We start from the raw sequence: 57,671 nt of genomic DNA on the forward strand, positions 1-57,671 counted from the left end.
CTAGCCACACAGCCAGACGTATGGAAATCCTCAAAAGCCAGAATACCAGCTTCAGGAGCAGCATACCGATAATAAGTACCGGCAGCAGATATATAATCAACAGCAGTTCAAACATAATGTGTAATATTTATGAGTATAAGAGCTTATTAATTATATAAATATACTAAAAATCAATGATATACAGAAATTTACGCAACAGTATTTTCTTGTTGTTCGAGTAAATTTTTACTGATTATCAGTGCTATATCACCATGATAACAAAGCATCTCCAGACTCTGAAAACGAGGTTGTTCGGTCTGAATGTTTCTGCAATACAGTTCAGATAAAATAAGATTTCACGATAGCCATTTCATCAGCTGAATCAGCTACAAGATTATATTTTCCCTTTTATTGGGATTCCAATAACTTAGATAAGCAGGTTACTTTTACCATGCTATCATGGTATCGGGACTACATATTATATTGGATATAGGTTTTATGAGAACAATAACCATCTATCCCATATAACTACATCTTGTGTGTCTTTGAGACTTTGGTTTATCCAACCATATATATCGAAACATTATTTTCTTATTACTACGATTTTTATGGTTCTAAAATCGAATAATACTTATAGCATCTGTTTCTGAATACACGAAAATTGGTTTGATAAGTTCTAGGACTCTATACAACAATATTCCGCTATATGGATATTCCAAGACAACCGGATGCTACAGCAGACGGTTAACAGGAATACGCCTCCAAAGAATTGTGTTGTTGATTTCGGTTTGCAACGGCTTTCTCCGGTAAATTTGGGTGTAATAATCATTCCCGGAAGGCATCGTTCTGCCGTGCAGAGTTTTCCAAGCAAGTTGTACTTTTGTGGCCACAAAACTCCGTTTCGTACTCACAAAAGTAACTTGCCGAATGCTGGCGCATCGGAGCGACTGGCCGCTGTTTCGCATGGCGAAAGATGGTCCGGGGAACCTAACCACCAATGTATCCAAGTATGAAGAATCAGAGAACCAAGTACATCAAGGTCAGAATGACACCGGAGGAAGTACAACAGTTTAAGGAGAAATCTGCCTCCTATTCATCTGTGAGTCATTATATACGCTCAGCACTGGCAGAGTATTCAAATATCGGAACCAAAAGGCAACTCGAACTGATGAATGATCTCGGTCTATTTTACCGGAAATATCAGAATGAACTTTCCTGGGCTGGAGGAAACCTTAATCAGTCAGTTAAACGTGCTAATGAACTTGCGGTAGCCGGGTTACTAGTACCCAGCTATATTCAGGAAGTTCTGTTACCGGTTATTCTTGAAACTCAGGAAACATTGAACCGAATAAAGAAAGACCTTGATTCTCTGACACAGAAAACTGTCAGAATCTGAGTTATTAGTTACACGGTATTCAATCATTTCAGATATTATTATTGTGTAACCGTAGATTAATGAGCTTGAAGTATTTCGGTTACCCAATCACATAAACCATGATAATTAGAATTCAATATGATAGCAACCATATTACCGGGAAGCACTAACTTTCATGCTGTCGGTTACAATGAACATAAAGTCTCGAAAGGTGTTGCACGGCTTATCGAGATTCAGAATTTCGGTTCACTCGGAATTTTTCACAAGCCTACACAAAGTGAGCTGGTCGGTTATCTCCAGAAGTACAGTTCACAGAACAGCAGAATCAGGAAACCGCAGTTTCATGTAGCCATATCATGTAAAGGTCACGAAATGTCGGAAGATGAGCTGCTGGATTTTGCACACCAGTATCTCAAGGATATGGGATACGGAGAATCCGGTCAGCCGTTGCTTGTTTATTCCCATTATGACACGGAGAATACCCATCTTCATATTATTACTTCAAGGGTGGCACCTGATGGAAGAAAGATTCAGCACAGCCATGAGCGCAGACGTTCTCAAGAAGTCATTGACCGTATTCTTGGTAACGACAGGAAGAAGAAAACGGAAGATGACATTAATTTGGCCAAGCAGTACACATTCTCTTCATTTGCCCAATTCAAGTCTATAATGGTTTCCATGGGATATGAAGTCTATCAGAAAGACGAGAATGTATTCGTCAAGCATGGTGGTAAGGTTCAGAAGGAAATTCCTTTTTCTGAAATAGAAAGTCTTTTCAAGAGCGGTTATCGGGAAAGGGCTCGTTGCCATCAGCTTAGAAGCATATTAAAGAAATACCGTGACGTAAGTTCCAACAAGGAGGAGCTACAGAAGGAACTGAAAACGAAGTTCGGTATTGACATTGTGTTCTTCGGCAAGAAGGATGTACCATATGGGTATATGCTCGTTGATCATGCAAACAAGACCGTCATTCATGGTGCAAGAGTGCTGGCTGTAGAGGAGCTTCTGGACTTTGCTACACCTGAAGAGCGGTTCAACCGGATTGAGGACTATATTGACCGGTTACTGACACTCAATCCGAAGATTACCCAGGGTAAAATATACAGTAAAATCAGGAAGCAGCGTGCCTATATCAAGAAAGGTATCATCTATTTTGATGGCCAAAGCCGTCCGTTAAAACCTTTTATGGCAGAAGCTATCGACCGTAATAACCGTATAGCTATGGTAGAAATGTTCAGTCCGACTACTGAGGCTGAACGGGATTTGCTTTGTAAGATTTTTAAGGTTTCCCGGACAGATCTGGTAGATATATCTCTGGAAAGAACACACTACTACACTGATGCTGTGAATCGGTTGCGTGAGATATTCAATGATGAAACAGTTTCCTCAGTCAGAAACCGACTGCATGAAGAAGGCTTCACTATCCGTCAGGAAGAGGATGCAACTTATGCCATTAATTTCAAGCAGCATATCATTATAAATCTTACTAAAGAAAACTTCAATCTTGAAAGATTGAAACAATCTGTGAAACAAATTGAACAACATAACCCCCAGCAACCAACAAAGTCTATTTCACGTTTTGCTGGCAAATCCAAACTGCATGATGCAGGTGGTGGTAGTCATAGCGAAAAACGTGAGTGGGAAGTTGGACATAGAGATAACTATGATGAGGTTGATGATGAACATTCAATAAAAAGATAGTTATCTTGCCCATTATATCGGTAGTGTAAAATAAACTGTGTCACGCATTGTTTCTTATGAGAAAACTCATCGGTCGGGAAACGGCCAGCGCCAGAGGGCTTGGCCACCCGTCCCAGTAAGCGTAAAATTACAATAATTCCTATTAAAAAGGAAGTTCATCTAAATCTTGCTCATTTATAAGAATATCAACCAACTCTAATGCTTTCATTGCCTTAGGGTGTTTGTGTTTTGCTGCTTTTGAATAAAATTCTTGGGCCTTGAAAAGATTTATTTGTGTTCCAATACCCTTTTCATAGCACCTAGCAAGATTATACTCTGCATTATTATCAGAAAAGACAGTACCCTTTTCATAAAGTGAAAATGCTTTTTGGGTATCTTTTATTACGCCCAATCCGTATTCATACAAAAAAGCAAGGGGAGCAAAAAATTTTCCTTTAAGTTTCATAGCTGTAATAAGATTGTTTTCTAATTGATTCAGTAGAGTAAATGCCCTTTTGAAGTCACTTTGAATTTTCTTACCCGTCATTAGTTCTATACCTAACTGATATATTGCATTGATATGATTATGTTTAGCAGCTTTCTCCAACCAAAAAATATATTGTTCATCGTATTGTTTCTTATCAGAATCATTATCATTAAATATAAGTGCCATATGCCACTCTGCGTTTAGTAATCCTCTATTTGCAGCTTCTAATATTAGATTATAACCTCGTTCTTTGCTGTCATCAGTAGGTTGTTTAATTTGAAAAAGAAAAGCTCCAAGATTGTATATTGATTCTAAAGGAGCATCATGACATATCCTTAATGAACATTGATTAATATTATTGCAATCTCTAAAAACATCTATTCCACAAAAATATAATTCTTTTTCTCCAAATACTTTTTCTAGATACTTACATCCTTTAAAAGCTCTATCTGCTATTTCTATAACAGTTGATGGTATTACATAATTTTTTCTTTCGATATTGATTGGATATCTTATAAGACGAGACACTGTTGCATTAAATAATACTCCATCAATGGATTTGTAATTTTTATTATATGAGTCAACATCTAACTTACTTAATAAATTACAATTATCGAAAGCACTTTCAGAAATATACGTTACTGATTTAGGCTCTTCTACCATGGATAATGATGAACAGCCACTAAATGCGTTATCTTCAATATCTAGTAATTCAGATGAGAATATTATATTTTTCAGCCCACTACAGTTTGTAAATGAATCCTTAGGTATAGATTTTATGTTAGATAAATCTGCTTCATTTAACATTTTGCAGCCCGAAAAACAACCTTCTCCTATTTTTTTGACCTTATTAGAAATCTTTATTGAAGCTGACTTGCAATTAAAAAAAGATGCACTTCCTATATTATTTACATTACTTAAATCTACAGTCTTAATAAATTCATCATATTTGCGACGTGAGGACCAAAATGCATTACCAGCAATTTTACGAGTACGCATATCTATTTTCACCTTTGGTTGCCAATAAATAAACCCAATTGCAGTATAATAATCAGAAGTATATAAAATACCATTATCTAATGCATAGTAAGGAGAATGGCATTCCATTTGTTTAATATTAAAACACCCTCCCCACGGATTGTTATCATATATATATCGTACGGAAGACGGTATATTACATGAAATCATATTATCGTTATTGGCAAACGCACGATCACCAATTGAAATGACAGATGAAGGCAGTCTTATACTATTTAAATTTATAGACTGGAATGCTTGGTCACAAATTATAAGAGTACCCTCTTTAATTTCATAATCTATTCCTTCCAATTGAGAATCAGCTTTTAAAACTCGTCTTCCATCAAGACTATATTTTACCCCATAATCATCCTCCCAACAATGATTTAATTCTTCTTCAGATACAATAGTATTATAAATATCAAAATCATTTGGTATAAGGATATTAGAAATGCATTCATCAAAGTATAACGATGATAATTTATTATTTGCTAAAGTATGCAAATATAAAGCAAATAATTCCTTAAAATTATTATCTGAAATAAATTTCTTATCTTGTAGTAAAGAGATTTGGTTTAATTTATAAACCTCATTTTCACTAATCACACAATAATCTAAGCATTCTTCCACTTTACCAATATCAATTATAAATGTCTGAATTGATAAAGCTATCAATGTAATTGCATAATTATCGATTCGTTCATCAAATTTCAGGGCAACCGCACCAAAATTCCATTCAAAATATGTTTTGCAACAGGTTTGTTAAAATAGTTCTGAAAAAAATGTGTTATTTGGGAAATAAAGCGGATATTGCGGATAGCAAAACCTTAACTATGAAAAACAACCTTAGCGATTGGATTTTTTACGTGTCGATTTTACAACCAAAGGTAAACTTCCAATTTTAGGGTAGCCCCTTTTAGACGGGCGCCAGTCGGCACCCGTCTAAAAAAGAATCCACAAATTTAACGATTATTATTTGCATATTGTCATGGGAAGAAGGTTTTCGTAATCCGTTCTTCCCTTCTTTAATTCTCTTAGCAGCTTGCAGAAGTAATTCCTGAAGGAGACTCCTGCCTGTTTGCAGGTTTCTATAAAGGTATTATAGATTGCGGAGTTCTGTATTCCTTTCACGCTTCCGAAGAACAGGCTGTTCTTTCGTTGGACAGTGATTGGTCTTATCGCTCTTTCTGCTGTCATATTGTCTATGGAGTATTCTCCGTCATTTCTGTAGGAGAAGATCTGATTCCAGAAGTTCTTCAGATAGTTAAGGGCCTTGCTCATAAGTTCGCTTCGGCTCTCATCCGGATTTGCCAGCAAATCATAAAGCTCCGTCCTTAACTTCTCGATGATTTCCGTCGTTTCCTTACCGTTCCTTCTGCTGTAAATCTCGTCCGCAGTAAGTTTTTCCCGACGGTAAGTCTCTTCCATGCCGTATAGCTTTGCTATCAGCTCAAGGAAGATTCTTGCCTGCAGACTTCCCTGGTCGTAGGCGTACTTGAACTTGGCTCTTGCATGAGCCAGACAGCAGAGATGCTCTATATCCATAAGTTCATTGTCTAGATACATATATACGTTGTAACCGTCACTCTGCAGTGATTTGATTTTTGCATCACCAAGGAACTCCTTCAACACATTTCTGTTCCTGCCTCCATGTTTCTGTACACCTTCATCATCCGTTGTATCCTCGTAGAAGAAGATGACTATACGCGCTTTTCTGTTTACCAGACACCACATATAGGTCTTTCGTTTCTTATTGTATGCGTGATAGCGGAGCCATGTCTCGTCCACATTCACGTTGGCACCGTCCTGAAGGGCAATCTTCTTGAGGGCAGGTATCAGCTTATTGAGCTGCATGGCACCTTTGTCGGCCCAGTTCAGCAGGTTCTGCACAGAGGTGTTCCAGTCCATATCCGACAGACGGTTCTTCGCCTCCCTGTATGCCGGTGTTGACATCTGGAAGCGGTTAAACATCAGATACGAGAGCATGTTTGCCGTAATGCTTGTACCCGGTACTATCTCGTCATAAAGGCTTGCCCGGACGTCATCCTTCATAGGAAGGAACATGCTTTCAATCCTGCCGTCGGCATGCTTCACCTTAAGTACCTCAAAGTGATGTTCCTCAATATGGCTCACAATGCTTCTTATTTTACGGTAGCTTGACGATATTACAACAGAATCCTCAGGAAGCATTGTATAATCAGACCTGTGTATAATCGGTGTACCTACACAAGTCTTATTGTATGTCATTCCTTTCCTGTATGGTCTTTCCTTGGAAAGGGAAGCCTTCGGAGTATCCTGCGTGTCGCATGATGCGGAAGAGTCCGGCTGTGGGACCTCGCTTGGTGGAGCAGTAGGAGTACCGTCAAAATCATCCTTGTCATCATGCTTCCCTTTTACGACCCTTTTACGGTCAATACCTTTGAGACTTTTGGAAGAGGCATAGGTCTGGGTATTCATAATGGAAAGACGTTCTAAAAGGGCATTATACTTTTTCTCAAGTTTTTTATACTCCTTATCGCGGAGCTTGTATTCAAGGACAACCTTGTCAGCCTTGCTGTTTGCCTTAAGCAGGGCATTTGTAAGGGAGTCTATTTTCTTATTGGACTCCTTCAGGTCTTTTCCTATTTCATCAAGCCGTGCTATCATTTCGTCAAGCTGCTTGCTCTTGCTCTGATTCTCCTCAAACAGGAACAGGGCGAACCTCTTTATCTGCTCATTATCCATACCTTCAAGGGGTGTATGCTCCTTTTCGGGTCTGTTCATCATCTCTTCAAGATGCTTCTGTCTGAGTATGTGTTCTATAAGTTCCTCTGTTTCCATGTTCTCTAAATTTTATGTAAAGATACTCATTTTCAGTGAGATACGCAAATATTTAGAGAGCTTTTATTGCTGATATTCAGAGTTTTATCATTAAATTCTTATGCTCGTTATTACCGGAGTTTCAAGTATCGTGACCAGGTCTTTCCAGTCTATCTTATACACTGTCACGTCATCCTTGCGCTCTATCCTCATGAACCTGTAGCCCTTTATGAAGGACTTCTCATGAAGATAATAGGCATTGCGCTCATAGTGTATCATGCGAACCTTGCGCTGGTCTTTAGACATGAACATGTAAACATCACCATTCAATGGATCACGGTGGTATCGACCTCGGATTATCTCGCATATACGCTGAGCCTTGCATCTCATATCGTGAAGCTCAGGAAGGTAGTAGAAGTTGTGAAGACCGTTGATGCTCAGCATAAGCCCTCCAGTTTCTCTACCAGTGTTTTCAGCCCCTGATAGTCTAAGCCTTTCTTCTGTATGCACAAGCCCTCACGAGTTCTTATCGTCACCATAATGCTTCCTTTATGGGGAGTTGTACGTTTGAGCTTGTCTTTAGCAACCTCCTGCCGTTCTTCATTGCCTGTCCGAATCAGCTCTTCCGGAATTCCTTCAACTTCTACAGGTACAACCTTTTTCTGTGTCTTCTTGAACCAGTCATAGAATGCCGTGTATGGAATATTGTTACCAATGCAGAACGAGTTGATGGAAACTCCATTGGGCTCACCCTCGGTTTTGTAGAGGAACCACAGTCTTTCAAAATCTTTTTCGCTAAACATAATCTTTCAAGTTTTAAGTTTAGCACGAAGGTATGGGAAAGAAACATGCTAGTCAATACGCCAATTTTGGAAGCTTACCAACCAAAGTCTTTCGACTATGATTCGTAAGATCTTATGAGAGGTCTCTTATAAAAAGAGGCCTCTTTTTTATGATTCAGATCATCCGGTCAGAACTGCAATAACTTTTTTAAATAGTTAATATCCAAAGCTGCCTTGTAAAGTCTTTTTTTAAGGCTTAACTTATCCTTTTGTTCAGAGATGATATGTAAAGCCACTTTTCTAATCACTGACAGGTTTTGTGATGAATATCCTTTCCTCGCTCTGCAATCATCCTCTTTAAAAGTAACGTCCAAATGCCAATGCAGTTGGTTCTCAATACTCCAGTGTCCTCTTATTATTTTTTGAAAGTAAGACGCACTTAATCCTTGCTCGTCACTGATATAATATCTGGTTTCAAGAGCCGTTTTCCCGTTCATCTCCCTACTTGATTCCATTTTTACAATCGTCCCTAGTCCTTTCCAAGATTGAATGGTTTCCGGAAGCAGATATTCCATGGCTGGAAGAATGCTGCATTTCCTGACTTCTATCCTTCCATGGTCTTTTTCCACAGTCGTATCCGAATCAAGGCCGCCGTGTACTTTAAAAGCACATTCAATATCCTCATATAGAGACTTCTGATTACCTTTTACCGACAATAGATAATGCCCCTTCTTTTCAAGTATCAAGTCTACAACCTCACGTTGCGTTCCCATAGCGTCTATGGATATAACTGCATCCTCAATATCTATGGCTGACAACACTTCGGGAATGGCTGTTATCTCATTGGACTTGTCTTCCACTTTTTTCTGATATATACAGAATTCGTTCTCGCTTACCCAGGCATTCAAAATGTACAGACCTTTATTCCCGCGAGAGGTCGGCGATGTCCCACTTTGCTTCTTCCCGTCTATAACAATCTGTTTTTCTGATAAATCCGACAGGATTGACTTCCCATAACTACAAAGACAATGTTCTAATTCGGTTGGGTCTATGCGTTGAAACACACGCTCAAACGTATCTTTTGAAGGTACACCGTGAGGAAGTGAAAGCATATCCTTAAGTTTTTCTCCACGTTCCAAGGTAAACAGACGCATATCCTCATAATCTGTTCCGCCTGTCAGGTAAGTACACAAACCTATCATTAATATGTCTGACAACAAATGTAGACAACGACCTGTTACACGAGGATCGGTAACTTCTGAAAAATACTTGGATGGATTCATTTCACTGCAAATTTATCATTTCTATTTCTGTTTCGGTTTGCCGCTGCAAATCTAAGGTGAGGCACAGATAAACACTTCACTGATGATTACAAATTTTGATGCGGTTGCCCTGATCAAATTTTGAATATGCATCAAATGGATACCTAAAATTTATGGTTCCCATATTTACATTTTGCATTCCTTCCATTGTTGGTACAAACATTCCATCGTAATCAATAAGAACACATGCACCATTTTGATTAACAATTATATTGTCAGGCTTTAGATCTCCGTGTGCAAAAGGCTGCTTTAGAAGCCAAGATGTCATTCTTAGAAAACTATTCAATAGACGGATTAATTCATAATATACATATTCTCCGTCCCCAGATGTACTCCAATAGCTACAAGCAGTATTATATGCATCATTTAAGCATGAAGATAGAGTTTGCCCTTCAACCCATTCCATTAATAGAACCGGAAATTCTGACACATCTGTTTGTTTTGTGTCAACAAACAACTCATTTTCTATATATTTAACAGAGACTATATACTCTGATTCTATGGATTTTAGATAATCAGAAATAAGTTTATATCTTTCTGTTCTTTCTTCCTGATCTTTGATAAAACATTTAACAGCATAGTTTTTATTACCGTCAGTCATCTTGAATACTACAGCAAGATTACCACTACTCATAATAGGGCTTCCATTTTCATTCAAAACAGGACGAAGGTAAGACAATTCATTAAAATTGTCTTCTGCATTCATTATAGACTCGACATATTCAGATATCAGTGGGTAGTTCATAATTAAACCATTGTATATGCAAATGAATAATCATCTAATGCAATCAACTTATTATTGTAAACTCTTTTTAGATGACGCTCAAATATATAATTATTTTTACAGTTAATTAATTTCTTCAATACATCATTGTAGAAATCTATCTTTATGTTTGATGCATTCTTTATATATGAAGCTTCCTTACTTCCTGATTTTTCAGCTTTTTGTAGTTCATCTACATATTCGCTACAATTTGAAAGTTCATACATCATGATGATATAATGAGACAATGCATCACTCGCACAAAAAATAATATCACCTTTCATTAATTCAAATTCTCCACTGCGAAAGCCTGCAACCTTCAATTCATCCTTATAATTGATAAGGTATGGAGGTAGATTGAAATCTACGATTGATGTAAATGAATGTTGTAATTTACATGTTGTAGGACTGTAACAGAAAGCCACACTGTCACCATAAGCAACCCAATATGCTTTGTCTGTTTTATACCAAACCGCAGTAAGTGTTGCAAAAGAGCCTTCGTCATAAAATTTATTAAGTACCATGCCGCCAGCTTCTTTTGCCAGTTTCTCACAATCATTATAAAATAATTCCCAAATTTTTTCTATCCACTCATCGAGTTCTTCAAAAGACTGAATAGGACTTTCCGGCAAGTTGGAAATCAAATATTCTGACCATTTGTCAGCGTATATTCCGCCACCACCTGCACCATCGGAAACAGCTATAAGTTTTGTATTGGCAATTGCATAATCTTCATTCACGCAACCTTGACCAAGCTTTGATATAGACAATGCTCTCATTTGTTTTGACTAATGTTTGTTGGTGTACCGATATCCATTAATTGAATAAGTGTTGACATATCAGCATTTACTGACATGGCTGTATATCTATTTGATGGGATAGTGTCATTACGTAGATCTGCAATCCTATCAGAATACCGTTCCGGTAATAAGCTTGACAATTCGTATAAAGTTGTTGCAAGTACATTTGACGAGACTTCTTTCTTATCTGCAGGACAAGTCACACTCATTCCTTTGTTTGCAGATATATGGATATTGAAAAGAATTACATTCCCATCATTAGTAAACATAGATTTCAACTCGTTTGCCTGTTGAAGAACATGTTCCTTAGACGCTCCATTAAATTCTCCATCTGTAATATTGATAATAGTTGGAGGATAGCAATCTTTGTCGTGGTGCTCAGTCATCCAATTTTGAAGTAATTGCTTGGCTTTATCGAAAGCATGGTGTACTCTTGTCCAACTTTTAGTTGCATCTGCTTCAATCCATTGTACTTCTTCGACTTCAACCACTTTAATTCCTTTACGAGTTCTTGTTTCTTTTTTGATAGTAGTCTTTTTATATGGATGTTCCTTTAATTCAGAAGGTTTCACAAAATCTCGGCCTTCCAATTCGCCTTTCCAACCACTATATGCATTTTCCCCATATCCTATGATTGCAATATCATAATAATCACGGGTTTCACTTCCCTTGATACAGCGTAAAACAAGTTCATTAATTTGATGATTCACTATCCTTGCTACAGCTTCTGACATGGCCATTGTTTCACCATAAAGTTGTGTCTCTTTCTGCATAGAAACTGATTGGTCTATCATAAATATAAATGCTGTAGGAGTATTTCGGGTAATTTGTGCCGTATATGGAGTTTTCGTTTGCATCTTATTAGAATTTGAAGGAATGATGTATCCGAAATTTCCTATATTCGTAATGTATTGTATAGGGATGAAGGTTTTTACCATTACCTCTGCATTATAGAAAGGTCTTTCTTCCTCAGCTAAATCAAAATATCTGTTTTTTAATACAGTATCAAAGTGAACTTGCTTAAAATGTTCTACACTACCGCCATAGTTTGCATCATTGCGTGTAACATTCTTGTTGCAGTATAGACTATCCTGCCACCATACAACCTCAGGGTCTATCTCCAAAACAACAGGATTTGAGATACGATGCTCGTTCATCGCAACAAACATCATGGGATGATCCTTTACAAAACTTACTCTCACATAATGCTGCAATCCGTCTCTTGCGTCAAGTGATCGAGACAAATCACCACCTCCTGGTTTGAGAATAGATATACCTTTTTCATCACAGTCTGCCCATGAATAAAGTCCACCGTTTTTTATTATAGATTCCAGGTTGTCACGGTCAGTAAAATGATAAAGTTTTTTTATACCTTTTTCTTCTATTATGTTTTTAAATTCCTGCCAGTTACTTTTCTTATTCATAGCTTAAAATTTTCAGTGTTTTACCATTCGATACTCAATTGTTGCGGAGAATCATCTTTTATTTTCTGTTCATGTAGCGTTTCAATCCCTTTTGCATCCTCATACGGATATGCCCCCTCTACATACGCCTTTATAAGCGAGGCATGAGAAAGTGGTTTCTTCAGATTTTCTACATCACTATTTGTATCATAATCAAGCAGAACTATCGTCTTGGTTTTAGAAGCCAGACGAAGTTTTTCTATAATTCCATAAACCTTATTTTCCAATACCCAGCGATAAGCGGGAATATATATCTGCTTACGGGCTTCAAGATAATCCAACAGTTCTGTTCCGTTCACACCTTTTCTATGCCCTAATGGAGTACCATATTTGCATACAGTCCTTTTTATATTCTTCATCGTATCATTTCGAAACATATTTATATCTATATCACTATTTTCAAAGACTTTCAGTCCTTGCCAAATCGCTTCCACACAAGTTGCTGTATAACCATCACTGAATGGTACCGGTATTCCTCCATGCGGATAGAAAGGACTAAGTTTTATCAGACTATCCTTTGCCTTACTTGTTACATCACAAAGTACTGCATCAGGATATATTTTCAATATATTTTCGGGTTTCTTTTTTTTCGATTCTATTATTATCATAAGTTTATTTTTATTCGTCTTGTTCTTTAATTATTGAGAGATCACAACCTGTATTTTTTAATAGTTCTCTAAATCTTGCGGTTTGACCTTTAGGAACGATGATAGATTGTAAGGATTTACAAAACTCAAAAGCATATTCTCCGATACTCGTTACGGAAGAAGGGATAATCAACTCACGTAAGGAACTACAACCACTAAAAGCACTATCACCAATACTGGTAACAGAAGAAGGGACAACCAATTCACGTAAGGAACTACAATCACTAAAAGCACTATTACCAATACTGGTAACAGAAGAAGGTATTATTAAATCACATAAAGAGGAATAACCACTAAATGCAAAATTACCTATTAATAATACAGATGGAGGTATTTCATAAGTATTCTTTTTCTTTAAGCATGATATTATGCAATGCATATTTTTATCAAACAACACATCATCTTTGATAATATAAAACATTGTTTCACAAATAACAGATTCTATTTCACAACCAACAAAAGGGTTAAAACCTATAAGGCTAATATTGGGAGGTATTACAATTGTCTTTACTGAAGTACAATTGTCGTATCTATTATTAGTTGATTATCAGTGTTATACATTCTAAACGGTAGAAAAGCGGCAATGTGGATTCTGTTTAGATACAAAAACGTGAAGATTTAACGTATTTAACGTTCATTTTGCTCATTCGTAACGGAACTTGCTGGCTCTAATACAAAATCGTTATCATTATTGCACACATCAAATGGTATACCATATTCGGCAAGAAGAGACTTCTACCTCTTGTTCTCCATTTCTAACTCATTTTCATAATGGTATCTGTATTCATGATTGTTATCCTACAATATTGCTTTTTGTACCACTTCTATGGTATCCCGTTTCAGTGCATAGTCTTTTTCATTTCCAATAGCATCGATTAATTTATCTGCGAGCCACAGCTTCAACATCTCATTTTCATCCTGATGCAGCAATTCTGCAAGTTTAACCACTTGCTCTCGCTTAGCCCGTCTGTCGCCACGTTCAATTTTACTGAACATGGGAGTGTCTATTTCTAATGCTGCCGCCAATTGGCGTTGCAAGAGCTTCTGCTCGTCTCTGAGTTCTCTTATCTTGTTTCCGAATAACATATCTTTTGTATTTTACGATAATAACTCCGTTATAATATGATTTTTTCGACGTAAATCGGTTCTAATTACGACCTATTTCAACCTCAAGTGAGTAATATTGGGTCGTAAAAAGGTCGTAATTCACAAATTAGGTCTTATTACGACCTTATTATCCACTTTCGTCCTTTGGTTGTTATTAATTTGTTTTCATCCATCTCTACAAGCAATTTGCCTACCATGCGCAATTGTTGTTCGTCTGTTTTGGTGGAAGGAAGTACATCCCTCAAGTATTCATAAATACTGTCTCGCTTTGCTCCTTCGTCACCTGCGTTTTGTAGGAATTGCAGTATCATCTGGCGTAATTTCTCCTTATCCAATCCTTTTGTCTTTGTATAAGAAGGAAGTTGATGCGTGTTTTGGGCTATGCTAAGAGAAATGTTGTAATGCGGAGCCTCACCTTCTATCAGCCCACGTTTGAGCAAGTCTTGAGCTATATCCTCATGAATAGTTCTGCCTTTTTGTACTGCGTCAAGCGAGATGCAATCCCATAGTGAAAGAGTGTCGTTTGTCTTCAACAAATCAGTGTACCGCTTGTTGATTTCATTGCCGTAAATACGGACAACTACTTTCTTCTTTATCTGGTCAATCTCATAGTCAGGCATAGGAAAATGTCTGCGCCATTGCTCATTGAACATTTTCTTGATACCACGGCTTACGGTATCAATCATGTTGAAATCTACCATTGCCCTGCATAAACATTCATTGCGGAAATGCGTCTGAGGCTCTTCGTTCCTCAATACATTCTCCAAAGTACCGGGAATGAATGTGCCAGCATTGGAATAATACAGATATCCAGGATTCTCCACGAAGTTGATACGCTGTTGAAGAGTGTAATCTTGATGAGCAATACAGTTATGAAGAGCCTCACGAATAGTGTAGTCGTCATATTGCTTCATCGTGTCGGGGAAAAGCGTGCCTCCTGGCATTTCACGCAATGTCAGATTCTCAATCTTTGACAGTATCTCGTCCACCGTTAATATAAAAGGTACTGTGAAGTGTTCGTAGTCAACCACTTCTTGATTCTTATCTCGGCGTGTCCAAGTAACCTGTGCAACTGCAGGACGTAGTTTGAAAGCTGATTCGTATTTACCCAACAATATGATGGCAGCCCGAGTTATGCCTCCATTTCTTGTTAATCCACACTTGCTCAAGAACGTTTGGACATTCCAGGCATTCACTTCTTCCGTAGGTATGCGACTATGCACTTTCTTGAACATCATTCGAGCCTTGGCAATAGCAACCTCATCCAAATCGTCTATTGTAGCATCAGGTACAATTTCTGCAGACCAATCCTTTGCTGTATAGATAGGCTCTTCGAGGATGACACTCATCCTTTCGCTAGTCATTTCAACCAAAGAATCTTCTATCCGCTGCCAAGCCTTCTTGTGGGCAAGGACGGGGCGACGAGGCAAGTGCTTGGGGATATGTATTATCCATACTCGCTTGTTCGTGTCATCCGTAACAAGCTCCTCAATGCTCAGACCTTCCGATGAAAGGTAAGTGCATTGTTCTGTGAGTTTGAACGTTGCCGACTGCGAGTTTGCAGGCTGACCATTAAAAGTAAGTCTTGAAATATCTGTTCCGACAATTTCAAGCGTCTTATCCTTTACACCTATCACAAGATGCCCTCCCTCCATGTTGGCGATAGCAGACACGTAGGATATGACATCATCTTTCTCGTTCCCACAGAACGAGTTCTTCAGATTCTTAAATTCCTTCCACTCACACCGAGCATTCTCCTGTGGAAACTCGCGAAGCAAGTATTGTTGTAGTTCGAGTTCAAGCATATACTTCATTCATTCAATCAGTCATATTTATTGTCCAAACTTTTAAAAGTATACGTATGACAGTATTTCTCCGCCATACGGGTTTACTGTTTTCCTTCAGGGCAAAGAATCTATGCCACTCATCTGCGCATTGCTTAGGCATCAACCATATTCCATAGTGTGTAAACAAACATTACTACATCCAACATCACCGAAGCTATTCCTATTGACAGAGCAAACTGTGGGAACACAATTAAACTACAAATCGATAGACTAATGGATAAGATGCTTATTGCAGACTACCACTACATTATTTCATGCTTATGAAAGGCATCGATGAGACAGTATCCGTCCAATGCTATGCAAGCATAGCCAATGAATCCCAACTGCGGAAATACCGATAGGGTTGTTAACAGCAGCGACAATGCGCAGATTTGTGATGACTTGTCTGCAGTCATCTTTTTAAGCGTAGGGAGAATTCTTTTAGAAAAGAACTCTCTAACCTACTTGTAATTAAAAATATTATTCATATTAACAAGTTATTAAATAGTTATTTATCTACGAGACTCATTCACATCGCACGGCCTGTGAGTCCCAGCCGCAGACCTTGGCAGTAACCTACTCTCCCGCTATTGCAGTACCATCGGCGCACACAGCCTTAACTTCTCTGTTCGGAATGGGAAGAGGTGATTCCTGTATGCTATAACCACCGTTGCTTTATTCCTTATCTGTCTCCATACGTTTTATGTCAAAAGAACGTTCCAATTCAAGTTCAGGACGTGTAAGAAGAACAGGCATTTCTTTCTTTTGTTCTTCATTATTTGGTTCTGAAGATGCATTTTTTGCTCTTGTCGCAGCCCAATTTCTTAAAGAATTGATCTGTTCTTTCATTGTCGTAGACAATGGTACAGTCTTTTCTATTGCATCTACAATATGGGCTGCTTCCAATTTGGGATTTTCGGGATTTTGTACATACGCAGCAAACATGGCTTCCTTTATACATTCCTCTATTTCAGCACCATTAAAACCATCTGTTTTCTTACCTAAGATGCCAAGTGGTATACTATTACTGAATTGGCCTTTTTTGGTGAGGTGAATTTTGAAAATGTTTTCTCTTTCTTTTGGATTAGGAAGATCAACAAAGAAAATTTCGTCAAAACGTCCCTTTCTCAAAAGTTCTGGAGGAAGAAGGTTGATGTTATTAGCAGTCGCTACAACAAAAACAGGCGAAGTTTTTTCTTGCATCCATGTAAGAATAGTGGAAAAGATCCTTGATGTTACTCCACCATCCGTTGCACCGCTTGATTGTACTCCGCTTAATCCTTTCTCAATTTCGTCTATCCATAGAACGCAAGGTGCAACGGCTTCTGCTGTGGCAATAGCTTTTCTTATATTGTCTTCACTACTACCTACAAGACCTTGGAATACCTTACCAATATCCAGGCGAAGTAGAGGCATATTCCAAAATGAAGCAATACTTTTTGCGGTAAGGCTCTTACCACAACCAGGCACACCGAGAAGAAGTAATCCTTTTGGCTCTTGTAGTCCAAAGTCGCGTGCTTTCTTTTCGTATGCTTTTTGGCGTTTGAATAGCCAGTCTTTAAGAACTTCCATACCTCCAACATCCTTAAGACTTTCATTTTTTGGGAAGTAGTCAAGGATGCCAGACTTTTTGATAATTTGTTCTTTCTCAGATGAGACTGTATATGGAGCATTTTCACCCAAGTCATCTTTTACTGCAGCTAAGCAAAATGCAAGGTCTGCTTCCATCGAGGTCATACCAAGAGCAGCATCAACCATTCTGTTTCTCATTTCGACAGAAAGGTTGATTTTGCACTGACGTTCAACAGCTCCCAAAGTTCGCTCCATATCATAGCGATCCGGAAGTGGAATGTTGATGACAGTTACATACTTCTCCAATTCCACAGGAAGCTTATACACTGCGGATAAGATTATAACGTGAGTATTGGTATGTCGTGCTTTCTCAGCAATAGTACGAAGATAGAATTTTACCTCGTCTTCCTCAATATTATTAGACAAGTCCTCAAAGATGAAAATATCCTTAATCGATTGGTTAGGATTTTTCAGAACATATTTTAATGCTTCAGAAGCTTCAACTATAGTCTCATCGCTTTCTGGATCCACAATAGGTTCCTTTCCTGAAGCAGCGCATTCATTCAGTCCTTCGACACAGTTCCAGTTGAAAAGACGAACTTCCTTTTTGTCTGATTTCAAAGAATTGATTATACCATCTATCTTCTGCTTTGTTCGGTCATATTCGAAGGATGTCAAATATAGAACAGGATAATATGCATTAAGCATATCCTTGATTTTGCCGTATATTGCTTCCATTATTTCTGCTCAATATTTTGTGTGTTTACTCTTCTTGGCTTCATTTTCGATAGATATTTTGCAGGAACAGGCTTCTTGGTCATTACTCGTTTATTACCCAGAAGCTGCTCCAAAACATCCATTGCGTCGTGAGCTCTTTCATTAACATCATTAGGCAAGTAATCAGAATCTGTAACAATAGTACCATCTTTAAGTATGGTAAACTTAATTTGTGCAACAGGTTCATCTTCATTCTTGTCTTTAGATCTACCTACCATAAAGAAACTATACACTTCCTCTGAGTTAGGAGAGAAGTGGTCGTTTGCTTTGTAATTAAATCCCTTCTTCTTAAATTCTTGAATTAGAGATTTTTTTGCATAAGCCGCATTGAGAGCGTAGAACTGCGCTTGCAATTCTTCAACCTTCTGCGCGGCATTAGGCATATAGTATGTATTGTAGGTAACTTCGTTTGTAGAAAGATTAAGCTTAAGCGCATACTCGCCATACAAACGAGTATTTTGCTTTGCATCAGTAACGATTAGCTCGTTGCCAGTAATTTTGTATGTCCAACCCAAGGTTTCGCATGCGGATTTTAAGACATCCACATGCATAACCTTTGGATTGCGTACAAATCTTGATGATTCAAATCGTGACATTTTACTTAAGAAGATTTGCTAAAATTGATTCAACATTTTTAGGAGCCACCCATGTCTGACGCTTGCCATCATTAACAGTCTTCACTCTCTGCTCATATTGGCTTCTAGTAGCACCCAAATAAAGATTTCTAAACTTCACTGAGTGGTTTGATACCACAATGGTGAGGTCAGTAGCATCCTCGTTATTCATAGATGATTCTACAGCTAAACAAGAATACATATCAGGCATATCCATAACGATATGTTTGATTTTCTTTTGCAACTCTCCTTTTGAAATGAGTCTTCGTGAAGAAGCATAACATAATGAGAGCAACAAAAGAAGCGTCTCTTTTTCATCTGTTGGATCTTCTCCATTGACTATACCTAAAACTTTGTTATCTATAGAAAATCCAGACGTATTCGAAGACGATACAGGCTGTCTAACAGGACTTTGTCTCTGAGAAGGTGTTTTAGACTTACTAGGGAATATCTGCTTAAGAGGAATCTTTTCAAATAGTTCCTTGGTTGTATTGAGACGCTCTAAAGTAGAAGGATCATCAATAGAGAATTCAGTAATAGTTTTTTCTATAGATGCAAGTTCGATTCCGAGCTTCTTCTTATCCTTCGCATTTAAGCCACCCATGTTTGAGGCGGCAACTAATTGTTGACCAATAGTTGTTAAAGATTTAAGTGCCTGAGATTGAACGATTGCGATGTTTTTTTCTTCAAGCATATCTTCGATAGGGCTGAACAACTTATGGATTTCAGCATTTTCAATACCAAGGAAGTATTCAAGCTTCTCGTTCTTGTAATTGGTGATTTCTGAAGGTTCAAGAGATTCAATTTGCTTTTTGATTCTTTCTGCGTAAATCTCTGCAAATTCGAGCTGGCAATCATCATATTTCTTTCTTGCTACAGTATGGTGAGCTAATGCCATTTCTTCACGGCGAACGTGTGTCTGTTGTTCGGAAACTGAGAACGAGAGTACATTAAAGCTTCCTGAGAAGAGTATCTTCTGGTCACCCTTAACCTCAATAACATTCTTAAGATGGAACTCTGGAAGCTGAACGTAGAAGAAATTTGAATATTGCTCTTCTAATAGTTTGATGCCAGGTTCTACCTCTTCGTCCATCATAGGCTTTCCATCATTGTTAGTGGCTGGCTCTGAATAAGCGATGAAAACTCGTTTGTTTTCGTCTCTTAAGAAGTTTTCAATCATAGGGCCTCTATCATGAAGGAATGCCCCTTTTCGAATCCATGGACTAACAAGCCAGATTTCATCAGGGTCGTCTTCAGTGAAAATTTTCTGAAGCTCAACCTCAAATGAGAGAGAATCATAAAGAGCCTTTTTGTGAAGACGATCCTTGGCAGAAATTTTAGGAGCCTTAGCTTTAGTTGCAGAAGATGTATTAGAAGTCGTATCTTCAACATCGTCTTCAACTTCTTCTGACGCCTCGCCTTCTTCCTCTTCTTTGATCATCTTTTGCTCAGCTTGTTTAAGTTCCTCTGTAATCTCAGCTTTGGCAACTTCAACAGCGTCACCTTCAAGAACAGTTGTCTCTTCGTCATTTTCACATTCAAGACGAATACAACTATTCAAGAGCTCTGATTTTAGATCTTCGTCTTGATTTATCTGGTCTGCAATAAGGCTGTTTAAGCCCTCTGTATTTTCATCATATACAAAAGCTCTAACATCTTCGCTATTGGCAACATTTTGCACAAAACAAACATACACTTTGTAAGAAGCTTCATGGCCTTCATTCCATGTTGCGCTTTCCAAAAGATATCTATTCTGAGGGAAATGTACATCTTGTGCTTGTTGTTCTGCGTATGCTTTAATTTGGTCAAGTTCGAGATTGAGGTCATCGCAAGGAGTATTTATCTCTTCAATCTTCTTGACATTGTCTCCTATACAATTCTTGATGTTATACCAAGAAGGGTGAGAAGTATCCACAAAAATGTCAAAATCTTTGGTATATGTATCAGGACGTTCACCTTTATCTGCATATGCGTGGCCACCTTCGGTAAGAGCAATAAGGCTGTCATCTCCTTCAATCGCGTTGAACCCTCTAAGGGTTTCAATCGCAGATCGAAGAATAGATTGTTCTGCCTTGTCATTGACAACATCCAAACCAAGGATTGAACCAATCTTTTCAAAAGAAGCGGTCTCGTCAACAAGCAATATGCCGACAATGCCTTTCTCTAAGGCTGTTATCTTAGCAGGACGCTGTGTTTTGCCATGATAGACAGCTCTTACAAATTTGATATCATATGAGATATAGCCGAAGATTCTTTCGGAGATTTTCTTGGCTCCAAACACCGCTTTCGCTATACGTGTTCCGATAGGTTCCTGTACTTTCTTAGGTGTAGAAACCTTTTTAGTTTGTTTCTTTATCTTGCTCATCTTACTGCGCCTTCTAACTGTTCAAAACTAATTGTTTTCATATTAGCGATGGAAGCAGCATAACTGCTATTGCTCTCGAACTGGTGCTTGTTGCCGACAACGATAAGTAGTCTGCGAGCACGTGAGAATGCTACATTGATACGCTCAATTTCCTTGGCAAAACCAATGTTGTTTTTAGCGTTGCTACGAACGGTAGATACAATTATGATGTTTCGCTCCATACCCTGAAAACGGTCAACTACATCCATTCTATAGTTTCTGCCTTTGTATTTCTTCTTGATTTCTCTACTTTGAGCACTATAGAAAGTGATAATACCAATCTCTTTGTCCTCTGGTTTACTTTGCGAATCCATGAACTCCTTAAAGCCATCTGCTTGATCAAGGGCTTTAAGGACAAGGTCGATTGCACGCAATTCGCCTTCGTTTTTGAAGCCTGGGTTAAGAGCGGTTTCTGGTGTCTTAACATCAATCCAGACTGCATGGGTATCAGGACTTATAATTGGATTCAATGAAATACCGTGATATCTACTTCCCTTATGAGAAAGGTCTGGTATATTCATTGTATCTACAATACCACACTTAAGACCTCCAGTTTCTGCAAGTTCATCTTGATAGAATTGTTTTATCGTATTCATGATTTGCTCATGCATACGATATTGGGTATCAAGAGTAGAAACGACAGTCTTTCGAACTTTTGCAGCAGCGATAAACAGACGCTTGAACTGAGAATCGGTCTGACGAAGCTTTTCAGCAAGGTCTTTTTTGCCAATTTTCTCAAGTGCGCTGTCAATGGTGTTTTCGTCCATCATAGGTGGCAACTGCTTATGGTCACCGATGACAATGATTTTCTTTCCAAGAACCAGAGGGACAGCCATCTCCAGAGGAGTTGCCTTACTGGCTTCATCCATGATGACTACGTCGAAATACATGTCGGAATTTTCACTTCCTCCAAACATATCAGAATATGACCACATGAAATCTCGTGAACCACAGATGCTACATGTTGCAGCAACAAGATTAACATTGCTCTTGTATAATCTGCTGAATTCTGTACGAGAGTGTTTATCTTTCTCCTGAAGTTCAGATTTCCATGAACCAACAGCATCTGCATATTTGGGGTCGTTAGACACTTTGTTGGCAATTCTGTCTATCCAAATTTTAGTTGCATTGTCTTCGCCTTCCTTATTGTCTTGCGCCCACTTATCCATAACAGGGATAGAGAATCTTCTACCTTCTGGTTCAAGTTTCTCAGGCTTACCAATACGAACAGGGCGTATTCCAGCTTGACCTTGCAGTCTTTCAAGGGCATTATCAACAGCAAGGTTGGTTTGAGAAGTCAACAATATTCTGCTGTCAGGATTGCGACGAATTACCTGCCAAATGATTTCGGCGATTACCGTAGTCTTACCAGTTCCTGGAGGGCCTTGAATAAGAGCTAAATCCTGAGCAAGTACAGATTTTGTAACAGCTTCAAGCTGCTTCTCATTCAAATTGCCAATCTTATGAGCTCGAATGTCTTCTTTAGCTTCATCAATGTTTACCACAGTCTCGCTTGCATATTTTGGATCAAAGATGAAGTTAGGAAGATTAGGATTGATAGGTCTATGGTTGTATTTGCTTTCTGGCTTAAGAATACGATTCATCGCATTGCTTTGACGCATAAGTTCCATAGTCTCACCCATAGCAGGGAATTGAATGTAGTCACCTGAACTGATGTGGAATTCATTCAGGTTAAGAGACTCTGCAATTTCCTCGTTGATTTCAATTACGGCATAATCTCTGCACCTTCTGATGCATGTACCAATGCTATAACTATGATTCTTCAGATACTTATATCTCTTGCTTTTGATAATTCTATCTTTAGAAAGATGACTTCGGTTCAACTCTTCGTCATCAACGTCGCTTAACTTATCATATTCCTTTCCATTGATATAGTTGACATTCTCATTGCGGAATTCAGATTGAAGTTTTCTATCTAATTCCTGCAAAAGTGAAGGATCCTCGACCAATGTCCATTGAGTAAAGCCCATGCGGTTTTCGTCATCGTAGACAATCTTAATTCCATGAATGCTCTTAAGGGAATCTTCAAGAATTCTTTCGATTTCATCTCTATCGTCAATCTCATTGAAGTGGAATTCAAATTGAAGCTCCTTTGCGTCTTTACTCAATTTGTTCTTGGTAAAATGTTCGCGCTTGTCTGTAAGTGCAACATTAACCTTTTCAAAAACACTTCGACGATACTCTTCATTTTCACTTAAAAACTCAACTCTTGCGGTCGGGGAGTATGAAGGCACATCTGCAATTATGTCTGCTCCAATTTGCGAGAGAATGTCTTCTTTCAAAGAAATGTAGTCTTCTTCTGACTTTGGAGTAAAAATTACACATGAACGAGGAACATCAACTATAAGTGATGTTTTTCCGTAGTTGTTAAGTTTTAACTCTTGAAGAGCTATCTTATTAATTTGAGGAGCAAAAGCATAGAAGTACGTGCTATTTACATATTGGTCGGGATACTTTTTCCTAACTTCATTGAATAGACGCCCTAATCTGCTGAGCTCGTTAGAATCATTTACAATCCAAGTGTAGGCATTTCCTTTTATATTGGAACCTTCAATCTCAATTGATGTGTCAATAGTTTGAGGGGAAATGCTAACCATACAACTTGAGAATCTGAGGCTATTAAATATCTCCAGTGATGTGTCAAGAGGGCGCTTAGTTGAAACGACAAAGTGTTTTCCATGAGGAACTATTTGAGCTGTATCTGGAAGGTTAGCTTTTAGCTCATCTATGTTAATACTCTCAGTTGATGGTGAAAGTGGCATAAATAGCTTTGTCGTAGGAACGACTTCGGCTATTCCCTTATGGTTTGTTTCAACAATCTTCTGAAGGAAAACAATATCTTTGTCAGAAGACAGCTGGAACTCGCCATCTTCATCCTTGTTTATCGTTACTCCAAAATCTTTCAACTCTTGGTCGATGACAGCCAAAACACTATTTAGCTCATCAGGATTAGAGATAATTGTTATCTTTCCTGTAACTGAATTGATAGGTGCATATTCTGCAGAGTAGCAATAGTCTCGACCGATAGATTTTATATCTTCAATGGTATCATCAGAGATAGACTGGTACTTGTCAAAAGAAATCAGGCATTCGCCATCTTCAATTATTACATCAACCTTCTGCTCACATCGTCCGACGAGTTTATCAAAAATGGCAGCCTTTAGGTTTTGAGCATAACTATTCATATCAAAATCCAGTCTCAATGTACCTCCCTTTTGTTTCTGGACAGATTGAACCTTTATGAGGTCTCTTTTGTTCTCAAGAATTTCGTTAAGTCCATCAAGATATGCTTGCCACATTTCTTTGTCTTCCTCTATCTGTATCTCGATAGGCGGAATTGGCAAGGCAAAGCAATTCTTTAAGAACTCTTCGACTTCGTTGACATGACCAATCCAATATGAACCGACACCATTAAAGAGCTTAAATGTGTCTTCATAAAGGTCAACAAACCTAACTTCGCATTTGCGTGAAGCATACTGTTCTTCTTCCTCAGGAAGAACCATATTCTTCATGGTAAAATGCGGAGCTCTCAGTGTCACCTCGTCTCTTGAAAGTTGAGCTGTCATACAATATGGCTGCTCATCAAATTTAATAGCTAATTCTTCATAAACCTTGTTCTTGCCTTTTTGTTGGCGGTGAATGATGTAGCAAGTGTGAACTCCTGCCAATATAGAAATAGTTTCTGCGAAAGAGATAGAAGAGTTCTTGTCGTGAAATCTGGCATCATCATTAGTGTATCTTACAAACAAAGGAAGAGCTTCATTATCTTCGACAGTGCTGTAGATACCAGAATCAACCGGCCGTAAATCTAAATCTGCCATAATTTATTATTTTATAAAGTTTGTCCAATCAAAGGTATTATCTTCGGGTAAAGTTGATGTTGTATTATCTTGAGCCTGAGGAGGTGCAGATGGGGAATTTGTTCCTTCTGAATTAGGGTTTTCCTCGATTAATTGTATGGGACTACCTGGGATGAACCACCTCTTATATTTTAAAGGAACTTGCTTAATAGAATTTTTATTATAAAACACATTGGTAATTCTGGCTATCCCAGTGCCTGTAAAGTAGGCATAAAGTTTATTCTCTTCATCTTTGAAGATAAAAACTGCGGGATTGTCAATAACATCTTTAATGTAGTCATCTGCACAGGGATTGTCCTTAACCGATTCAAGAGACATTCGTAATAAAGGAGCCAATTCTTCAGCATCATTTACATAGGCCTCTTCAGGTTTCATTGTCTGATTTGGAAAATTATAATATCCTAACAGACGTATTTTGAAGTTGAAATTTGTATTCATTTTAGATAAACGATGCTTACGTTTCTATCATACATGTTTAATTGTGCTCGAACTATTGCATCATTCTCTATCATGATTGCAATGCCATAGTTTTCAAAAGAGGCAGCTTCGAGTGGAGCTCCCATAGCCAAAGCGTTTTCATCGTAACCATAGCCTCGCAATTCTACGATGTTTCTATCTACATTGACAATTTTCATTCGTTTGGGCGCCATTTGAACATTGTTCTGCCATAATGGATGCATACCATCCATATTGTACATTGTTACAGTGTATCCTTCGGCACCTTCAATATTCTTTTCAATTGTTATTCTACGATGACAATTGTAGTTATGTCCGGAGACATTTTGCCCATTTTGGAAGCGGACATGGTCTGATGAATCGAAAACAATTTTCCCACAAGGAGGATTATTGTCTCCTTTTATTATGCTGGATAAAAAATCTAATTCCATTAGCTAATATTTTTATTTTTGTATTGTTAATAATTGATTATCTTTATAGCATCTTTGGGTATATAAGCGGTTGCGACCAAATAGCCCTCAAATAACTCCACGACAACTCTCTGCTGTCCAGCAATTCTTGCCACCCTGCCATGTATATCCTTAAAATCACCCTCTGTAATCATAACTTCATCCCCTAACTTGTATTTGATATTCTCTGAAGTAACAGGGATGATATGAGGATTATGTATAGAAGTTAAGCGAATAAAATTATCCATAGCTGCATCAGAGATGACAAGAGGTGGATTTTTGGTTGGCGAATTTTCACAATGTGAGGTATGGTCGTAATAGTAACTCAACAAAGCTTTATTCTCTGGAGCCTTGATATTCTTGTCTTGCAAAAATGAGTCAACTTGTTCTGCTGCAGCATGAACAAAGAGAAATGAGGAGAGAAGAGGCTCTGTAATGATTCGTTTCTTGTCATGTTTCTTCACCTCTTTGTATCGTATAGGAACATAACATTCAAATCCTTTAGCTTCTACAAATGCTTTTGCTTTGACAATACGTCCATATGAAACTCGCAGAACGAACCATTGTTTGCTTGCATCAGGCACATTCTCTACCGACACCCCACCTTTGTTCTTGGAGATGGAGGGCGTACAAGAGGTAAGTCCTGCACTTGGACACGATGAGCCTGTGTCGGTAGGCTGCCCATTATACAATGAAGCGTTAGCCGTTAAAGGCTGTTTGGTGTTATCTTCCAATGTTATTGCTCAGAGGTTAGATTAAACCAATAGACTTTCTTTTGCAAGAATTGTCATATTTTGACTACAAAGATAAAGAAACTTACTGAGATGAAAGAAGAAAGCATTGTAAATCTTTGTACTGCAACCGCTTTTTAACATTTGAGAGATAGTTGGTGCGGCATATGCAACCAACCATCTCTCAGTTCTCACACGACTTATCGTGACTGCCCTTGTGACTTCTTTTTTGGTGATGCTCCTAACCCCAACTTCTGTGTTCCGTCCCAATTAGTGAGTTGGTCAGCACAACCATTGGAGCCGCCAAGTGAAACGTATGTATCTGCGTTACACGACATGTGGTCAATGAACGAAAGGAAGTTCTGAATGATGGGTCCTGTATAAACAACCTCATCGGTAGCAAAGTTTTTTGTCCAATGTGCGACACATTCTCTCCGATAGTTGCCACAACCATTCCAATCCATGCTCGCGAGAAATCTTTCAACGGCAAATTTGAATCCTTGTGGAGAACGAAGCGTAATGTTGGATTTTGTGGCAGTAGCCATAATACCATAATAGATTGCTTTGGCTTCTTTCTCCTCGAAATCTATTCTGCTTGATTGTGAAAAGGCTTTGAGCTGTTCATGACCTTCACTAATGAATCGATCAAGTACACTTTCGTATCTGTCTAGTCTTGCCTGTTCCTCACGTTTTGCCTCCGCTTCTTGTTCCTTGCGTTCTTCCACACGTTTAACTGCTTCAATTATTTCAGGCTGTTTTGTCAAGTCGTTCCATTGAAGAACCAAGATTTTGTATTTATCCCATAGAGTATTGTAATCTGTCTTGAGTTTTGTAATGTCCTCGTTTTTTGAGACTAATTGCTTATTGAGACTTTCAATAACGGCATCCTTTTGAGCGGTTACTCGTCTGACTGCGTTCTCGTCAAGTTGCGATATGTGTTGCTTCACTTTTGCATTTTCAGCCTTTAGCGCTTCATTCTCATTCTGCAATGCCTTATTCTCAATAATCAGTTTGTTGAGTTGCTGCATATAGTAAGTGTAAGTTTTGTTGACAGATGCCCGTATACCATTATTCTGCTTGTCACGTTCAGTGTTGATGGCAGCGATAAGAGCCTTGATAGCATCATTGATGTTTATTGTCCGTTCCTCTCGCCAAGTCTTTTGTCCGATAAGTGCAGGAATAGGAATGGCAAGTTCTTTCTTAACGGCATCCATTGCCTCTTGAACAGGTGTCTTGATATTGAGAAGAGGGAAGGTGAGATCTTGCTTGTCAATAGTGGCAAGAACAGCGTATTTTTCCACCTTGTCAAGAGCGACTTTTGCCTGACGTTCCGCTTCAAGTACCACCTTGTTCTTATGCTTGCGTCCCCGTTTCTCTTCCTCTGAAAGTTCATCATAGGAGAAACCTCTTGCCAAGCCATACTTATGACCGACCTTGTTGTAATAGTCGGTATGAAGTTGTGATAAGTACTGTGACTTATCCTTTGCTCGTTCTCCCCACACTTTGGCATAAGAGACCCTTTCAACAACACCCTTTGCAACTTCCGATTTTGTGTAGTTGTCACGTTCTTCTTTTGGAAGTGCTCTCCATTCCTTTGTAGAGAGAACCTTTTCTGGATTATCCTTGTGAATGTACTTGCTTCCGATGCGCCCACGTTTCTTTACTTGTTCTACAGGCACGGTCTGCACATGGGCATGGATGCTTGTCTCGTCACAATGCACATCAAAGCCGATGACATTCTCTTCTCCCCATTTCTCACATGCAAAGCGGTAGGTGTCCAATGCCCAGTCATAGATGCCTTTTTGTAATGTCACATTGCTGTGGTCAGCATTTGGATCTGACGTGTTGAGTTTCTGTTCACCAAAGGCAAGCCTGTTAAGCACATCATGGTCACCACTGAAGATGATGCCGACAGTGCAGTTCGGACTGTTCCTTGAAACTTGGTCGGGACGCTTGGCATCCATATATGGCTTGAAACCAAGTTCATCAAGTCTGTGCTGCAAGCGTTCATGCAACGGCACAGACTGGGAACCAAGAGGCACAATCTTTCCACCCTTGACTATCTCAAAGTTGAGTCTCTTGCGTGAGTAGTTATAATGGTTGTTCTTGTCTATGTCTGCGTTTTTTAGTTGGTAACGCTTCTCATCCCAACCTCTGCGTTCCGCCTCGTTACCCACTTGGGACGAGAACGATTTCTTGTCTGTGCCTACATGGATGGCGGCACGTGGTATGTTTCTTTCCATAAGAATCTTGTTTGAGTTTGTAACGTAGTTCTTGTATAATTGGAGACAGGTCTCGGGCGGAGCCTGAGCATAATAGAAGGACTTTTTAAGTGAACAGCGTCAGCAAGTGAATCTAAAAGTCCCTATTATGTTTAGGACTTTTGTGAAAGTCCGTCACGCAAGCGTGCTCGCAGATCCTTACCTACTCTGCTATGACTCTTCCACCAACACCAACCCAAGACTGTCTATCAGATGTTGGAGTGGCGGATGTTGCTTTATCAGCCTTTGTAGCACCATCTGTGGCGTTTCCGTCATCAATAGGAAGTCGGCAATGTCAAGACCTTTGGTCTTTTGTTCATCGGTGGCATTGTCTTCCAAGATGTTGCTTATGACAACCCTTTTGCAAACAGATTGCAGCAATGGAATTTTTGATTTCCATTTGTCCGTTGCTCCAAGGTCAGGGAACAGAATGATGTCCCGACCTCCCAATACCTTGACAGCGATTTGGTTAAGACAGCCATGCATACCTCCAGTTGCCAGCCAGATGAAATTGGAGATGAAATGGGATGCGATTATGGCAGTTTTTTCACTCTCGACAATAGCGACCGACATTGTGGGATGCTGTGCCAGCAAATGCTCACCAAAGAAACATTGGCACAAGTTGAAATCTGGAAGATGAAGAAAAGCATGCGCCCATCCAACATAAGAACGTGGCTCTTTCACACGATGTCCGTCTTTGGAATTATACAGCATGACCTTGCCAGTCCTCACTTTATCATCCTTGTCAACTTGCCAATAAATGGTTGAGCCTCCCCACTTATAGGATGTTCCGACATGATACATCTTCGTCAGCCTTTCTGTCTCTTGTTCACCAAAGACCTTGGAAAGGTACTGGTATAACGGATTGATTCCGTAATGATGGAAAATATAAAGTCACTTGACCCACTATTATACTCTAAATTGACCCATCAAAAAAATATTAGAATTAAGTAGAGAAAAATGCATTTTAACCCGGGTCAGTTTCAGAATCTGTTTAAATTTATTTATAATTAGTTGTAAATCAGTAGGTTAATTGGAATTTTTTTCGTAACTTTATGATTATCAAGACATTAAAGTTATGCATAAGTACCCAACCAACCTGACTGATAAACAGTGGCAAGTTATAAAAAATATGTTAGACCCCAAAGAAAGATTCAGAAAATATTCACTGCGCTCTGTTTTTGACGGCATCCTGTACATCGTGAAGACCGGCGTGCAGTGGAGAATGCTCCCATCGGATTTCGCTCCGTGGCAGACAGTGTATTACTATTTCAGCAAGTGGAAGAACGAGGGCCTGCTTGAAGAGATCTTCGACACCCTCCGCGGCATTGTCCGCCGTCTTTCGGGCAGGGCGGAGAGTCCCAGCCTTGGGATCATCGACTCAAGGAGTGTCAGGACCTCCCATCATATTGATGGTCAAAGGGGAATAGACGGAAACAAAAAGATAAAGGGCAGGAAGGAGCACATAGTGGTTGACACACTGGGGCTGCCCATGTCAGTGAGAGTCCATCCGGCAAATGTCCATGACAGCGTAGGGGCGGAAGAGGTGTTCGAATCCATGAGATACAAATTCCCGGGGCTGAAACGGATTCTGGCGGACGGAGGTTACAGGGGCGAGACTGTCAGGAACACGGTCAAGAGACTGCTGCATTGCGACCTGGATGTCGTACTCAGGTCCGACAAACGGACGGACAGATTTGTCCCCATGCCAAAAAGATGGATTGTCGAGCGCACTTTCTCATGGCTCGAGAACTTCAGGAGACTGACCATTGACTATGAATACAGGGCCGATACGCACGAAGCCATGATGCATATCGCTGCCATAAAATTATTTTTGAATAAAATTTAAACAGTTTCTCAATTATAATTCTTTATAGCAGATACTACTTCTTTTTAGCATTAATCTTTCTTACAGAATCTCCCGTTAGTTCAATTTTGTGTGCCGTATGTACAATTCTGTCCAGGATTGCATCAGCTAAAGTAGGATCTCCAATTGCATCATACCAGCTTTCAACTGGAAGTTGTGATGTTATTATGATTGATTTTATTCCGTGTCTGTCTTCTATTATTTCCATAAGTATTGACCTTTCCCTGGCATCCAGTCCTATAAGAAAGAGATCGTCTAAAATAAGCAGTGAACACTTTTCAATTTTTTTCATCTCAGATTCTATAGTTCCCTTGTTTTTGGCCATTTTAAGCTGTCCCATAAGCTTTGACGCATTGGAGTATAAAGTTCTGACTCCATTTTTGCATGCTTCATATCCTATTGCTGAAGCTATATAGCTTTTACCTGTTCCGGAGCTTCCTGTGATAAAAATATTCTGTCCGTCTCTTATAAAATCAAGAGAAGCAAGTCTCTCGAGCTGGTTCCGGTCAAGGTTCCGTTTTATTGTATAGTCTATTTTTTCCATATATGCCTTATATCTGAAGTTTGCAGATCTTATCAGTCGCTCAATGCTTACATTGCGTCTGTAATCATACTCGCTTTCAAGAAGCCATTTCAGGAACTCATCGTTTGTCATACCATCAGAGGATGTTGTCCTGCAGTCATTCCTGTATGTTTCAAGCATACCGTAAAAACGTAATTTGGAGAGTAACTCCATTATTCTGTCCATATTTTTTCCGACAGTTCTGTTTGTTTTATTATTACTTGTCATTTTTATCCATATTTTTAGAGTTAAAATAATCCTTACCTCTGAGATTTCTGTGTTTAGGGGTAAGTTCAGGAGCAAGCCCCTCCATTTGTATATGATACTTTTCATCTTCCCTGTTTACCAGAAGGCTTTCAAGTTCGTTGAACCCGAACATGCAGGATTCCATTGCTATCTGGCATGCAAGAACCACTCTGTCGTGTCCGAAACATTCCACAAGACATAATATACCATCAGCTGAACGTATAGCCTGAACAGGATATTTTTTGGCAACAGCCACCAACTTTATATACTCTTCCACTACCGGGTCTATTTCACGTGCCTTGCGGTATATATCATCCATTCTGATTCTGTATTCATGTAGTACTCCGGGAAGTTTATGGGAAGGTTTTTCTGAATAAGTGAAAGGTGTATCATCCCTGCGATGTGTCGTTATGTGTCTGAATTTATGATATATCTCCACTGTGTCCCCATCATACAGTAATTCTACAGCATCGCCTATATACTCTTTAGGAACACTGTAATAGTGATTGTTAAGCGATACATAACTGTTTTTCATGACAGTTGCCGTTTTCCGGTTTTTTGATATAAATCTTGTTGCCGGCAATATATGTAGCCTGTCTTTCTCGACCTCGAGGAAACGCTCCCTACGGCTGTAGCTGCGGTTGTACATCTTTCGGCTGTTCAATGCGTCAGTATGTTTCATTATTTCTATGTTCAAGGCTTCAATATCATTGAATTTCAATCCTGTCATCTTTGAATATACCTCCCTGTAAAGCAGTCTTACAGCATTTTCAACCAAAGCCTTGTCTTTGGGTTTGCGCACTCTTGCCGGAAAGACAACACAACCATAATGGTCTGCAAATGCCGCAAAGTCATCATTTATTACAGGCTCTATTCCACCGGGCCTTGTTACGGCAGATTTGAGGTTGTCGGGAACTATGGCATTTGGTACACCTCCAAAATAATGGAAAGCATTTTCACATGCCTGGATAAGATATTCTTTCTTTTGCGATGGTACAGCCTCGTAATAAGTAATCTGACTGCATGGAAGTATCGCAGCAAAGACTTCTACGGGAACCTTATCACCCGTATTCCTGTCTGAAATATAAAGTTTGTCACCGGCAAAATCCACATACATCTGATCACCAGCTATATGATCTATGCGTCCAACCGGTATTTTTACCTCCCTTTCACGTCTGAGATACAGGCAGAATGAACAATAACTGTAACCTTGGGGACGGTTTCTCAGATACTCCTCATACAAGGACCTTCTTGTTGTTCCACGGGATTTAAGTCGTTTAATGTACTCAGGTATATGTTCTTGAAGATACTTATACTCTGCAGATCCTGTTGATTCGTTGTCAGTCTCCGTACCGAAAAGTTCATGCAGATGATGCTCGTCCATTTTCAACAGGCGTTCCAGCTCTATACCCATATCCTCGTATATTCGGATATACCGTTTTACTGTATTACGTGAAATCAGAAGAGAAGAACTGATACTACGGATACTCATTCCTGACTGGTAGCACCGCAGTATGTGCTTGATTCTTATTTTCATTCTTTAAAATTTTTATTCGGTTAATGATACCGGGTTAAAATGCTTTTTAAAGTACAAAAACAAGACTGAAATGTGGTAATTCTATAGGGTCAATTTTTATTATAATCTAAGTGGGTCAGTTTCGGTTATAAAGGTGGGTCAGGTGATTTTTATAATAGTGGGTCAAGTGACTTTATATTTTCCACATAGGGACAATTCACCATGGAAATGAATATCGCCCAAAGCAGGATGTTGCTTCCAACAAAGATGATTGACTCGACAAACAGACTTTGGTGAAAGTCATTGCCTACATACATCGCCACGACAAGAGAGATGGCGAGAATTGCTGTACCAACAAAAGCGTAGATGGTACAATCTGATGTTGTCTTGTTTTCTGTCATTATCGTATTCGTTTTATTGTTATTCGTTCAAAAACTTCCACAAAGTTAGACGCAGAAGCATGTAAAAACCGCATTTACGTTCTCTGGCACTCTTACTTTTACGCTTTATTAGCGTTCTAATATGATATCATACTCTGAATCATACTTGAAACTGCTCGTTAGTGTCAGTTATAGCTGATTGCTTGTCGCAAAGATAATAGGGAAGAAACGAGAAACTTACTGTTGTTTTTCAATATCAACAGATATAAGGGTGCGTTTGGTGGATTGGTTCTATCTGTAACAGCAAATAGAACCAATAAAAATGGAAAAGGACTGCTGGAACACTTCATTCCAACAGTCCTACACGAATAAGGTTGTGTGAGAGTTATTTCTTCAATGTGATGCAGCCCATCGAAGCACGCTTCTGAGCATCGGAAATCTTGGCATAGACCTCTGTTGTCGTAACATTTTTATGACCGAGGTAACGTTGCACCACCATAATGCTTGTTCCTGCGTCGAGCTGGAGACAGGCGAAGCTGTGCCTGCTGCAGTGGAAAGTTATATGCTTGGTTATCTCTGCATCTTTCAGCCAGTTCTTCAATGGTGCCTGCGTCATGGAGTCTTTGAAATCAGGGAACACCTTGCCTCGTTTATCTGGTGAATAGCCTATCAGTTCCAAGGCTTCCTCACTGATTGGGTTATGCACGATGTCTTTTGTCTTCTGCATTCGTGTGGTGACATACATCACACCATCGCTGCCGTATGGCTGTATCTCCTCCCAAGTGAGTTTCTTGATGTCGCTCTTTCGCAATGCCGTTAGGCAAGAGAACAGGAAGGCTCGCTTCAAGGCAGGAGCAGAGCATGGTGTGGATGCCAAGCGGATAACCTCGTCTTGTGAAAGATGCTCCTTGTCAGTCGGGATTGGCTCGATACGCTCCAAGAAACCATTGGGATTCTCCTTAATCTTGCGGTCACGATAGGCAGTATGGATTGATGCACGGAAAGTTGACCAGTAGTTGGCTGCTGAGTTGATATGCAGCTTTCTGTTCTTATGCAGTCCCTGTGGTGCTGTCAGCAGATACTCACGAAATCTGTTACACAAGTCCACGTTTATCTCCCCGAAGGTACACTTGCCTTGCGTGAAGGTACGAAAGTGCATATAGACGTGCTGCCACTTGGAGTTCTTCTTGTCTGCCAGTCTCTTGAAGTAGGCAAGGAAATCTCCTTTCATCTTCTCCTTATCGAAGAAATCGTAACGCTCGTTGACGATAGCCTCGAAGCGACGGCAGCGTATCGCCTCGGCTCTTGCCGTAAGATTGAGGTTGTACTTCTGTTCCGTCTGGTTCTTCGGCTTGGCATAGATGTAGATGCCAAGCGACTCATGGCGAATGACTTTCATCGTGCTCTCGTCACGATAGCCTGGATAATAGTCAAGATAATAGGACAGCATGTGTCCGTCCTTGATTTTGCGTGTACGCAATGATACGGTCTTGCAGATGTTGCTCATAACTGATATGTGTTATTGATGATTATTCGTGGTGAAGTGTCTCTTCACGGCTGCAAAATAACTGAATGATGCTTCCGTGACTCCAATTATTCATAGTCATTGATGGATAATGCTGAAATCACTTGAAATCACAGCCCTTTTGCTGCCCTTTCTGCCATTGCACTCTCCACATCCGTCTTCAAAAGCAGGTTTTTTACACCCACTTTTACCTTGCTGATATGATGCACTCTTACGATATGGCAGATGTTGGCACTTGTCAGACCATACAACTGCTGTACTTGTTCTGTAGTATAATAGTTGTCATCGCTCATTAAGTCAGTCCTGCGCAGTTCTTCAAGATGCTCCTTTGAGTAATAGGTACGACCGTACTCACGTTTGGTCGGTATCTTATGGCGGTAGGTGTATGCCCTAAGTGCTGACTTGCTCATGCTAAAGGCTTCCTCTACATCATCAGCAGTCACCCATTCCGTGATGCTGTTGATGTCAACGGCAGTACCGAAGAACTCATCAATATGCCGTTTGCTGTAATAGTTCTTGCCAGCGATACGGCACATCGGTATCTGGTTGCGCTTGGCGGAGGTGTAGAGCCAAGACTTCTTGACCTTATAAATGGACATCACTTCCTCGCCCGAATAATAGTCAAGCACCTCATTCTCTTCTTTCCCTTTTGTCGATTTCTGCTTTTGTGTTGGCTTTTCTGTTTTTGCCTTTTTACAGGGCTTGCTCTTGCTGGCAGGAACCACACGCTTGTAGGGATTACCCTCAAACATCTTCTCTATATCAGCCTTTCTTACGAATGCCATTCTGCTGCTCAATCTTGATGCCTTCAACTTTCCGTTAGCCACAAGTTTGTAGATATACTGTCGGGTGCATCCCATCAGAATGGCAGCTTTGGAGAAGGTAAGATACTCCTGATGTTGCAGATCCATGATTGGCTCAATACCGTTAATCAAGTCCTGCTGTCTTTTCTTCCTAAGACGTTTTGCCTCTGCCTGACATTCTTCGGAACAGTATTTCTGCATACCACTCCTTGGCACAAATGTCTTGCCACATAATTCACATTTTCTTGTCGGTCTCATACTCTTTGATGTTGCTATGTTCTACATACTTTGAGTATTCCACCATTGGAGTAAACGGAAGTGAACTATTGACAACCTTTGTCAACCCAGTCCACGATATTACGCTTTTTGCCTATCAGCTTCAAATATGTCATCCATTGTATTCACTCGTAAACCCTTGTCAACTACGTTCACGATATGACAAAATAAAAGCTCCGCAAATTCTCCACGGTAGAAATACGTTGCAAAAATATGTGGAAAATCGGGAACTGCCAAAAAGCACTCAGAAAGTGTTAAAAATCAAATGGTATTGAAAATCAGGGCTTTATGTTTGATTAGTCATAGTAAGTTATAGTTAGTTATAAGGGTCTAAATACAGCCATAAAATGCATAATCTCCTATATTTATAACATTTGATGGTATTTCTATAAATTCTAAAGATGTACAATATGTAAATAGGCCACTACTTATACATTTGATATTTTTGGATAAAAATATATTTTTCAAGGAAAGGCATCCCCAAAAAGCAAGATCACCTATAAAATTAACAGAATCTGGAATTTCTAACGATTTCAATGATTCACATCCGTAAAAGCAGCAATCACCCATAGCCTCAATAGATTTAGGAATATATAATAAATATAGTGAACCACAAAATTGAAATGCACAATCACAAATAATTTTTGCTCTATCCTTTATCTTATATATCTCAATATCCTCTGGTGCTTTCAACAATCTCAAGCCATCACGACTATACTTCACACCATATTCATCAACAATAGCATCAGCCAAATCTTCAACTGTAACCTTTGTAGAAAGTTCTATTTCCGGAATAATCACAGGAATATATTCAGGTTTAGCAATATTAAACAATTTAAAAGAAATATTACCAAGTTCATTCCTTGCATACGCTATATAAAACAAGCCCAATAATTGAGCCAGTTCAGTATCATTAGCAAGTAACTGAATTGCCTTTAGACATTCACTTTCACCAATATTCTGATAATCCTTTGCACTGAAAAGCAGTCTGTCCTCTGAACCAAATTCATTTAGCAACTCAGGCTTCAAAGAAATAGCTTTCAACGACAAAGCAATGGAAGCAATTGAAAAATCATCAATACTGCCATTGAATACATCTTCTGTACGAAGAGAATGACAGTAATCCACACTACCCAATTCACGTGACTTCTGTCCTCGCATTGCAGGTACAAACATACCGTCATAGTCCACCAATACCAACTGACCATCTTCACGGACTATGATATTGTCGGGCTTCAAGTCGCCATGTGCAAACTCCTGACTGAGTAGCCAAGAGCCCATACGGCAGAACTGATAGGCTATCAAAGCAAGTTTGTATTGGTCGTGGATATTATTTCGTATATACCTGTCAAGTGTGAGACCTTCCACCCAGTCCATTAACAACACAGGAAACTCTGTATCATTTCCTTGTGTAGTATCTACAAACAGTTCCTTTTCAAGGTACTTTATGGGAGTGAGGAATGTAGAAGATACATATTCCAACTCTGAAGCTATAAGTTTATAACTATCTTCTCTACCTTCCTGGTCACGAAGAAAACATTTTACGGCATACAACTTTCCTGTTTCCTTATCCTCCATCTTAAAGACTACCGCAAAGTTACCGCTGGACATCACAGGATTACCATCCTCTTCAAGTACGGGACGGAGATTGTTCAGTTTATCAAAATTTCTTTCAGAAAACTTGACAGTTTGAACATATTCTGATATTAATGGATAGTTCATATGGGAATTGTTTAATATTGATTTTTACCTTATTTCTAAACATAGAAATAATTCAATATTCATCTTTATCTCCTAAAGAAAATAATCTATTAAATTCTAAAGAATATTTAGTAGCCAAGTCATTGTCATTTTCAGTTATATTGATGTGTTCAGCATTTCTTAATTCAGCGTTATCAGTCCAATTATAACTTCCACTAATGACTATCTGATTATCAATAACACAAAATTTCTCATGCATTATACCACCTCTATCACTTCTTACCTTTACTGAATTTAAACCAGACAAGTCCATACCATATTTCTTATTAATACCATCATTATTAACTACAACACGAATATCTACTCCTTGCCTTTTCTTTTCTAATAGTTTTTTATATAACGTTTCATTTGTAAACCATGCCACAGCGACAACTATAGAAATTTTAGCTTTATCTAATGCTTGAACTATATCATTCTGAATTTTATTAAAAACAGGTGTATTTCTTATTATAGGATTTTTACATACACGTAAACCTGTTACTCTAAAATGGCCATCCACAGTCTCAACACCATATCCACATTCAGAAATAATATTGTGTATCTCCTCTGCACATTTTTCTTGTAAAGTTGCTTTTGATATAACTTCCTCTATCAAATCGGATAAAGCAACATTCTCATTCATCTTTGCTAACCTATTCTCTGTATAAGTTTTTTTTGATGTGTTTTGTCCCTCTTTTATAATTGGAAGTCCGTTGTTATATGTATCACGAAATCTACCATACTTATTAAATATATCAACAAGTTCCCTTCCCGTAAAATTCGCTCCACATTCATTATGCCCAGTCATATATGGTACCAATTGTTGTATTGCGTAATCATCTAATTTCATAATATAAATCTTTAAATTTCTCTAACAATATTCTTTAAGTAATTTGGTATTATGCTTAATTTATCTTTCTTTGGAATTATAATCTCTTTCAAATCAAAACACCAACCAAATGCTATTTCATCAATATATTCTATAGATTGAGGCAACCGAACTTGTTTAATTCCTTTCCCATAAAAAGAGTTTGCACCTAAAATCTTCATACCTTCTTGGATACAAATATTTTCATCATTACCCAAATAACATATAACTCTTTTTTCTATTATATCATATAATATATTATCTAAAATCTTTAATTTTTTTGAATAAGAAATTAGTTTTAAATCAATTATTCCGGCAAAAGGATTATCTCCAATGCATTTGACAGATTGTGGGATTATAATCTTTTGTATATCCATATCACTAAAAGCCCCACCTTTAATAAATATAACTCCATCAGGAATATTAACAATTGATTGATTTCCAAAATATCGAACCAATGTTCTATTATCTGCAGATAATAAAAATTCATTTTCAATCTTAAAATTTTTAGATTTACATATAATGTTTGAGATACTAGCACAAAAAACATTCGTTCCTATTCTTTTTAAAGTACTAGGTAAATAAAGAGTTTCCAAATACAATGTATCTATTTCATAATACAAATCATTTAAACAGTTATTACATAAGATTTCAGTACCTTCCTTAATTGTTAACTCACTTTCATAATAATCAGAATATGACATGAATTTTTTTCCATCAGAACTATATCCTGTTTCTAAACATTCATTTAATTCAAAATCTACAACATCATCGATATCATATTCTCTCTTAAACTGTTCTAGTTTGTATTCAGCCTCAGAACATCCTAAATATGCAGTTCTAAAATAGTACTCAAAAGATTTTAATATATTCTGGTGAACAAAGATTCCATATTCATAGCAAAATCCTAACATTAATTGTGCATGAATATCGTTTTGATAAAATGTATTATACCACCATTCAACTACTTTTTCATTATTTCTCTCTACATTAATAGCTTTATTGTATTTATTTATTAATTCTAATTGAGTGCTAAAATCACTCCACCAGAAAGAATCAAAATTATTATTTATAAAAACATAAATTTGATTCAGAATTCGTATTAACCAATGTAAATCTTGCGATAAGACGCTATTACAAGATTCAGGCTTTAGGATATTAAATAATTTAGAAGAAACATCGCACAATTCTGTCCTTGCTAAAGCTAAATAAAATAGGCCTAATAGTTGATATAGTTCCATATTATTAGTAAAAGATTGTATTGCCTTAATACATTCACTATTACCAAGATCTTGATAATCCATTGCTCTGAAAAGCAATCTGTCCTCTGCCCCAAAATCATTCAGGAGTTCAGGCTTTAGAGAAATAGCTTTCAAAGATAAAGCAATAGAAGCAATAGAGAAATCATCAATACTGCCATTGAATACATCTTCAGTACGGAGAGGATGACAATAATCCACACTACCCAATTCACGCGATTTCTGTCCTCGCATTGCAGGAACAAACATTCCGTCATAATCCACCAGCACCAACTGACCATCTTCACGAACTATGATATTGTCAGGCTTTAAGTCACCGTGTGCAAACTCCTGACTGAGCAACCAAGAACCCATCCGGCAGAACTGATAGGTAATCAAAGCAAGTTTATATGGGTCGTGGATATTCTTTCGGATATACTTGTCGAGTGTGAGACCCTCCACCCAGTCCATCAACAATACAGGATACTCAGTATCATTCCCTTGTGTAGTATCTACAAAAAGTTCCTTTTCAAGATATTGTATAGGAGTTAAGTATGTAGATGATACATATTCTAACTCTGAAGCTATAAGTCTGTAACTTTCATCTCTGCCTTCCTGTTCACGAAGAAAGCATTTTACGGCATACAGCTTCCTACTTTGCCTATCTTCCATCTTAAAAACTACGGCAAAGTTACCACTGGACATAATCGGATTACTGTCCGCATCAAGAACAGGGCGAAGATTACTCAATTTATCAAAGTTTTCTTCAGAGAACTTTATAGATTGTACGTATTCTGATATTAATGGGTAGTTCATATCCTATAATATTTTTATACTAAATCATTATTATTCTACTTTATAAGTTGTTGTAACTTACACAAAAATAGCTAATTATTAAAAAAGCAGCAACAAATTGCAGTAAGAAACGTGCTACTGTAACTTTTTTAGTCTAAATAACTATAAAATCCAGATTTCATATATCTGAGTATTCAGGTTTATCCAACTAGAATCACAATTGTGTTGTGCATTTCTTTTCTAAAAACCTTGGTTTATACATTTATCACAAAATCAATCAGTATTTGAAATGATACAGACTCCGATTATAGTGACATTTGCCAATCAGAAGGGAGGTGTAGGAAAGACTACCCTTTGCGTAACCTTTGCCAACTATTTGGTGACGAAGGGTGCAAGGGTTGTAGTAATTGACTGCGACTTCCAGCACTCCATCATGAAATGTCGTAAGGCAGACATCAGAAAATACGGTGAACAGGATATGCCATACGAGGTATGGGCATATGAAGCCAACGACAAGGCAATGATGACTTCCCTTATGGAGAAGCTTCACAATGATCCAGAAATTGACGTTGTACTTATGGATTCTCCAGGCAGTCTGAAAGCGGAAGGACTGATACCCATGTTTGTCAACTCGGATATCATTATTGTCCCATTTCACTATGACCTGGTAACCGTACCGTCCACGGCCAGTTTCCTTATGTTTGTTGACCGGCTGAAAAAGGCTGTCGGTGAAAGGATGAAAGCCAGACTCTTCATCATTCCCAATCTGAATGACGGAAGAATCGGCAAGCGTTCCGAACTGCTTATCTGGGACAATGCAAGGGATACCTTCTCCAACTATGGTTATGTTACAGCAAAGATTCCCAAACGTGCGGATATGGAACGTTTCAGTACCATGGCAGCACTGGATATGCAGGCCGCTATCGTTACACCAGTCTTTGACAAGGTCTATCAGAGTATCTTCGATACACTTCAACCGATAAGGGAAAAAGAACTCAAAGGCATACAGCTGACGGAAAATCTGAATCCCAAACCTAAGAAGAAAAAGAAGGCACAGCCGTGTGATGAAGCTTTACAGGACATTACCGGCCAATCTGAAACCAGTCCTTCAGAGAATGGTACAAGTAATCAGAACAAAGAATCAGAATAATCAGTAAACTTCAATAACCATAGCACTATGAGTAAGGATATACCGGAAATAGATGACCTGACAAGAGGCATCAATGATTCAGAACTTATATTGACGCAAGATTCCGTAGAAACTCAGATTGAACAAAAGGAAAATAATAATGAAGCACATGAAAAGGATACTGCTGTTTCCCTTTCGGATACAGGATGCTGGGATGACTTCATGGAATACCTGCAATCGGACGGTTCGGGAACGGACAAAACAGAAAGACTTGTCTGCAAACTCGACCGTGACCTTGCGGATTCACTTGATGACTGCGATATACATGGCAGATGCCGCTCTGACCTGGTGAATGCCATCGTAAGGGCATTCTTCAAGTCCTACCTGCCACGTCTGGCAGAATACAGAAGGGAAAAGAAATCTTTGTTTAACAGCTATAATTTGTAGGTTATGAAAAAGACAGACTGGACTGACAGGATGCTTGCCGCTCTTGTCGAACTGTATCCGGTAGAGACCACGGCCTATACAGCTGCCGTTCTTAATCTGAGCGAATCGACCGTCAAGCTGAAAGCCCGTGAACTTGGACTTGTAAAAATGGCCAAATCCAAATGGATGGAGCGTGCAGACTATATAAGAAACCATTTCCAGGAGTGTTCCTTCTCTGAGATAGGGAAAGCTCTCGGCATTACCCGGATGAGTGTCGGACGCATAGCCGCTGCACTCGGACTGAAACGCAGCAGTGAAGAAAAACACCAGATTTCCTCACGTATCCGTACCCAGATGGTAAAGAGGGAAAGACGGCGTATCGTCTTCGGACTGGAACCCATAACCGGTATCCGTGTCATTTCAAACAGGGCAAAGGTAAGGGTACGCTCAAACATGAAGTCAAACGGATACATCATCAGTGAGGAACACAACGTGATTTATTATACCGGCAGTACGGAACGCAGGGAACGTCTGGAAAGCCGGGGCATCAAACTGGGACTGCATATCCTTCCGCTTCCGAAGGAGAGTTCCGCTCTTTCTTCCAACATTATATTACAACAGCCATGCAGTACGGACAGATAGTATTCCTTCTCTTCGTAGCAATGGTATTCTATTATGCGGCAATGATTTTCATGGACTTCCAGAGGGCAAAGGCCGCACAGAATGCCGAGCAGGACAGCCAAAAAGAAGAGGACATTGACATATCGGAAGAAGCACGAAGCTTCAGGCCGATAAGAATAAACCGGGATGAACCTGAATCCAAAGAAGAGAATCAGGAAGAGAATAATACAGGGAATCCCGAACCTGAGAATGAAAATACTGATTCTGACGGTACAGAGAAATCTGCATCCAAATCAGAATCTTCCAGACACGTTTACCGGGAGGCCATCATGACTGACGGCATTCTGGTTGAGAATATCATTCAGGAAATAAACCGGTTGGCAGAGACCGGTACCAGTGACCTCGGTGCCGTTATCTTCAGCTGTGAGAACGCCTGACATATATACCGTTCCTTTAGTGACATCTGTTTCTTTGGCGATGAAATCATTTAATATTATTCAGAAATGCAGATAATAAAGAAAAGTGCCCGGAATCTTACGGAGCGTTTCATCGGTTCAAGTTTTGGACAGAAGTGTGTGGTGGCGGCCATTGCACTCGTTATTTCCACATCAAACGTAATGGCAGGAAGCAAGGGTGCAGCAGGTTTTACCAAGGCCACTCAGGAAGTCAGTTCCTACCAGACTCCGGTATCGAACCTTATGAAGGCCATTGCTGCCGTTATCGTTCTGGTCGGTGCCTTCAATGTCTATTTCAAGATGCAGAACGGAGACCAGGACGTGAAGAAGACCATTATGCTTACCATAGGAGGCTGTATCGCATTCATCGCACTCTCGGAAGCTCTTCCGCTGTTCTTCCAGTAATCCTTACCCGGCATGACAATGAATCAGGAAGGATACCCTGTGTTCAAGGGATTGCAGAAGCCGCTGGAGTTTATGGGCATACGCGGCCGTTTCCTTACTCTGGCAGCAGCAGCCATAGGCGTATCATTCGTAGGCTTCATCGGTTTCTCAATCGCCTTGGGAAAGATTGCAGGATTCATAGCCATGATGGTCATGGCACTGGTGGGACTGATAACAATCTACATCAAACAGCGTGGTGGACTCCACAACAAGAAGAGGTCAAGAGGTATCTATATCTACAGAAGCCTTAGAAAATAACAGTAAATCACTTTATACAGTATGGCACACAAAAGGAAAAGAATTTTTGACGGACTCTATGCGCAGCTGGAGGAGACGGACGGCAATGTCGTGCTGTTCTCGGCCAGAGGCGAGCCGTCCGTTATCTTCGAGATTACCAATCCGGTCCAGCAGCTCTGTACGGATGCGCAGCAGTACATGCTGTTTCATGACATGCTATCCAATATCCTTCAGACCATCGGTGAGGGATATGCACTGCAGAAGCAGGATATTCTGTGCAGACAGGCATTTCACCATGACGTGCCGGATGATGCGGAGTTCCTGACAAGGAGTTATTTCAGATACTTCGAGGGAAGGGAATTTACAGAGATACGGACTTTTCTTATCCTCACTCAGGAGGCTCAGAGAAGCCAGTTCATCCAGTATGACCCGAAGAGATGGCTCGATTTCCATGCCAAGGTATCAAAGACGGATGATATTCTGACGGAAAAGCATATCCGGCACAGAAAGCTCGGCAAGGAGGAGGTCAGCGAATACTGCCACCGTTTCATGGCATTCCAGTTCCGGCACGGACCGTTCTCGATGACTAACTTCAAGGCTTCAGACGAATATCTCAGGACAGGTGACCGGATTATCCGTTCCTATCCGCTGGTGGACATTGACGAGATTAATCTTCCTTCCATGGTAAAGCCGTACACGCAGATGAACATCAACGGATACGGAATTGCAACCGACCTGCTTTCTTTTCTTACCGGCGTCCCCTACTCGGACTGTGTGGTATTTAATCAGGTCATTCAGATACCGGGACAGAGGAAGCTGCTGCGCAAGCTTCAGGCCAAGGCGAAGCGTCACGGTTCCATGCCGGACCCGAGCAACCGTATTGCCAAGGCCGACATTGAGGAAGTGCTGGACAGGCTGGCCGTTGACAGTACCATGCTTGTGTACTGCAACTTCAACATTCTGGTGAGCTGTCCGCCTGACAAGGTTACTCCGGTAACCTCCTTTCTGGAGACAAAGCTGTACGAGTGCGGCATCATGCCGTCAAGGACGGCCTTCAACCAGCTGGAGCTTTTCATGGACAGTTTTCCAGGTAATGGCTATGCTTTCAACCCGGACTATGACCTGTTCCTGACACTTTCGGATGCTGCACTTTGCTTTTTCTTCAAGGAGCATCTGAAGGAATCCGAAGATACACCGCTGACTACATACTACACCGACCGTCAGGGATTGCCTGTCTGTATCGACATTACCGGCAAGGAAGGCAAAAGGAAAATGACGGACAATGCCAACTTCTTCTGTATCGGTCCTTCCGGTTCCGGCAAGTCCTTCCACATGAACAGTGTGGTACGTCAGCTGCTGGAACAGAATACAGATGTGGTCATGGTGGATACGGGTGATTCCTACGAAGGCATATGCGGATATTACAAGGGTACATACATAGCCTACTCGAAGGAGAAGCCCATTTCCATGAATCCGTTCAAGGTCACGAAGGAGGAGTATGAACTTAATTTCGGAGAGAAGAAGAACTTCCTCAAATCGCTGATATTCCTGATATTCAAGGGTAACGCATTTCCTACAAAGATTGAGGACATGCTGATAAACCAGACCATCGTGGAATACTATGAGGCCTATTTCAATCCTTTTGAAGGGTTCAGCGACAGTGAGCGTGAGGCATTGAGGCAGAAACTGCTGGTCGCCGCCAAGATGGAGGATGACTATGAACAGTACACGCACAGCATGGAAGACATCGACAGGCAGATAAATACGGAAGAGGTTCAGGAGAAGGCTGAAAGCCGTGCCCTGCTGCTGCCTTCCGAAGTACGCCGTCTGAAGCTGATACGACAGTGCCGTTCACTGACTGCTCTGATAAATGATGAAGCTGCCACCAAACCGGAAAAAAAACGTGCCCTTGCCATTATCGAAAAATATAAAAGGGAACTTTATAACAATTCCATGCTGATTAAGATAGACAGGCAGATTGACCACATGGAGGAACAGAAGCGCAGGCTGAAGGTTCAGGAACTCTCGTTCAATTCCTATTATGAGTTTGCCCTGGAGCGCATTCCGCAGATTACACAGCTGGAGAAGATAAGTTTCAATATACATGACTTTGCGGCCATTCTGAAACAGTTCTACCGTGGCGGCGAGCTGGAGATGACGCTGAACTCCGACCTGGACACTAACCTGTTTGACGAGCGGTTCATTGTGTTCGAGATTGACAAGATAAAGGATGATCCGGTGCTTTTTCCGATTGTGGTGCTGATTATCATGGACGTGTTCCTGCAGAAGATGCGTATCAAGAAGGGACGGAAGGCTCTTATCATCGAAGAGGCATGGAAGGCAATAGCATCACCTACCATGGCAGAATATATAAAGTATTTGTATAAGACCGTCCGGAAGTTCCACGGAATAGCCGGTGTGGTCACACAGGAGCTTAACGATGTGATTGATTCCCCTATTGTGAAGGAGGCCATCATCAATAACTCGGATGTGAAGATTCTGCTTGACCAGACCAAGTTCAAGGACAGGTATGAGGATATTGCAGCCATTCTGGGACTCACAGACATACAGCGTCAGCAGATTTTCACCATTAATGCGCTGAACAACCATGAGGGAAGAAGCTACTTCAAGGAGGTGTGGATTTGCCGGGGACAGCACTCGGATGTGTACGGCGTGGAGGAAGCACCGGAATGTTACTGGGCATATACTACAGAACGTACCGAAAAGGAGGCACTGAAGATTTATCTTGCCCGGTACGGTACGCTGCAGGAGGCCATCACCCGTATCGAGGAAGACCGCAAGGCAGATGGAGGGCTTCTGTATCTGGAGTTTGCAAGAAAAGTCAACCAACATCAAAAAGTTATGTCACTATGGTAAGAACAGTATTAAGAATCATATCGGTTATAATGCTTTCTGCATTTGTCTGCATTAATGCACATGCTGCCTGGAGAATCGTATTCGACCGCAACTGTCTGAAGATTGTCATGGCCAATACCGCTTCACAGAAGCTTATCGAGGAACATCACAACCAGCGTGTGGATACCATTGCAGCCAAGAAACAGAAAGTGGAACTCTATACGGTGAGTATGGCTACCATGAAGGAACTCTACAAGCTGAGCATGGAGAACATATCCGGTTTCGGGACTGAAAGTCTTTATTATAAGGAAATAGGTCTGTGCGCTTTGGATATTCTGCGAAATGTTCCAGTACTTGTCAGTACGGTAAACAGGGCCAAATTTTCAAACAAGCTGCTCTGTCTGAACGAACTCGGCAACCTTGTAGCGGAAACCCAGCAGCTGGTCGGCAACTTCGTCAATATCGTTAACAATGCCAGAATTCCCAATCCGTTGCAGGGACAGGCAACTGCAGAAAAAAAGGATGACGGCTATAACCTGTTGGACAGGTATGAAAGGCTGACACTGGCCAACAGTATCTATACTGACCTGAACAGGATACGCTACAAGGTGGAAGGGATGGTTCTGATGGCACAGTATGCTACTGCAAACGACCTCTTCTTTGCCATAGATCCTGAAGGATGGGCAAATGTGGTGACCATGAAGAATCATGTGGGGAATCTTGTACAGGACTGGAACGGACTGGTTGCTTCAAATTATTAACCCTTAATATGTATGTGTCTGTCATGAGAATCAGGAATATAAGTATCATATCAGCCGGTATTATAATGCTGTTGCTGCCTGTAAAGGCTTCCGCTTTCATCATACCCAAAGACCTGCCGACCATCGAAGCACTCATTGCCCTGCACAAGGCCATAAAGAAGGACGAGGACAAGGCACTGACAAGGGTGGCCACAAGCTATGGCGAGCAGTCGCTCATTGAGAAGGGTGCGGAAAAGTTCAATGATGTCAGGACCACTCTGGATACAAGGCTGAACAATGCCTATTCGTATCTGGTACTGGCCGGTGCCATTTCTTCAACGGCCAACTCACTGTATCAGCTGGTAACGGAATACAAGGACTTTACCGGTAATACTTTCAGCCATGTATCGAAGAAGCCTTTCGTGGCATGGTATTATGCCGATGCCAACGTGGCAATATCAAGGGAGATACAGCACTGCTACAGACTGTATGCATCTGTGGCCGCTTCGGATATAAACCTGATGAAGGCCTCCATGGATGAAAAGCTGAATCTGGTAATGACACTGAAGTCTTCCATCGACAGGGCAAGGTACATAATAGACAATGCCAACCTGTATTGTTTCCTTGTCACGGACTGCGGATGGAAGCCGGACTATATCTGGGAGATACTGAACTCCAATGTGAAGAATGAGATAGCTGAGCGTGTAATCAATAAATGGAATCAGGGATATGCAGGTTAGAATAATGTTATTGTGCCTGTTCTGTATGGCGGTTTCAGGTACAGTTACTGTTGCCAATGCCCAAAGCATAGTCAGTGACAGTGAAAAGCAGAAACAGTGGAAGTCAATGGAGAACGGTCCGTGGGATTTTGCTCCTGACTGGTATTACTTTTTCCTGCATAAGAAATATTCCGGTGCGGAAATGTACTGGAAATGGGACTGGTTCAACTCCGGATTCCGTGTCCGTTTCAAGGAACCCAAGTCTGATGTGAAACGTATCATGCCGGTACGTGTGACTGCCGAAGAGACGCAGAGGCAGAAAATCAGGAAAGTGGAGAGTGAGCGCAAATATATCGAGGAACTGTATAAGGAAGAACTGGCAAGGGAGGCTGACAGAAATGTTGACCTGATGTATGCCACTTACAAGGACGAGTTCAACCGTATGCAGGACTGTATCACGGACGGACTGCTCTACTGTATGCAGAAGAGTGACGGCAAGCTCCGCTATCAGGTAGACGAGCTGAGCCGCCAGAATGAAATACTCTGTGCGGATATAGCCTATATACATAAAACCGGTGTCGGCTATGGACTGGAGAACGCCAAGCGGCAGAAGGCATACGAGGAAGCCAAATCCAGGATGGCAGAACTGGTCAACAGGACTGCACACCTTTGTGCCGTTGCCGCTACACACTATTAGACATTCTCTATAATTGACGATAATACAGGTAATAATATTAAACAAATAATATAATCAATCATGAATTTACTGTTTATTCCGCTGACAATAGGACTTCCGGCCATTGACGAAAGTCTGGAAAAGCTGCTGACGGCCATGGAGACATTTCCCAATGTGGCCGTTCTCGGTGATGCCGTTTCAATGGCAAAGGCTCTCGGTCTGTGTTTGGCCCTGTGTGTCGGTTCATACGAATGCTGGATGATGATGCTCGGAAGGCGTGGTATGGATGTCATGAAGCTGTTGCGTATCATTGGCATTTCCCTGTGTATTTCATCCTCTTCATGGATATGCTCTGCTCTGCAGGTTCCGGGAAAGAGTCTGGAGTCAGCTACATGGGCTATGGCCAAGGCAAAGAACAAGGAAGTGGCAGCCTTCGAGCTGAAGGTGGCACAGAAACAGAGTGAATATCTCGACAGGCTGAGAACCGTACAGGACTCCATAGCCACGGCAAAGCAGGTGGCCGAAATCGGTCAGGATGCTGCCTGGTGGGACAAGCTGATATATAATGTGGAGAATCTGGGCTCGACCATCAACAACTACGCCCAGAGGGCTGCCGTGGCGGCTGAGACAAAGGTCAGTGAATGGGTAAACGATGTAATACGCTTTGTCGGAGAACTGATTTTCCAGATGTCGTATTACGGGATGCTCGTGGCACAGAGGATTTTCATGGCCATCATGATGATATTCTGTCCGATCATGTTTGCCCTCTCGCTGGCACCGCCATGGAACTCGGCCTGGAGCCAGTGGATGTCCAAGTTCCTTTCCCTCTCGTTATGGGGATTCGTGACCTATATGTGCATCTATTATATAGACTTCATTCTTCTTTATAACCTCCAGCAGGATCTGGTGGCATACGACCACCTGCTGCACGGCTCGGTAAACTCATGGGAACAGATCGGCGCACTGGGACTGCAGGGAATAGGCTCCAACTGTATGTATGCCATGGGTATGCTCGTGGGTGCCTATATCATACGCTTCGTTCCTGAAGTGGCTTCATGGCTGATTCCGGGAGGTGTAAGTTCGGGTACAGGTTCCGTTGCCGGTTCGGCTGCAATGGGCATCACTTCGGCTGCAGGTGGTATGGCCGGAAGTATGGCAGGTTCTGCCATGAAAGGAACAGGTTCGGCTGTCAGGTCATTAGTCAAATAACTTCAAATCTTTTTACAATATGCTTATTGAATCCCTTGCACAGAAAACCAGACTGGCCATGATGACGGTATTTGCTGTAATCGGAGGCTGCACCGTCATCTGTGCCTTTACCATCTGGTGCTGCATTTCCCTTGTCAACGAGGAAAGGCAGCAGATTTATGTACTTGACGGAGACATTCCGTTTCTTGCCGAGCGTGCACGGCTGGAAGCCAACTTCACTATGGAGGCCAAGGCGCACATACAGCTGTTCCACCAGTATTTCTTCAACCTGCCGCCCGACAACGACTATATCAAATGGACGGTAGGGAAAGCGATGTATATGGCTGACGGGACTGCGCTGAAACAGAAACAGGCCATGGACGAGAACGGTTTCTATTCGGACATCATTTCCTCTTCGGCTGTCTGCACCATCATGTGCGACTCCATTCAGTTTGACGAACATGAACGGAAGTTTACCTATTACGGTACGCAGCTTATCAAGCGCAGGACCAGGGACATCAGACGCTCGATGGTGACAACAGGTTACATCGAGTCCGTACCGAGGACAAGGAACAATCCGCACGGTCTGCTCATTACCGGCTGGAGGACTCTTGAAAACAGGGATTTGGACTATTGATATACTGATATTATGAAATCATTCAGAAAAAAGATACAGGAAAGCCGTTTGAAAACGCATCTGCTTGTCAGGTCGTGGTTGCAGCCCAAACTGGGTGTCATCGGAACAAGATACCGTCTGGCCGCAAGAATCAGACTGGCCAACAGATGGGCGGCTAAACATCCGAAAACGACATTCGCAGGTGTAGCAGGGACACTGCTTCTGCTGCTTGTCAGTACCGTTGCCATAGATTCCGGCAACGGGAAACAGAGTGAGCCGGATGTCAGTTCGATAGCCGCAATGGAACCGGTGTTTCAGGGATTCCGTACCATCCAGGCAAACAAGGACATTCACCGCAGTGTATTGACGGACATGACGGTGAAGGGACAGTTACTGCGTCATGAACTGGACTCCATGATTGCCATACCTGTAAAGAGCCGTGAGGATTCCTTGAGGATCATCCTCAAATACCGGCAGCTGGAAAATATAGTCAAATCCATTAAAAACAATGATAACCCATGATTAAGATTAATTTCAAACAGCCCAAGTATATCTTTCCGCTGGTCATATTCGTTCCGCTGTGCGCACTGGTATACTTTGTGATGCAGACTTTCTCCGGCGGTGAGGAGACTGCCGGAACGGTAGCTACAGACCGTATCAACATGGAACTTCCCCAGGCCAATGCCGAGGAAGCCGGAGACAAGATGTATGAGATGTCCAGACGTTTCGGTGACGAGGATGCCTTCACAGCCGTCAGCGGTATCGGGGAGGAAAAACAGAAGAAGGAGGAACTGGAACACGGCTACAGCGAGGAAGAGCTGAACCGTCTGGATGCAGCTGAAGCTGAAAGACAGCGGCAGCAGAGGGAACTTGAAGAACTGGAGCGTTCCCTTGCAGAATCAAGAAAGCATATCAATGCATATGCCTACGGGAACGGTCCTTCGGGAAACAGTGAAACGGGTTACGGAGATATGGGATATTCCTCACAGGACGAGTTTGCACGTGACCTTGAAGAGATTCAGCGGAGGAGCTATGAACGGCAGAAGGCCATTGAAAGCGGACTGGGTATCAAAGACCCGGAAGCAGAGGAAGCGGAAAGAAAGCACAGGGCTGATTCCATAGCTAAAGTGCGTCAGGAGGAAAGGGAACGCAACCGTCCGAGTCTGGTAATCAAGTCCGATGACACCAATGCCGACAGATTCAATACGGTTACTGCTCCGGATGAATTTGCCGAGAACAAGCTTATACGTGCCATGATTGACCAGACTACAAAGGCGCATGAAGGTACACGTCTGCGGTTCAAGCTTCTGGACGATGTGACGGTAAGCGGTACAAAGCTGAAAAAGGGAACTTACCTCTATGGAACGGTAACAGGTTTCGGACAGCAGCGTGTCAGGGCTTCCATAACCAGTATTCTTGTCGGCGACAGGTTCATCAAGGTTAAGCTTTCTGTATTTGACAATGACGGTATGGAAGGTTTCTATGTTCCTGAATCGGCTTTCCGTGATTTCATGAAGGATGCAGGTTCGAATACGGTACAGCAGAATATCAGTTTTGAATCGAGTGACGGTTACGGTACCGGTATTTCTACGGAGGCCATTGCTCTCCAGTCACTGCAGAACATGTATAACTCTGCAACTTCTGCCATATCTTCCAATATCAGAAAGAACAAGGCGAAAATCAAGTACAATACCATCGTTTACCTGATAAACTCGGAAGATGCACGCTGATTAACATTGCTTTTATATCCGATTATAACAGTACCATTCATAAACTATAAAGATTACTCAATATGAAAACCAGATTTTTTCTGATAATATGCCTTATCACAGGCATAGCCGTACATCTGTCGGCCAACGAGAAGATATACATCAACCGGGAAGTGACCACACACATTGTCATGCCCGAAAACATCAAAATGGTTGATATTTCCACAACAAGGATTATAGGCAATCAATGTACAGACAATATCGTCCGCATCAAGCCTTATCTGGAGAATGATTCCATATCATCTGAAGGTTACAGGGAAAACGAACTGCTGGGTACACTCACCATTATCGGTGAGCGTCATATCGCACAGTATGACATCCTCTATACCGAATCACCCAAATATGCTTCTACCATCTACAATGTATCCTACAATGAGACACAGTCCTATATCAATCCGGAGGTTTCCATGCCGATGGCTGAGATTGCACGATATGCCTGGGCTGTCTATGGAAGCAGAAGAAAATTCAACCAGATTGTATCAAACAAAAATGGAATCAGGGCATACATCAACAATATCTATTCCATCGGTGACTATTTCTTTCTGGACTATACACTGAAGAACAAGACAAGGATTGCATACGATATAGAGGAAATCAGGGTAAAACTTACTGACAAAAAGGAGACAAAGGCAACCAATTCACAGACCATAGAGCTTACCCCTGTATTTTCCATGAACAACACCCGTAAGTTCAGGAAGGACTACAGGAACGTGCTTGTGATTCCGAAGCTCACTTTCCCTGAAGAGAAGGTGCTTCGTCTGGAGATTTCCGAGAACCAGATAAGCGGACGTGTGGTGGTACTCACCATCGAGTATGAGGACATTCTCAATGCAGACGGCTTCGACTCGGATATTCTGGACGGTGCAGACTATTACCCCTACTATTATATTGATCATTCCATAAAAAAATAGGCCATGAAGAAGATTCTGTTCATTCTGTTTTGCCCGGTTGCATTCATCGGTGCATCGGTACAGACCGGAAAGGTTTCCGTCAATGCCGGATTCCTTTTTCCAAGTACGCTGAATGCCACTTTGGGTTATGAGTATCCGCTTTCATACGGAAATGCGGTCGAAGTATATGGTGAGGTCGGGAATCACTGGCAGAAGCCGGTATGTCACAATTTCTGGAAAGGATATTTCTGGGATGGAGGTATGGTTTACAAGCACCGTCTGGCACGGTACAAGAACGGCATGATGCGCCTTCGTCTTGGGTCTCAGTTCGGTGCGGTACAGAAGAAGTTCTTCTTCGGGCTGGAGGCCGGATTTGAATACAGCTATGTGTTCCGCAGCGGACTGGAGTTTTCAATAATCCAGAAGAACAATGTGAACTTCCTGCATGGGGATACCTTCCGCAACGGTCTGCTGTTGGGTATAAAGGTTCCATTTTAGTAAATTCATATACAGTTAGAGCGTATGGCATTTGAGGAGACAAGGGAACAGCAGCAGATGTACAACTACTTCAGGAGCTGCATCTATATCTTTCTGATTATTGAAATTATCATGAACCTGCCAGTTACGGCTGACAACAGGGTTACGCAGTTCGTACTCGACCTGCTGGCACGGTTCAGGGTTTTCAATTCCGTATCGGGATGCAAGGTGGCCGAACTGATATGCATCTGTATTGTCTGTATCGGCACAAAAGCAGAAAAGTCCCTGAAGTTCAATGTAAGGACAATGGTCATCTATCCGGTACTGGCCGGTCTGACACTTGTGGGACTTTGTTTTGTATTTCATGGCATGAGTTTCGGATTCAGCTGGCTGGGATTTCCTGCCAACCGTCTTCTGTATGCGGTATGTTCGGTGGTGGGTACCATGCTGGTACATCAGGGACTGGACGGTATTGCCAAGTATTACAACTACAAGGTCGGTGAGGACCGTTTCAACTTTGAGAACGAATCGTTCCAGCAGTCGGAAACGCTGGTCAGCAATGATTATTCGGTGAACATTCCGATGATATACTACTGGAAGAAGAAAATGCACAAAGGATGGATCAATATCATCAATCCTTTCCGTGGTACGATTGTTCTGGGTACACCAGGTTCCGGTAAGTCTTTCGGTATCATTGACCCGTTCATCAGGCAGCATTCAGCAAAGGGATTTGCCATGATGGTATATGATTTCAAGTATCCGACACTGGCAAAGACGCTTTTCTATCAGTACTGCAAGAACCGCAAGGCAGGCAAACTGCCTCAGAACTGCGGATTCCGTACCATCAACTTTACCGATGTGGAATACTCTAACCGCATCAATCCGATTCAGCGGAAATATATTCCGGATCTGGCTGCAGCTTCTGAAACGGCGGCTACTCTGCTGGCCTCACTCAACAAGGGAGGTGGAGAGAAGAAGGGCGGTTCGGAAGCCTTCTTCACCAACTCTGCGGAAAACTTTCTGGCTGCCATCATCTATTTCTTTGTAAACTTCCATCCGGTCGGGTTCAGGAACGGAAAGAAGCTTAGACGCTTCATATCACTGGAGGGAAAGAAGCTGGAAATTGTCATACGCAACTGGGATGACTTCAACGCCATCGACAAGGACGGCAATGTGGTGCTTGATTTCGTGGATGAGAACGGCAATGATGTATCGACTGACGAGGACCGTATGTTTGTGGACCTGAACGGATACAGCTATAATGACCGGACTGGCAGGAAAATTCTGATTCAGAGGTGCTGGTATGAAGACGAGCATGGCAATGAAGTGGAACCGGATACCGTAACCGGAGAGTACTCGGACATGCCGCATGTGCTTTCATTTCTTGGGAGACCATACGACCAGGTATTCAATATCCTGATGCAGGATGACAGGATTGCTTCACTGATGGCTCCGTTCAAGAGTGCTTACGAAAACAAGGCGAATGACCAGTTGGAAGGTATGGTCGGTACGCTACGTGTGAACGCCGCACGTCTTGTGTCTCCGGAAGCATACTGGGTATTCACCGGGGATGATTTCGACCTGAAGATTTCTGACAAAGCAAATCCGAGCTATCTGGTGATTGCCAATGACCCGGAAAAGGAACAGGTTATCGGCTCTCTGAATGCACTTGTACTTAACCGTCTGATTACAAGGGTGAACTCAAAGGGCAATATCCCGGTAAGCATCATCGTGGATGAGCTTCCGACACTGTACTTTCACAAGATAGACCGTCTTATCGGTACGGCTCGTTCCAACAAGGTAGCTGTCACTTTAGGCTTCCAGGAACTTCCTCAGCTGGAGGCTGACTACGGCAAGGTTGGTATGCAGAAGATTATCACCACCTGCGGTAATATCTTCATGGGTGCGGCACGTAACAAGGAGACGCTGGAGTGGGCGCAGAATGATGTGTTCGGAAAGGCAAAGCAGACCTCACGTTCCATTTCCATCAATGACCATAAGGTATCAACCACAATCTCTGAGAAGATGGATTTTCTGGTTCCTGCAGCCAAGATTGCGGATATGGCAACAGGCTGGCTGGCCGGACAGGCGGCACGTGACTTTACGGCTACCGATGACAGTATGCTTGACCATTTTGACATCGAGCAGTCGGAAGAGTTCAAGACTACCAAGTATTTCTGCAAGACGCACTTTGACATGAAGAAGATTAAAGACGAGGAAAAGCACTATGTTCCTCTTCCTAAAATATATGAGTTCAAGAATGACAAAGAGAAGGAAATCCTGCTCAACCGTAATTTCAAGCGTGTGAACCAGGAAGTGGAGGATATGGTAAAGGAACTTCTCGGTATCAGCTAAACATATAGCCTATGAATATGACCTTAAAACCGGCATTCGGACTTAGCGGCAGTGCCCTGAAAGTCATTGCCATGATTTCCATGGTGATAGACCACGTTGCTCTCTATCTGATAGAGCACGGTACCGTATTATACGAAACGATGCGCTGTGTAGGGCGCATCGCTTTTCCTGTATTTGCCTTCCTGATTGCGGAAGGGTTTATTCATACAAGAAGCAGGTACAGGTATTTCTTTACTCTGCTGGGCTTTGCCGTAATCAGTGAAATACCATGGTATCTGCTTAATGGAGCTGACGGGACACATAATGTGATGTTTACACTGGCCTTAGGAGTGGCCACGCTCATGGTTCTTGAAAATCTTCTGCAACGTAGTATGGTGCTGGGATTTCTTTGGACACTTGGCATGGCCGGACTCGCTTTATGGCTTGGAGTGGATTATGAGTGGAGAGGTATTATTGTAATCGGTATCTTTTACCTTTATAATATTCTGCTGAATATAGATAAAAACTATCGCTATTCAAGCCTTATATTTTGTTATTTCATAATGAGCTATTATGGTATAATTGGTACAATCTTTGCCATTTATATAATATATCTATATAATACCTTTAGAGGATTTATAAATATGAGTACTTTAAAGTATATATTCTATTTATTTTATCCACTCCATCTTTATATTCTATTATTCTTTACCTAATATCTTTACATTAATATTCCCATCATAAAATAAGTCTATTTCATGTTCTGCAAATTTTTCTGGAATTTCTGGCATATCTTTAGATTTTGAAGTTATAATTCTACGCTCATAAATACGATGATATAATTTTACGTTATATATATTTAAAATAGCATCTACTATATCTTTTCTTAAGTAGAAGAAATGATCTGATCCATTTATAAAATATTCCGAAACTTTCTCATTATTATAATAGTATGTCATAGTTTTTAGGTCAAATGTAAGTCCAATTCTTCTTACTATTATCGGGTTCAAACAGAAAAAATTATTATAACTAAAACGATTTGTATTCCAACTAGAAAAATCATATTCAGCCATTATTGAAGGAAGA

Annotated in this window: 51 protein-coding genes, 1 rRNA gene and 2 pseudogenes (2 of these 54 cut by a window edge); 21 read left to right on the top strand and 33 right to left on the bottom strand. The window is 40.7% G+C overall.

Annotated elements, in window-relative coordinates:
- Positions 1–115 carry the 5' portion of a hypothetical protein gene (locus ACYIAR_RS00250; protein ID WP_007843075.1) on the bottom strand. Its footprint begins 98 nt before the window's first position, so 115 of the gene's 213 nt are visible here — the first part of the coding sequence; it begins with the start codon at positions 113–115; the stop codon falls past the left edge of the window.
- Positions 116–988: 873 nt separating this feature from the next.
- On the opposite strand from ACYIAR_RS00250, the gene ACYIAR_RS00255 reads away from it, so the two are divergent.
- Both ACYIAR_RS00255 and ACYIAR_RS00260 read left to right on the top strand, forming a co-directional pair.
- Entirely contained in the window at positions 989–1,375 is a 387-nt protein-coding gene (locus ACYIAR_RS00255) for a plasmid mobilization protein (protein ID WP_281695823.1), read from the top strand.
- 117 nt (positions 1,376–1,492) lie between these two features.
- Positions 1,493–3,055: a relaxase/mobilization nuclease domain-containing protein gene (locus ACYIAR_RS00260; RefSeq protein ID WP_480331349.1), complete on the top strand. Its 1,563-nt coding sequence runs from the start codon at positions 1,493–1,495 to the stop codon at positions 3,053–3,055.
- Positions 3,056–3,197: 142 nt separating this feature from the next.
- On the opposite strand, the gene ACYIAR_RS00265 is transcribed toward ACYIAR_RS00260, so the two are convergent.
- The 23 genes and pseudogenes from ACYIAR_RS00265 to ACYIAR_RS00375 form a co-directional block, all read right to left on the bottom strand.
- A complete protein-coding gene (locus tag ACYIAR_RS00265) occupies positions 3,198–5,213 on the bottom strand; it encodes a leucine-rich repeat protein (RefSeq protein WP_480331351.1) in 2,016 nt (671 codons plus the stop codon).
- Between the two features lie 297 nt (positions 5,214–5,510).
- Complete coding sequence (tnpC, locus tag ACYIAR_RS00270; RefSeq protein WP_008767178.1) at positions 5,511–7,358, bottom strand: IS66 family transposase; 1,848 nt, start codon at positions 7,356–7,358, stop codon at positions 5,511–5,513.
- A gap of 90 nt (positions 7,359–7,448) precedes the next feature.
- On the bottom strand, positions 7,449–7,781 hold the full coding sequence (gene tnpB / locus ACYIAR_RS00275; RefSeq protein WP_008767179.1) for an IS66 family insertion sequence element accessory protein TnpB: 333 nt from the start codon (positions 7,779–7,781) through the stop codon (positions 7,449–7,451).
- Positions 7,775–8,140, bottom strand: a complete 366-nt coding sequence (locus ACYIAR_RS00280; RefSeq protein ID WP_007901163.1) for a hypothetical protein — start codon at positions 8,138–8,140, stop codon at positions 7,775–7,777. The genes tnpB and ACYIAR_RS00280 overlap by 7 nt, the downstream gene beginning before the upstream one ends.
- Before the next feature lie 167 nt (positions 8,141–8,307).
- Positions 8,308–9,402, bottom strand: a complete 1,095-nt coding sequence (locus ACYIAR_RS00285; protein WP_480329149.1) for an ISAs1 family transposase — start codon at positions 9,400–9,402, stop codon at positions 8,308–8,310.
- A 76-nt stretch (positions 9,403–9,478) separates the two neighbouring features.
- Positions 9,479–10,186 (bottom strand): protein kinase domain-containing protein, encoded by a 708-nt coding sequence (locus tag ACYIAR_RS00290; protein ID WP_480331354.1) that lies wholly within the window; start codon positions 10,184–10,186, stop codon positions 9,479–9,481.
- A 2-nt stretch (positions 10,187–10,188) separates the two neighbouring features.
- Positions 10,189–10,983, bottom strand: a complete 795-nt coding sequence (locus tag ACYIAR_RS00295) for a hypothetical protein (protein ID WP_480331356.1) — start codon at positions 10,981–10,983, stop codon at positions 10,189–10,191.
- On the bottom strand, positions 10,980–12,428 hold the full coding sequence (locus ACYIAR_RS00300; protein ID WP_480331358.1) for a DUF4433 domain-containing protein: 1,449 nt from the start codon (positions 12,426–12,428) through the stop codon (positions 10,980–10,982). Before ACYIAR_RS00300 ends, ACYIAR_RS00295 begins: the two co-directional genes overlap by 4 nt.
- A gap of 20 nt (positions 12,429–12,448) precedes the next feature.
- Positions 12,449–13,075, bottom strand: a complete 627-nt coding sequence (locus ACYIAR_RS00305; RefSeq protein ID WP_304327612.1) for a DUF6939 family protein — start codon at positions 13,073–13,075, stop codon at positions 12,449–12,451.
- A 10-nt stretch (positions 13,076–13,085) separates the two neighbouring features.
- Positions 13,086–13,535 carry a leucine-rich repeat domain-containing protein gene (locus ACYIAR_RS00310; RefSeq protein ID WP_480331360.1) on the bottom strand — a complete coding sequence of 150 codons (450 nt, stop codon included), beginning with the start codon at positions 13,533–13,535 and terminating at the stop codon, positions 13,086–13,088.
- Positions 13,521–13,634, bottom strand: a pseudogene (locus ACYIAR_RS00315) (hypothetical protein); the annotation flags it as partial. The gene ACYIAR_RS00310 and the pseudogene ACYIAR_RS00315, both read right to left, overlap by 15 nt.
- Before the next feature lie 278 nt (positions 13,635–13,912).
- A complete protein-coding gene (locus ACYIAR_RS00320) occupies positions 13,913–14,200 on the bottom strand; it encodes a helix-turn-helix domain-containing protein (RefSeq protein WP_296979382.1) in 288 nt (95 codons plus the stop codon).
- A gap of 137 nt (positions 14,201–14,337) precedes the next feature.
- Positions 14,338–16,026, bottom strand: a complete 1,689-nt coding sequence (locus ACYIAR_RS00325; RefSeq protein ID WP_480331363.1) for an RNA-binding domain-containing protein — start codon at positions 16,024–16,026, stop codon at positions 14,338–14,340.
- Between the two features lie 584 nt (positions 16,027–16,610).
- Positions 16,611–16,719 (bottom strand): 5S ribosomal RNA (gene rrf, locus ACYIAR_RS00330).
- A 3-nt stretch (positions 16,720–16,722) separates the two neighbouring features.
- Positions 16,723–18,357 carry an AAA family ATPase gene (locus tag ACYIAR_RS00335; RefSeq protein WP_195607438.1) on the bottom strand — a complete coding sequence of 545 codons (1,635 nt, stop codon included), beginning with the start codon at positions 18,355–18,357 and terminating at the stop codon, positions 16,723–16,725.
- Entirely contained in the window at positions 18,357–18,992 is a 636-nt protein-coding gene (locus tag ACYIAR_RS00340) for a hypothetical protein (RefSeq protein ID WP_195607437.1), read from the bottom strand. The genes ACYIAR_RS00335 and ACYIAR_RS00340 overlap by 1 nt, the downstream gene beginning before the upstream one ends.
- A gap of 1 nt (position 18,993) precedes the next feature.
- A complete protein-coding gene (locus ACYIAR_RS00345) occupies positions 18,994–21,375 on the bottom strand; it encodes a hypothetical protein (RefSeq protein WP_296977113.1) in 2,382 nt (793 codons plus the stop codon).
- Positions 21,372–25,256, bottom strand: a complete 3,885-nt coding sequence (locus tag ACYIAR_RS00350) for an AAA domain-containing protein (RefSeq protein WP_480331367.1) — start codon at positions 25,254–25,256, stop codon at positions 21,372–21,374. Before ACYIAR_RS00350 ends, ACYIAR_RS00345 begins: the two co-directional genes overlap by 4 nt.
- A 6-nt stretch (positions 25,257–25,262) precedes the next feature.
- Positions 25,263–25,670 (bottom strand): hypothetical protein, encoded by a 408-nt coding sequence (locus ACYIAR_RS00355; protein WP_480331369.1) that lies wholly within the window; start codon positions 25,668–25,670, stop codon positions 25,263–25,265.
- Between the two features lie 59 nt (positions 25,671–25,729).
- Positions 25,730–26,182, bottom strand: a complete 453-nt coding sequence (locus ACYIAR_RS00360) for a hypothetical protein (protein ID WP_480331371.1) — start codon at positions 26,180–26,182, stop codon at positions 25,730–25,732.
- Positions 26,183–26,208: 26 nt separating this feature from the next.
- Positions 26,209–26,934, bottom strand: a complete 726-nt coding sequence (locus ACYIAR_RS00365) for a UpxY family transcription antiterminator (RefSeq protein WP_480331373.1) — start codon at positions 26,932–26,934, stop codon at positions 26,209–26,211.
- A gap of 197 nt (positions 26,935–27,131) precedes the next feature.
- Positions 27,132–29,174, bottom strand: a complete 2,043-nt coding sequence (gene mobV, locus ACYIAR_RS00370) for a MobV family relaxase (RefSeq protein ID WP_480331374.1) — start codon at positions 29,172–29,174, stop codon at positions 27,132–27,134.
- Positions 29,175–29,363: 189 nt separating this feature from the next.
- Positions 29,364–30,071: pseudogene (locus ACYIAR_RS00375) on the bottom strand (DUF6371 domain-containing protein); the annotation flags it as partial.
- 199 nt (positions 30,072–30,270) lie between these two features.
- Here ACYIAR_RS00375 and ACYIAR_RS00380 point away from each other — a divergent pair.
- Entirely contained in the window at positions 30,271–31,041 is a 771-nt protein-coding gene (locus tag ACYIAR_RS00380; protein ID WP_270592782.1) for an IS5 family transposase, read from the top strand.
- 34 nt (positions 31,042–31,075) lie between these two features.
- Here ACYIAR_RS00380 and istB read toward each other — a convergent pair whose 3' ends face one another.
- From istB to ACYIAR_RS00420, 8 genes are all read right to left on the bottom strand, one after another.
- Positions 31,076–31,849 (bottom strand): IS21-like element helper ATPase IstB, encoded by a 774-nt coding sequence (istB, locus tag ACYIAR_RS00385; RefSeq protein ID WP_480331376.1) that lies wholly within the window; start codon positions 31,847–31,849, stop codon positions 31,076–31,078.
- Positions 31,839–33,404: an IS21 family transposase gene (gene istA, locus ACYIAR_RS00390; RefSeq protein WP_480331378.1), complete on the bottom strand. Its 1,566-nt coding sequence runs from the start codon at positions 33,402–33,404 to the stop codon at positions 31,839–31,841. The genes istB and istA overlap by 11 nt, the downstream gene beginning before the upstream one ends.
- 149 nt (positions 33,405–33,553) lie before the next feature.
- Positions 33,554–33,784 carry a hypothetical protein gene (locus ACYIAR_RS00395; protein ID WP_480331380.1) on the bottom strand — a complete coding sequence of 77 codons (231 nt, stop codon included), beginning with the start codon at positions 33,782–33,784 and terminating at the stop codon, positions 33,554–33,556.
- Positions 33,785–34,148: 364 nt separating this feature from the next.
- Positions 34,149–35,270 (bottom strand): site-specific integrase, encoded by a 1,122-nt coding sequence (locus tag ACYIAR_RS00400; RefSeq protein ID WP_480331382.1) that lies wholly within the window; start codon positions 35,268–35,270, stop codon positions 34,149–34,151.
- Positions 35,271–35,398: 128 nt separating this feature from the next.
- Complete coding sequence (locus ACYIAR_RS00405; protein WP_151923603.1) at positions 35,399–36,349, bottom strand: MerR family transcriptional regulator; 951 nt, start codon at positions 36,347–36,349, stop codon at positions 35,399–35,401.
- Positions 36,350–36,697: 348 nt separating this feature from the next.
- Positions 36,698–38,089, bottom strand: a complete 1,392-nt coding sequence (locus ACYIAR_RS00410) for a leucine-rich repeat protein (protein ID WP_480331384.1) — start codon at positions 38,087–38,089, stop codon at positions 36,698–36,700.
- Between the two features lie 52 nt (positions 38,090–38,141).
- Positions 38,142–38,957, bottom strand: coding sequence for a phospholipase D-like domain-containing protein (locus ACYIAR_RS00415; protein ID WP_480331386.1), 816 nt, complete (start codon positions 38,955–38,957; stop codon positions 38,142–38,144).
- 11 nt (positions 38,958–38,968) lie between these two features.
- The gene (locus ACYIAR_RS00420) at positions 38,969–41,029 is read right to left on the bottom strand and encodes a leucine-rich repeat protein (RefSeq protein ID WP_480331388.1); all 2,061 of its coding nucleotides are present in this window, start codon (positions 41,027–41,029) and stop codon (positions 38,969–38,971) included.
- 268 nt (positions 41,030–41,297) lie between these two features.
- Between ACYIAR_RS00420 and ACYIAR_RS00425 the strand changes: the two genes are divergently transcribed.
- The 18 genes from ACYIAR_RS00425 to ACYIAR_RS00510 all read left to right on the top strand — a co-directional run bounded on the left by ACYIAR_RS00425 (position 41,298) and on the right by ACYIAR_RS00510 (position 57,301).
- Positions 41,298–42,158 (top strand): ParA family protein, encoded by an 861-nt coding sequence (locus ACYIAR_RS00425; RefSeq protein ID WP_480331390.1) that lies wholly within the window; start codon positions 41,298–41,300, stop codon positions 42,156–42,158.
- 27 nt (positions 42,159–42,185) lie between these two features.
- Positions 42,186–42,584 (top strand): hypothetical protein, encoded by a 399-nt coding sequence (locus ACYIAR_RS00430; RefSeq protein ID WP_480331392.1) that lies wholly within the window; start codon positions 42,186–42,188, stop codon positions 42,582–42,584.
- A 3-nt stretch (positions 42,585–42,587) separates the two neighbouring features.
- Complete coding sequence (locus ACYIAR_RS00435; RefSeq protein ID WP_480331394.1) at positions 42,588–43,205, top strand: MarR family transcriptional regulator; 618 nt, start codon at positions 42,588–42,590, stop codon at positions 43,203–43,205.
- The gene (locus ACYIAR_RS00440) at positions 43,187–43,621 is read left to right on the top strand and encodes a hypothetical protein (protein ID WP_480331396.1); all 435 of its coding nucleotides are present in this window, start codon (positions 43,187–43,189) and stop codon (positions 43,619–43,621) included. The genes ACYIAR_RS00435 and ACYIAR_RS00440 overlap by 19 nt, the downstream gene beginning before the upstream one ends.
- 66 nt (positions 43,622–43,687) lie before the next feature.
- The gene (locus ACYIAR_RS00445; RefSeq protein WP_057249733.1) at positions 43,688–44,044 is read left to right on the top strand and encodes a DUF4134 domain-containing protein; all 357 of its coding nucleotides are present in this window, start codon (positions 43,688–43,690) and stop codon (positions 44,042–44,044) included.
- Positions 44,045–44,056: 12 nt separating this feature from the next.
- Positions 44,057–44,341, top strand: coding sequence for a DUF4133 domain-containing protein (locus tag ACYIAR_RS00450; RefSeq protein ID WP_480331399.1), 285 nt, complete (start codon positions 44,057–44,059; stop codon positions 44,339–44,341).
- Positions 44,342–44,362: 21 nt separating this feature from the next.
- Entirely contained in the window at positions 44,363–47,197 is a 2,835-nt protein-coding gene (locus ACYIAR_RS00455) for a TraG family conjugative transposon ATPase (RefSeq protein ID WP_480331401.1), read from the top strand.
- Positions 47,191–47,937 carry a hypothetical protein gene (locus ACYIAR_RS00460; RefSeq protein WP_480331403.1) on the top strand — a complete coding sequence of 249 codons (747 nt, stop codon included), beginning with the start codon at positions 47,191–47,193 and terminating at the stop codon, positions 47,935–47,937. The genes ACYIAR_RS00455 and ACYIAR_RS00460 overlap by 7 nt, the downstream gene beginning before the upstream one ends.
- Before the next feature lie 65 nt (positions 47,938–48,002).
- Complete coding sequence (locus ACYIAR_RS00465; protein WP_480333497.1) at positions 48,003–48,656, top strand: hypothetical protein; 654 nt, start codon at positions 48,003–48,005, stop codon at positions 48,654–48,656.
- A gap of 25 nt (positions 48,657–48,681) precedes the next feature.
- Positions 48,682–49,332, top strand: a complete 651-nt coding sequence (locus ACYIAR_RS00470) for a DUF5045 domain-containing protein (protein WP_394852402.1) — start codon at positions 48,682–48,684, stop codon at positions 49,330–49,332.
- Between the two features lie 60 nt (positions 49,333–49,392).
- Positions 49,393–50,520 (top strand): TraJ family protein, encoded by a 1,128-nt coding sequence (locus ACYIAR_RS00475; protein WP_242385295.1) that lies wholly within the window; start codon positions 49,393–49,395, stop codon positions 50,518–50,520.
- A gap of 19 nt (positions 50,521–50,539) precedes the next feature.
- Positions 50,540–51,136 (top strand): conjugative transposon protein TraK, encoded by a 597-nt coding sequence (gene traK / locus ACYIAR_RS00480; RefSeq protein WP_025068985.1) that lies wholly within the window; start codon positions 50,540–50,542, stop codon positions 51,134–51,136.
- Positions 51,137–51,148: 12 nt separating this feature from the next.
- A complete protein-coding gene (locus tag ACYIAR_RS00485) occupies positions 51,149–51,637 on the top strand; it encodes a hypothetical protein (RefSeq protein ID WP_242385296.1) in 489 nt (162 codons plus the stop codon).
- Positions 51,634–52,845: a conjugative transposon protein TraM gene (locus tag ACYIAR_RS00490; protein WP_480331406.1), complete on the top strand. Its 1,212-nt coding sequence runs from the start codon at positions 51,634–51,636 to the stop codon at positions 52,843–52,845. The genes ACYIAR_RS00485 and ACYIAR_RS00490 overlap by 4 nt, the downstream gene beginning before the upstream one ends.
- Positions 52,846–52,907: 62 nt before the next feature.
- On the top strand, positions 52,908–53,795 hold the full coding sequence (gene traN, locus ACYIAR_RS00495; RefSeq protein WP_117853295.1) for a conjugative transposon protein TraN: 888 nt from the start codon (positions 52,908–52,910) through the stop codon (positions 53,793–53,795).
- 3 nt (positions 53,796–53,798) lie between these two features.
- Complete coding sequence (locus tag ACYIAR_RS00500) at positions 53,799–54,272, top strand: hypothetical protein (RefSeq protein ID WP_480331408.1); 474 nt, start codon at positions 53,799–53,801, stop codon at positions 54,270–54,272.
- Between the two features lie 24 nt (positions 54,273–54,296).
- A complete protein-coding gene (locus ACYIAR_RS00505; RefSeq protein WP_480331411.1) occupies positions 54,297–56,606 on the top strand; it encodes a type IV secretory system conjugative DNA transfer family protein in 2,310 nt (769 codons plus the stop codon).
- Positions 56,607–56,617: 11 nt separating this feature from the next.
- A complete protein-coding gene (locus ACYIAR_RS00510) occupies positions 56,618–57,301 on the top strand; it encodes a TraX family protein (RefSeq protein WP_480331413.1) in 684 nt (227 codons plus the stop codon).
- On the opposite strand, the gene ACYIAR_RS00515 is transcribed toward ACYIAR_RS00510, so the two are convergent.
- On the bottom strand, positions 57,287–57,671 hold the 3' end of the coding sequence (locus ACYIAR_RS00515) for a hypothetical protein (protein WP_480331415.1). 3,581 nt of this gene lie beyond the right edge of the window; the window shows 385 of its 3,966 coding nt (coding positions 3,582–3,966); its start codon lies beyond the right edge, outside the window; it ends in the stop codon at positions 57,287–57,289. The genes ACYIAR_RS00510 and ACYIAR_RS00515 overlap by 15 nt on opposite strands.

This window comes from Parabacteroides sp. KHUB-01 (assembly GCF_056640935.1).

Excerpts from the sequence above, each read along its gene's own strand:
- ACYIAR_RS00255 (WP_281695823.1), top strand. The coding sequence starts at position 989 with ATGAAGAATCAGAGAACCAAGTACATCAAGGTCAGAATGACACCGGAG.
- ACYIAR_RS00260 (WP_480331349.1), top strand. The coding sequence starts at position 1,493 with ATGATAGCAACCATATTACCGGGAAGCACTAACTTTCATGCTGTCGGT.
- tnpC (WP_008767178.1), bottom strand. The coding sequence starts at position 7,358 with ATGGAAACAGAGGAACTTATAGAACACATACTCAGACAGAAGCATCTT.
- tnpB (WP_008767179.1), bottom strand. The coding sequence starts at position 7,781 with ATGCTGAGCATCAACGGTCTTCACAACTTCTACTACCTTCCTGAGCTT.
- ACYIAR_RS00280 (WP_007901163.1), bottom strand. The coding sequence starts at position 8,140 with ATGTTTAGCGAAAAAGATTTTGAAAGACTGTGGTTCCTCTACAAAACC.
- ACYIAR_RS00285 (WP_480329149.1), bottom strand. The coding sequence starts at position 9,402 with ATGAATCCATCCAAGTATTTTTCAGAAGTTACCGATCCTCGTGTAACA.
- ACYIAR_RS00290 (WP_480331354.1), bottom strand. The coding sequence starts at position 10,186 with ATGAACTACCCACTGATATCTGAATATGTCGAGTCTATAATGAATGCA.
- ACYIAR_RS00295 (WP_480331356.1), bottom strand. The coding sequence starts at position 10,983 with ATGAGAGCATTGTCTATATCAAAGCTTGGTCAAGGTTGCGTGAATGAA.
- ACYIAR_RS00300 (WP_480331358.1), bottom strand. The coding sequence starts at position 12,428 with ATGAATAAGAAAAGTAACTGGCAGGAATTTAAAAACATAATAGAAGAA.
- ACYIAR_RS00305 (WP_304327612.1), bottom strand. The coding sequence starts at position 13,075 with ATGATAATAATAGAATCGAAAAAAAAGAAACCCGAAAATATATTGAAA.
- ACYIAR_RS00310 (WP_480331360.1), bottom strand. The coding sequence starts at position 13,535 with ATGTTTTATATTATCAAAGATGATGTGTTGTTTGATAAAAATATGCAT.
- ACYIAR_RS00320 (WP_296979382.1), bottom strand. The coding sequence starts at position 14,200 with ATGTTATTCGGAAACAAGATAAGAGAACTCAGAGACGAGCAGAAGCTC.
- ACYIAR_RS00325 (WP_480331363.1), bottom strand. The coding sequence starts at position 16,026 with ATGCTTGAACTCGAACTACAACAATACTTGCTTCGCGAGTTTCCACAG.
- ACYIAR_RS00335 (WP_195607438.1), bottom strand. The coding sequence starts at position 18,357 with ATGGAAGCAATATACGGCAAAATCAAGGATATGCTTAATGCATATTAT.
- ACYIAR_RS00340 (WP_195607437.1), bottom strand. The coding sequence starts at position 18,992 with ATGTCACGATTTGAATCATCAAGATTTGTACGCAATCCAAAGGTTATG.
- ACYIAR_RS00345 (WP_296977113.1), bottom strand. The coding sequence starts at position 21,375 with ATGAGCAAGATAAAGAAACAAACTAAAAAGGTTTCTACACCTAAGAAA.
- ACYIAR_RS00350 (WP_480331367.1), bottom strand. The coding sequence starts at position 25,256 with ATGGCAGATTTAGATTTACGGCCGGTTGATTCTGGTATCTACAGCACT.
- ACYIAR_RS00355 (WP_480331369.1), bottom strand. The coding sequence starts at position 25,670 with ATGAAACCTGAAGAGGCCTATGTAAATGATGCTGAAGAATTGGCTCCT.
- ACYIAR_RS00360 (WP_480331371.1), bottom strand. The coding sequence starts at position 26,182 with ATGGAATTAGATTTTTTATCCAGCATAATAAAAGGAGACAATAATCCT.
- mobV (WP_480331374.1), bottom strand. The coding sequence starts at position 29,174 with ATGGAAAGAAACATACCACGTGCCGCCATCCATGTAGGCACAGACAAG.
- ACYIAR_RS00380 (WP_270592782.1), top strand. The coding sequence starts at position 30,271 with ATGCATAAGTACCCAACCAACCTGACTGATAAACAGTGGCAAGTTATA.
- istB (WP_480331376.1), bottom strand. The coding sequence starts at position 31,849 with ATGACAAGTAATAATAAAACAAACAGAACTGTCGGAAAAAATATGGAC.
- istA (WP_480331378.1), bottom strand. The coding sequence starts at position 33,404 with ATGAAAATAAGAATCAAGCACATACTGCGGTGCTACCAGTCAGGAATG.
- ACYIAR_RS00395 (WP_480331380.1), bottom strand. The coding sequence starts at position 33,784 with ATGACAGAAAACAAGACAACATCAGATTGTACCATCTACGCTTTTGTT.
- ACYIAR_RS00400 (WP_480331382.1), bottom strand. The coding sequence starts at position 35,270 with ATGAGCAACATCTGCAAGACCGTATCATTGCGTACACGCAAAATCAAG.
- ACYIAR_RS00405 (WP_151923603.1), bottom strand. The coding sequence starts at position 36,349 with ATGAGACCGACAAGAAAATGTGAATTATGTGGCAAGACATTTGTGCCA.
- ACYIAR_RS00410 (WP_480331384.1), bottom strand. The coding sequence starts at position 38,089 with ATGAACTATCCATTAATATCAGAATATGTTCAAACTGTCAAGTTTTCT.
- ACYIAR_RS00415 (WP_480331386.1), bottom strand. The coding sequence starts at position 38,957 with ATGAAATTAGATGATTACGCAATACAACAATTGGTACCATATATGACT.
- ACYIAR_RS00420 (WP_480331388.1), bottom strand. The coding sequence starts at position 41,029 with ATGAACTACCCATTAATATCAGAATACGTACAATCTATAAAGTTCTCT.
- ACYIAR_RS00425 (WP_480331390.1), top strand. The coding sequence starts at position 41,298 with ATGATACAGACTCCGATTATAGTGACATTTGCCAATCAGAAGGGAGGT.
- ACYIAR_RS00430 (WP_480331392.1), top strand. The coding sequence starts at position 42,186 with ATGAGTAAGGATATACCGGAAATAGATGACCTGACAAGAGGCATCAAT.
- ACYIAR_RS00435 (WP_480331394.1), top strand. The coding sequence starts at position 42,588 with ATGAAAAAGACAGACTGGACTGACAGGATGCTTGCCGCTCTTGTCGAA.
- ACYIAR_RS00440 (WP_480331396.1), top strand. The coding sequence starts at position 43,187 with ATGCAGTACGGACAGATAGTATTCCTTCTCTTCGTAGCAATGGTATTC.
- ACYIAR_RS00445 (WP_057249733.1), top strand. The coding sequence starts at position 43,688 with ATGCAGATAATAAAGAAAAGTGCCCGGAATCTTACGGAGCGTTTCATC.
- ACYIAR_RS00450 (WP_480331399.1), top strand. The coding sequence starts at position 44,057 with ATGACAATGAATCAGGAAGGATACCCTGTGTTCAAGGGATTGCAGAAG.
- ACYIAR_RS00455 (WP_480331401.1), top strand. The coding sequence starts at position 44,363 with ATGGCACACAAAAGGAAAAGAATTTTTGACGGACTCTATGCGCAGCTG.
- ACYIAR_RS00460 (WP_480331403.1), top strand. The coding sequence starts at position 47,191 with ATGGTAAGAACAGTATTAAGAATCATATCGGTTATAATGCTTTCTGCA.
- ACYIAR_RS00465 (WP_480333497.1), top strand. The coding sequence starts at position 48,003 with ATGCTGTTGCTGCCTGTAAAGGCTTCCGCTTTCATCATACCCAAAGAC.
- ACYIAR_RS00470 (WP_394852402.1), top strand. The coding sequence starts at position 48,682 with ATGGCGGTTTCAGGTACAGTTACTGTTGCCAATGCCCAAAGCATAGTC.
- ACYIAR_RS00475 (WP_242385295.1), top strand. The coding sequence starts at position 49,393 with ATGAATTTACTGTTTATTCCGCTGACAATAGGACTTCCGGCCATTGAC.
- traK (WP_025068985.1), top strand. The coding sequence starts at position 50,540 with ATGCTTATTGAATCCCTTGCACAGAAAACCAGACTGGCCATGATGACG.
- ACYIAR_RS00485 (WP_242385296.1), top strand. The coding sequence starts at position 51,149 with ATGAAATCATTCAGAAAAAAGATACAGGAAAGCCGTTTGAAAACGCAT.
- ACYIAR_RS00490 (WP_480331406.1), top strand. The coding sequence starts at position 51,634 with ATGATTAAGATTAATTTCAAACAGCCCAAGTATATCTTTCCGCTGGTC.
- traN (WP_117853295.1), top strand. The coding sequence starts at position 52,908 with ATGAAAACCAGATTTTTTCTGATAATATGCCTTATCACAGGCATAGCC.
- ACYIAR_RS00500 (WP_480331408.1), top strand. The coding sequence starts at position 53,799 with ATGAAGAAGATTCTGTTCATTCTGTTTTGCCCGGTTGCATTCATCGGT.
- ACYIAR_RS00505 (WP_480331411.1), top strand. The coding sequence starts at position 54,297 with ATGGCATTTGAGGAGACAAGGGAACAGCAGCAGATGTACAACTACTTC.
- ACYIAR_RS00510 (WP_480331413.1), top strand. The coding sequence starts at position 56,618 with ATGAATATGACCTTAAAACCGGCATTCGGACTTAGCGGCAGTGCCCTG.